49 protein-coding genes and 1 tRNA gene (1 of these 50 running past the window's edge) are annotated in these 57377 nt (G+C 71.8%); 22 read left to right on the forward strand and 28 right to left on the reverse strand.

Annotated elements, in window-relative coordinates; all coding sequences use genetic code 11:
* Positions 1-53: 53 nt before the first annotated feature.
* Positions 54-689, reverse strand: a complete 636-nt coding sequence (locus ACLBXX_RS07245; RefSeq protein ID WP_310291740.1) for an O-methyltransferase — start codon at positions 687-689, stop codon at positions 54-56.
* A gap of 72 nt (positions 690-761) precedes the next feature.
* Between ACLBXX_RS07245 and ACLBXX_RS07250 the strand changes: the two genes are divergently transcribed.
* The gene (locus ACLBXX_RS07250; protein ID WP_447657485.1) at positions 762-1142 is read left to right on the forward strand and encodes a Sec-independent protein translocase TatB; all 381 of its coding nucleotides are present in this window, start codon (positions 762-764) and stop codon (positions 1140-1142) included.
* A 12-nt stretch (positions 1143-1154) separates the two neighbouring features.
* Here ACLBXX_RS07250 and ACLBXX_RS07255 read toward each other — a convergent pair whose 3' ends face one another.
* Genes ACLBXX_RS07255 through ACLBXX_RS07265 form a run of 3 tightly spaced genes read right to left on the reverse strand, consistent with a single transcriptional unit; the run spans position 1155 to position 4134 of the window.
* On the reverse strand, positions 1155-2306 hold the full coding sequence (locus tag ACLBXX_RS07255) for a P-loop NTPase (RefSeq protein WP_447657486.1): 1152 nt from the start codon (positions 2304-2306) through the stop codon (positions 1155-1157).
* A complete protein-coding gene (locus tag ACLBXX_RS07260; RefSeq protein WP_387136511.1) occupies positions 2303-2830 on the reverse strand; it encodes a DUF1003 domain-containing protein in 528 nt (175 codons plus the stop codon). Before ACLBXX_RS07260 ends, ACLBXX_RS07255 begins: the two co-directional genes overlap by 4 nt.
* 2 nt (positions 2831-2832) lie before the next feature.
* On the reverse strand, positions 2833-4134 hold the full coding sequence (locus tag ACLBXX_RS07265) for a magnesium transporter MgtE N-terminal domain-containing protein (protein WP_447657487.1): 1302 nt from the start codon (positions 4132-4134) through the stop codon (positions 2833-2835).
* 40 nt (positions 4135-4174) lie between these two features.
* Between ACLBXX_RS07265 and ACLBXX_RS07270 the strand changes: the two genes are divergently transcribed.
* The gene (locus tag ACLBXX_RS07270) at positions 4175-4912 is read left to right on the forward strand and encodes a general stress protein (RefSeq protein WP_447657488.1); all 738 of its coding nucleotides are present in this window, start codon (positions 4175-4177) and stop codon (positions 4910-4912) included.
* Entirely contained in the window at positions 4909-5607 is a 699-nt protein-coding gene (locus ACLBXX_RS07275; RefSeq protein ID WP_447657489.1) for an alpha/beta hydrolase family protein, read from the forward strand. The genes ACLBXX_RS07270 and ACLBXX_RS07275 overlap by 4 nt, the downstream gene beginning before the upstream one ends.
* Here the strand turns inward: ACLBXX_RS07275 and ACLBXX_RS07280 are convergent.
* Positions 5583-6782, reverse strand: coding sequence for a citrate/2-methylcitrate synthase (locus ACLBXX_RS07280; protein WP_447657490.1), 1200 nt, complete (start codon positions 6780-6782; stop codon positions 5583-5585). The genes ACLBXX_RS07275 and ACLBXX_RS07280 overlap by 25 nt on opposite strands.
* Before the next feature lie 115 nt (positions 6783-6897).
* Here ACLBXX_RS07280 and ACLBXX_RS07285 point away from each other — a divergent pair, with 115 nt between their 5' ends.
* A complete protein-coding gene (locus tag ACLBXX_RS07285) occupies positions 6898-8046 on the forward strand; it encodes a citrate/2-methylcitrate synthase (RefSeq protein WP_447657491.1) in 1149 nt (382 codons plus the stop codon).
* Positions 8047-8052: 6 nt separating this feature from the next.
* On the opposite strand, the gene ACLBXX_RS07290 is transcribed toward ACLBXX_RS07285, so the two are convergent.
* Genes ACLBXX_RS07290 through ACLBXX_RS07300 form a run of 3 tightly spaced genes read right to left on the reverse strand, consistent with a single transcriptional unit; the run spans position 8053 to position 12351 of the window.
* Positions 8053-9852 carry a gamma-glutamyltransferase family protein gene (locus ACLBXX_RS07290; RefSeq protein ID WP_447657492.1) on the reverse strand — a complete coding sequence of 600 codons (1800 nt, stop codon included), beginning with the start codon at positions 9850-9852 and terminating at the stop codon, positions 8053-8055.
* 4 nt (positions 9853-9856) lie between these two features.
* Positions 9857-11290, reverse strand: coding sequence for an aminopeptidase P family protein (locus ACLBXX_RS07295; protein WP_447657493.1), 1434 nt, complete (start codon positions 11288-11290; stop codon positions 9857-9859).
* A gap of 38 nt (positions 11291-11328) precedes the next feature.
* Positions 11329-12351 (reverse strand): endonuclease/exonuclease/phosphatase family protein, encoded by a 1023-nt coding sequence (locus ACLBXX_RS07300; RefSeq protein ID WP_387136525.1) that lies wholly within the window; start codon positions 12349-12351, stop codon positions 11329-11331.
* Positions 12352-12433: 82 nt separating this feature from the next.
* On the opposite strand from ACLBXX_RS07300, the gene ACLBXX_RS07305 reads away from it, so the two are divergent.
* Positions 12434-13297, forward strand: coding sequence for a PHP domain-containing protein (locus tag ACLBXX_RS07305; protein WP_310291709.1), 864 nt, complete (start codon positions 12434-12436; stop codon positions 13295-13297).
* A 53-nt stretch (positions 13298-13350) separates the two neighbouring features.
* Here ACLBXX_RS07305 and ACLBXX_RS07310 read toward each other — a convergent pair whose 3' ends face one another.
* Both ACLBXX_RS07310 and ACLBXX_RS07315 read right to left on the reverse strand, forming a co-directional pair.
* Positions 13351-13782: an SHOCT domain-containing protein gene (locus tag ACLBXX_RS07310; RefSeq protein ID WP_310291706.1), complete on the reverse strand. Its 432-nt coding sequence runs from the start codon at positions 13780-13782 to the stop codon at positions 13351-13353.
* A gap of 108 nt (positions 13783-13890) precedes the next feature.
* Positions 13891-15429: a DEAD/DEAH box helicase gene (locus ACLBXX_RS07315; RefSeq protein WP_447657494.1), complete on the reverse strand. Its 1539-nt coding sequence runs from the start codon at positions 15427-15429 to the stop codon at positions 13891-13893.
* Positions 15430-15641: 212 nt separating this feature from the next.
* Between ACLBXX_RS07315 and ACLBXX_RS07320 the strand changes: the two genes are divergently transcribed.
* Positions 15642-16355, forward strand: a complete 714-nt coding sequence (locus ACLBXX_RS07320; protein WP_387136531.1) for a ferritin-like fold-containing protein — start codon at positions 15642-15644, stop codon at positions 16353-16355.
* Between the two features lie 49 nt (positions 16356-16404).
* On the opposite strand, the gene ACLBXX_RS07325 is transcribed toward ACLBXX_RS07320, so the two are convergent.
* Positions 16405-16695 carry a hypothetical protein gene (locus tag ACLBXX_RS07325; protein ID WP_447657495.1) on the reverse strand — a complete coding sequence of 97 codons (291 nt, stop codon included), beginning with the start codon at positions 16693-16695 and terminating at the stop codon, positions 16405-16407.
* A 13-nt stretch (positions 16696-16708) separates the two neighbouring features.
* On the reverse strand, positions 16709-16933 hold the full coding sequence (locus tag ACLBXX_RS07330; RefSeq protein ID WP_045296833.1) for a DUF3107 domain-containing protein: 225 nt from the start codon (positions 16931-16933) through the stop codon (positions 16709-16711).
* A gap of 182 nt (positions 16934-17115) precedes the next feature.
* On the opposite strand from ACLBXX_RS07330, the gene ACLBXX_RS07335 reads away from it, so the two are divergent.
* Together ACLBXX_RS07335 and ACLBXX_RS07340 are read left to right on the forward strand one after the other, a co-directional pair.
* Positions 17116-20337 carry a PD-(D/E)XK nuclease family protein gene (locus tag ACLBXX_RS07335; protein WP_447657496.1) on the forward strand — a complete coding sequence of 1074 codons (3222 nt, stop codon included), beginning with the start codon at positions 17116-17118 and terminating at the stop codon, positions 20335-20337.
* Between the two features lie 5 nt (positions 20338-20342).
* Positions 20343-23696: an ATP-dependent DNA helicase gene (locus ACLBXX_RS07340; protein ID WP_447657578.1), complete on the forward strand. Its 3354-nt coding sequence runs from the start codon at positions 20343-20345 to the stop codon at positions 23694-23696.
* Positions 23697-23745: 49 nt separating this feature from the next.
* Here the strand turns inward: ACLBXX_RS07340 and ACLBXX_RS07345 are convergent, their stop codons facing one another.
* Positions 23746-25107 carry a phosphotransferase gene (locus tag ACLBXX_RS07345; protein WP_447657497.1) on the reverse strand — a complete coding sequence of 454 codons (1362 nt, stop codon included), beginning with the start codon at positions 25105-25107 and terminating at the stop codon, positions 23746-23748.
* 77 nt (positions 25108-25184) lie between these two features.
* Here ACLBXX_RS07345 and nudC point away from each other — a divergent pair, with 77 nt between their 5' ends.
* Positions 25185-26099: an NAD(+) diphosphatase gene (gene nudC, locus ACLBXX_RS07350; RefSeq protein ID WP_447657498.1), complete on the forward strand. Its 915-nt coding sequence runs from the start codon at positions 25185-25187 to the stop codon at positions 26097-26099.
* Positions 26096-27868 carry an ATP-dependent helicase gene (locus ACLBXX_RS07355; RefSeq protein WP_447657499.1) on the forward strand — a complete coding sequence of 591 codons (1773 nt, stop codon included), beginning with the start codon at positions 26096-26098 and terminating at the stop codon, positions 27866-27868. The genes nudC and ACLBXX_RS07355 overlap by 4 nt, the downstream gene beginning before the upstream one ends.
* Positions 27869-28647: 779 nt before the next feature.
* On the opposite strand, the gene ACLBXX_RS07360 is transcribed toward ACLBXX_RS07355, so the two are convergent.
* Positions 28648-30093, reverse strand: a complete 1446-nt coding sequence (locus ACLBXX_RS07360; RefSeq protein WP_447657500.1) for a zinc-dependent metalloprotease — start codon at positions 30091-30093, stop codon at positions 28648-28650.
* 146 nt (positions 30094-30239) lie between these two features.
* Between ACLBXX_RS07360 and ACLBXX_RS07365 the strand changes: the two genes are divergently transcribed.
* Positions 30240-31367, forward strand: a complete 1128-nt coding sequence (locus ACLBXX_RS07365) for a YlbL family protein (RefSeq protein WP_447657501.1) — start codon at positions 30240-30242, stop codon at positions 31365-31367.
* Between the two features lie 94 nt (positions 31368-31461).
* Complete coding sequence (locus ACLBXX_RS07370; RefSeq protein ID WP_447657502.1) at positions 31462-34380, forward strand: UPF0182 family membrane protein; 2919 nt, start codon at positions 31462-31464, stop codon at positions 34378-34380.
* 53 nt (positions 34381-34433) lie between these two features.
* Here ACLBXX_RS07370 and ACLBXX_RS07375 read toward each other — a convergent pair whose 3' ends face one another.
* The 7 genes from ACLBXX_RS07375 to idi are packed head-to-tail and all read right to left on the reverse strand — an operon-like array spanning position 34434 to position 40043.
* Positions 34434-35327, reverse strand: coding sequence for a prenyltransferase (locus tag ACLBXX_RS07375; RefSeq protein ID WP_447657503.1), 894 nt, complete (start codon positions 35325-35327; stop codon positions 34434-34436).
* Positions 35324-35647: a lycopene cyclase domain-containing protein gene (locus ACLBXX_RS07380; protein WP_447657504.1), complete on the reverse strand. Its 324-nt coding sequence runs from the start codon at positions 35645-35647 to the stop codon at positions 35324-35326. Before ACLBXX_RS07380 ends, ACLBXX_RS07375 begins: the two co-directional genes overlap by 4 nt.
* A complete protein-coding gene (locus tag ACLBXX_RS07385) occupies positions 35644-35997 on the reverse strand; it encodes a lycopene cyclase domain-containing protein (protein WP_447657505.1) in 354 nt (117 codons plus the stop codon). The genes ACLBXX_RS07380 and ACLBXX_RS07385 overlap by 4 nt, the downstream gene beginning before the upstream one ends.
* A 2-nt stretch (positions 35998-35999) precedes the next feature.
* Complete coding sequence (gene crtI, locus ACLBXX_RS07390; protein ID WP_447657506.1) at positions 36000-37565, reverse strand: phytoene desaturase family protein; 1566 nt, start codon at positions 37563-37565, stop codon at positions 36000-36002.
* The gene (locus ACLBXX_RS07395) at positions 37562-38443 is read right to left on the reverse strand and encodes a phytoene/squalene synthase family protein (protein WP_447657507.1); all 882 of its coding nucleotides are present in this window, start codon (positions 38441-38443) and stop codon (positions 37562-37564) included. The genes crtI and ACLBXX_RS07395 overlap by 4 nt, the downstream gene beginning before the upstream one ends.
* Positions 38440-39495 (reverse strand): polyprenyl synthetase family protein, encoded by a 1056-nt coding sequence (locus tag ACLBXX_RS07400; RefSeq protein ID WP_447657508.1) that lies wholly within the window; start codon positions 39493-39495, stop codon positions 38440-38442. Before ACLBXX_RS07400 ends, ACLBXX_RS07395 begins: the two co-directional genes overlap by 4 nt.
* Positions 39492-40043, reverse strand: a complete 552-nt coding sequence (gene idi / locus ACLBXX_RS07405) for an isopentenyl-diphosphate Delta-isomerase (RefSeq protein WP_447657509.1) — start codon at positions 40041-40043, stop codon at positions 39492-39494. The genes ACLBXX_RS07400 and idi overlap by 4 nt, the downstream gene beginning before the upstream one ends.
* On the opposite strand from idi, the gene ACLBXX_RS07410 reads away from it, so the two are divergent.
* The gene (locus tag ACLBXX_RS07410) at positions 40026-40598 is read left to right on the forward strand and encodes a MarR family winged helix-turn-helix transcriptional regulator (protein ID WP_447657510.1); all 573 of its coding nucleotides are present in this window, start codon (positions 40026-40028) and stop codon (positions 40596-40598) included. The two genes, idi and ACLBXX_RS07410, sit on opposite strands and share 18 nt — an antisense overlap.
* Positions 40599-40692: 94 nt before the next feature.
* Here ACLBXX_RS07410 and ACLBXX_RS07415 read toward each other — a convergent pair.
* Positions 40693-40766: transfer RNA gene (locus ACLBXX_RS07415), tRNA-Met, on the reverse strand.
* A 93-nt stretch (positions 40767-40859) separates the two neighbouring features.
* Here ACLBXX_RS07415 and ACLBXX_RS07420 point away from each other — a divergent pair.
* Both ACLBXX_RS07420 and ACLBXX_RS07425 read left to right on the forward strand, forming a co-directional pair.
* Positions 40860-41378, forward strand: a complete 519-nt coding sequence (locus ACLBXX_RS07420) for a DUF6328 family protein (RefSeq protein ID WP_447657511.1) — start codon at positions 40860-40862, stop codon at positions 41376-41378.
* Positions 41375-42178: a carbon-nitrogen hydrolase family protein gene (locus ACLBXX_RS07425; protein ID WP_447657512.1), complete on the forward strand. Its 804-nt coding sequence runs from the start codon at positions 41375-41377 to the stop codon at positions 42176-42178. The genes ACLBXX_RS07420 and ACLBXX_RS07425 overlap by 4 nt, the downstream gene beginning before the upstream one ends.
* 9 nt (positions 42179-42187) lie before the next feature.
* On the opposite strand, the gene ACLBXX_RS07430 is transcribed toward ACLBXX_RS07425, so the two are convergent.
* Positions 42188-43387 (reverse strand): aminotransferase class I/II-fold pyridoxal phosphate-dependent enzyme, encoded by a 1200-nt coding sequence (locus ACLBXX_RS07430; RefSeq protein ID WP_447657513.1) that lies wholly within the window; start codon positions 43385-43387, stop codon positions 42188-42190.
* 118 nt (positions 43388-43505) lie between these two features.
* On the opposite strand from ACLBXX_RS07430, the gene ACLBXX_RS07435 reads away from it, so the two are divergent.
* From ACLBXX_RS07435 to ACLBXX_RS07445, 3 genes are read left to right on the forward strand one after another with little or no spacing between them, the layout of a single operon-like run.
* Complete coding sequence (locus ACLBXX_RS07435) at positions 43506-45197, forward strand: trypsin-like peptidase domain-containing protein (RefSeq protein ID WP_447657514.1); 1692 nt, start codon at positions 43506-43508, stop codon at positions 45195-45197.
* Between the two features lie 47 nt (positions 45198-45244).
* Complete coding sequence (locus ACLBXX_RS07440) at positions 45245-46519, forward strand: CDP-glycerol glycerophosphotransferase family protein (protein WP_447657515.1); 1275 nt, start codon at positions 45245-45247, stop codon at positions 46517-46519.
* Positions 46516-47967 (forward strand): CDP-glycerol glycerophosphotransferase family protein, encoded by a 1452-nt coding sequence (locus ACLBXX_RS07445; protein WP_447657516.1) that lies wholly within the window; start codon positions 46516-46518, stop codon positions 47965-47967. The genes ACLBXX_RS07440 and ACLBXX_RS07445 overlap by 4 nt, the downstream gene beginning before the upstream one ends.
* Positions 47968-47988: 21 nt before the next feature.
* On the opposite strand, the gene ACLBXX_RS07450 is transcribed toward ACLBXX_RS07445, so the two are convergent.
* Complete coding sequence (locus ACLBXX_RS07450) at positions 47989-49026, reverse strand: glycosyltransferase family 2 protein (RefSeq protein WP_447657517.1); 1038 nt, start codon at positions 49024-49026, stop codon at positions 47989-47991.
* A 97-nt stretch (positions 49027-49123) separates the two neighbouring features.
* Between ACLBXX_RS07450 and ACLBXX_RS07455 the strand changes: the two genes are divergently transcribed.
* Complete coding sequence (locus ACLBXX_RS07455; RefSeq protein WP_447657518.1) at positions 49124-50404, forward strand: CDP-glycerol glycerophosphotransferase family protein; 1281 nt, start codon at positions 49124-49126, stop codon at positions 50402-50404.
* 24 nt (positions 50405-50428) lie between these two features.
* Here ACLBXX_RS07455 and ACLBXX_RS07460 read toward each other — a convergent pair whose 3' ends face one another.
* The 4 genes from ACLBXX_RS07460 to ACLBXX_RS07475 form a co-directional block, all read right to left on the reverse strand.
* On the reverse strand, positions 50429-51817 hold the full coding sequence (locus ACLBXX_RS07460; protein WP_447657519.1) for a phosphotransferase: 1389 nt from the start codon (positions 51815-51817) through the stop codon (positions 50429-50431).
* 80 nt (positions 51818-51897) lie between these two features.
* Positions 51898-52134: a hypothetical protein gene (locus ACLBXX_RS07465; RefSeq protein ID WP_387136588.1), complete on the reverse strand. Its 237-nt coding sequence runs from the start codon at positions 52132-52134 to the stop codon at positions 51898-51900.
* A 10-nt stretch (positions 52135-52144) separates the two neighbouring features.
* On the reverse strand, positions 52145-53095 hold the full coding sequence (locus ACLBXX_RS07470; protein ID WP_447657520.1) for a hypothetical protein: 951 nt from the start codon (positions 53093-53095) through the stop codon (positions 52145-52147).
* A gap of 64 nt (positions 53096-53159) precedes the next feature.
* Positions 53160-53852: a phosphocholine cytidylyltransferase family protein gene (locus ACLBXX_RS07475; RefSeq protein WP_056367826.1), complete on the reverse strand. Its 693-nt coding sequence runs from the start codon at positions 53850-53852 to the stop codon at positions 53160-53162.
* Positions 53853-54047: 195 nt separating this feature from the next.
* Between ACLBXX_RS07475 and ACLBXX_RS07480 the strand changes: the two genes are divergently transcribed.
* The 3 genes in view from ACLBXX_RS07480 to ACLBXX_RS07490 are tightly spaced (at most 50 nt apart) and all read left to right on the forward strand, a layout consistent with a single transcriptional unit that may run on beyond the window.
* Positions 54048-55631 carry an ATP-binding cassette domain-containing protein gene (locus ACLBXX_RS07480; RefSeq protein ID WP_447657521.1) on the forward strand — a complete coding sequence of 528 codons (1584 nt, stop codon included), beginning with the start codon at positions 54048-54050 and terminating at the stop codon, positions 55629-55631.
* On the forward strand, positions 55607-57172 hold the full coding sequence (locus ACLBXX_RS07485; protein WP_447657522.1) for a hypothetical protein: 1566 nt from the start codon (positions 55607-55609) through the stop codon (positions 57170-57172). The genes ACLBXX_RS07480 and ACLBXX_RS07485 overlap by 25 nt, the downstream gene beginning before the upstream one ends.
* A 50-nt stretch (positions 57173-57222) precedes the next feature.
* Positions 57223-57377, forward strand: partial view of a DUF3039 domain-containing protein gene (locus ACLBXX_RS07490; RefSeq protein WP_045296870.1) — the 5' portion only. Its footprint extends 112 nt past the window's final position; the window shows 155 of its 267 coding nt (coding positions 1-155); it begins with the start codon at positions 57223-57225; its stop codon lies off the right edge, out of view.

Below are 57377 nucleotides of genomic sequence, written 5' to 3' on the forward strand. Positions count from 1 at the left end.
ACGGCCGGTCCGATCGGACCGGCCGTTCGTGTTTGCGTTTGCCTGCGGAGACGTCAGGACGTCGAGACGGTGGTGAGCTGCAGCAGTCCCTCGCCCGTGATCGACAGTGCGCCGATCACTGCGGGGGAGGCCTGCGTCTCCTGGATGAGCGAGCGGTACGCCGTGGTGACCGGGTCGCGGCGCACCGGGTCGGCGACGGCGCCACCGGCCAGCACGCGGGGGACGAGCACCGTCCCGCCCGCCCGGACCAGTCGCAGGCCGTGCTCGACGTACTCGATGACGCCCTCGGGGTCGGCATCCACGAGCACGATGTCGTAGGACGCCTCGTTCATGCGCGGCAGCACCTCCGAGGCGCGGCCGGTGATGAAGCGGGCGCGAGCCGGCGGGATCCGGGCCTCGGCGAAGGCCTGGCGGGCGGCGCCGAGATGCTCGGGCTCTTTGTCGATGGTGGTGAGGGTCGCGCGGGGGGAGCCATGCAGCAGCCAGAGCCCGGAGACTCCGGCACCCGTCCCGATCTCGACGATGTTGAGCGCCTGCGACACTGCGGCGATGACCGCGCACTGGGCGCCGATCGCCGGGCTGATCGGTGCGGCCCCGAGCTCGAGCGCATGCGCGCGGGCACGTGCGATGTGCTCCGGCTCGCTCGTCGCCTCGTCGACGAACCGCTGGTTCGCGTTCTGCTCTCCCATCGGAATCCTCCGCCCGCCAGCCTACGCGGCCCTGCGGCGCTGGCCGCACAGGCACGGCGGTAATCTGAAGGCATGATCTTCGGCCTCACGATCGAGAAGCTCCTGCTGATCGGACTCGTCGCGGCACTCATCCTCGGACCCGAACGGCTGCCCCGCTATGCGGAGGCCCTCGCCGGCCTGACCAAGCGGGCGCGGACCTGGGTGACGACCGCGCGGACGCGCGTGCGCGACGAGATGGGCGAGGACTTCGACGACGTCGACTGGCGCACGCTCGACCCTCGCCAGTACGACCCGCGTCGCATCATCCGCGAGGCGCTCCTCGACGACGCTCCGGTCGCGAGCATCGCCGCCCCCCAGGCGCCGTCCGCCCCTCTGCCGCCGACGGAGCCGGTCCGGTCGCCCTACCGCAGCCCGATCGACGGCCCCACGCCGTTCGACAGCGAAGCGACCTGACCCCGGCTCCGGTCAGCGCGGGCGGAACGGGAGCGAGCGGCCCGAAAGTCCGCGCGGCGTCTGAGCCAGCGTCTCCGCGATGCCGGCGATGGCCCGCGCCGCAGGGTCGTCGGGGTGTGCGATGACCGCCGGGGTCCCGGCATCCGCATCCGTCCGCAGCATCGGGCTGAGCGGCACCGAGGCCAGCAGCGGCACCTCGGCCTCCGGCTGCGAGAGCGATTCGGCGACCGCGGCGCCGCCGCCCGCGCCGAACACATCGACCGTCGTGCCGTCGGGAAGCGTCATGGCGGCCATGTTCTCGACCACCCCGATGACACGCTGGCCGGTCTGACGCGCGACGACGCCGCTGCGCACCGCGACGTCGGCGGCCGCCGCCTGCGGCGTCGTGACGACGAGCACTTCGGCGTTGGGAAGCAGCTGCCCCACCGAGATCGCGACGTCGCCGGTGCCGGGCGGCATGTCGAGCAGGAGCACGTCGAGGTCGCCGAAGTAGACGTCGGTGAGGAACTGCTGCACGGTGCGATGCAGCATAGGCCCGCGCCACGCGACGGCGCCGACCGGCGCGTCACCTTCCGCGCGGCGCAGGAACATGCCGATCGAGATCACCTTCACGCCGTAGGCGACGGGCGGCAGCATGAGGTCGTCGACGCGCGTCGGCTGCGGCACGGTGCCGTCTGCCGCCACGAGCCCGAGCTGGCCGGGGATCGAGAAGCCGTGCACGTCCGCGTCAATGAGCCCGACGGCGAGTCCGCGTGCAGCCAGCGCGGCGGCGAGGTTGGCGGTGACCGTCGATTTGCCGACGCCGCCCTTGCCGCTCGTGACGGCGATGACGCGAGTGAGCGTGCCGGGGCCGAACGGCATCTCGCGCGCGCGTCCGCCGCGCAGCCGCTCGGTGAGCGCGTGCCGCTCGGCGGGCGTCATGACACCGACCTCGAGCGCCACGTCCGTGATCCCGGGAACGGATGCTGCGGCCGCGCGCACATCGGAGGCGATCCGGTCCGCCGCGGGGCACCCCACGATCGTGAGGGCGATCCCGACGTGCGCGACGCCGTCGTCCACCGAGATGTCACGGACCATGTCGAGCTCGCCGATGGGGCGACGCAGCTCGGGATCGGAGACAGCGCCGACGGCGGCGCGGACGGCGTCCGCGGAGACCGCGCTCATCGTGCGGCGCCGTCCTCGACCTCGGAGGAGTTCTCGAGTTTCTCGAGCATGGCGCGCAGCTCGCTGCGGAGGACGTCGCGTGTGAGGACCTGGTCGGCGAAGTCGTTGACGGCCATCCGCAGGGCGACGACCTCGCGCGCGAGGTACTCCGTGTCGGCGAGGTTGCGCTCGGCGCGCTGACGGTCCTGCTCGATCTGCACGCGGTCGCGATCGTCCTGCCGGTTCTGCGCGAGCAGGATGAGGGGCGCGGCGTACGACGCCTGCAGCGACAGGATGAGCGTCAGCAGCGTGAAGTTGGTCGCCGCCGGGTCGAACTGGAGTTGCGGCGGCATGAAGATGTTCCACGCCAGCCACACGGCGACGAAGATCGTCATGCCGATCAGGAAGCCCGAGGTGCCCATCGCGCGCGCGAAGGCCTCCGAGAAGCGACCGAAGCGGTCGCTGGAGGGCTGGGGGGAACGCTGCAGCATGCCCGAACGGCCACGGGGAGCGTCGAGCGACGGCTGGCGGGTGTTGCGTGCCATCATCATCGCCTCCTGGGAATGCTCGCGGTCGTGGTCGGGACGGACTCGGATGCCGGGCGTTCATCCTCCTCGGCGTCGTGCGATCTCCAGTCTTCGGGGAGGAGATAGTCGAGCACGTCGTCGACGCTCACCGCGCCGACCAGCCGGTGGGCGGGATCCACGACGGGCAGCGAGACGAGGTTGTACGACGCGAGCAGACGAGCGACTTCGGCGGCCGACGCGGTCGCGGGCACCGGGTCGAGCGTGTCGTCGATGATCGCGCCCAAGCGCTCGTGCGGCGGGTAGCGCAGCATCCGCTGGAAGTGCACGGTGCCGAGCAGGCGTCCCGTGGGGGTCTCGTACGGGGGAAGGGTCACGAAGACGGCGGCCGCGAGCGCGGGGTGAAGCTCGTGACGACGGATGAGTGCGAGGGCCTCGGCGATCGTCGCGTCGGCGGAGAGCACGATGGGCTCACTCGTCATGAGACCGCCAGCGGTGTCGGGGCCGTACTTGAGAAGGGCGCGGACGTCTTCCGCCTCTTCGGGCTCCATGAGCTCGAGGAGCTCCTCGCGCTGGTCCTCGGGCAGCTGTCCGAGGACGTCCGCCGCATCGTCGGGCTCCATGGCGTCGAGGATGTCGGCCGCTCGCTCGTCGTCGAGCGCCTCCAGGATGTGGACCTGCTCCTCTTCGGGCATCTCCTCCAGCGCGTCGGCGAGACGATCGTCGGGAAGCTCTTCGACGACCTCGAGGAGCCGATCCTCGGGCAGGTCGAGCAGCGTGTTCGCGAGGTCCGCAGGCCGCAGCTCCGAGTAGGTCGCCACCAGCTGTTCCGCGGACTGGGCCTCGCCGGGCACCTGGCTCTCGCGCACCGCGTCCCAGTTCGCGAACGTCGTGGGCCCCTTGGCGAACGGGGAGGCGCTCGTCTTCGGCTTGCGCAGGAAGAGCTGACCGACGTCCCATTCGCCGAGGCGGTTGCGCTCGATCGCCACGTCTTCGATCACGGCGGTTCCGGAGCCGTCGGCGAAGAACACCTTGCGACCCAGGAGCTCCGCCATGACGCGCACTTCGCCGCCGCGCTGCTGGAAGCGTCGGACGTTGATGAGTCCGGTGGTGATGACCTGGCCGGTCGCGATCGAGGTGACGCGGCCGATGGACACGAACACGTTCCGCCGGCCGGGAATCTCGACCACGAGACCGATCACACGGGGCGGATCGTCTTTGCGGTAGATGACGACGACGTCGCGGACCTTGCCGAGACGGTCGCCGGCGGGGTCGAAGACCGAGCACCCGGAAAGGCGCGCGACGAAAACCCTCTGCGTGCTCACACGTCCCAGCGTAGTCCGCGTGCCGTGGGAGGATGGGGAGATGACCATGATGGGAGGGCGCTCTCCGCAGAGTTCCGACGCGGTCGGACAGACCGTGGCGAGCTTCCCGACGTACGAGGCGGCGCAGAAAGCGGTGTCGTCCCTCATCGCGGCCGACATCCCGGCACGCGACATCGCGATCGTGGGGCTGGGGCTCCGTTCGATCGAGCGCATCACCGGCCGTCTCGGTTACGCGTCGGCCGCACGGTCGGGCGCAGTCAACGGCCTCCTCCTCGGTCTCCTCTTCTCGGCGATCCTCGTCATCGGCTCGCCCTCCGTGCCGATCCAGGCATTCGTCGGCGTTCTCTTCGTCGGCATCGCGATCGGCATGCTCCTGAGCATCGTGGCGTACTCGTTCGTGCGCCGGCGCCGCGACTACGCGTCCGTGATGCAGGTCGTCGCCGACCACTACGAGGTCACGGTCACCGACAACAGCGTCGGCCGCGCGCGTCAGGTGCTCGGCCCCCAGACCGCCGTCACGCCCGCGGCTCCCGCCGCTCCGGTCGCGCCGGCAGCGCCCGTCGCCACGGACTCCGCCGTTTCGTCCGTTGAGCCGCCCAAGTACGGCGAGCGGGTTGCGCCGAAGCCGGACGCCGAGGGCGAGCCCGCTCCCGAAGCACACGCCGTGCGCCCCGATTCCGCCGAGCGCCCCGGGGAGTCGGCGGAGCCCGAACCGTCGGCCGACGCCGAGCACGACCACCTCGACGCGCCGCACGCGGACGACAGCAATCGCGCATGAGCGCAGACGGGGATTCCTCGCGGATCGCCGTCGCGCTCCCGAACGGGAGCGCCGAGGTATCGGCCGACCTCGTCATGCCGTCGTCGGCATGGGCGTTCACGGCCATGGCGCACGGTGCGGGCGCGGGGTTTCGGCATCCGTTCCTCACCGGATTCGCCGACGCGCTCGCTCGAGAGGGCGTCGCCACCCTGCGGTTCAACTTCCCGTACGCGGAGGCGGGAAGACGGATGCCGGGACCCGCGGCGCACGCGATCGCGACGTGGGCGGCGGTCCACGCCGAACTGGCAGAGCGCGCCGCGGGTGCACCGGTGTTCGCGATGGGCAAGTCGTACGGCGGACGCATGGCCTCGATGGCGGCGGCGGAGGGCGTGATCGCTCCGGCGGGCCTGGTGTACCTCGGTTACCCCCTGCATCCGCCCGGAAGCCCCGACAAGGCCCGCACCGCGCACCTGCCCGACGTGCCGCAGCCCCAGCTCTTCGTCGAAGGCACGAACGACCCCTTCATCGACCCCCACGAACAGCTCGAAGAGGCCGTCGCGTCGTGCCAGGTGGCCGAGATCGCCTGGATCGACGGCGGCGGGCACTCGTTCGAAGTGAAGGGGCGCAAGCGTGCGCCGGCCGAGATCGCGGCCGACCTCGCACCGATGGTCGCGGAGTGGCTGCGCCGGACTCACTCCGGAGTAGGACCCACGTAGCGCCCGCGCGGTCGCAGACGCATCGGGCGCTCGTCGTACTCGTCCACCGCGTGCGAGATCCAGCCGACGATGCGTCCGATCGCGAAGATCACCGACCCGGCGTCATCGGACATGTCGGCCCACACGGTGAGAGCCGCCAGCGCGAGGTCGAGGTTCGGACGCACGTCCGCACGGCGCGCCACCTCGTCGGCGACGGCATCCACGGCAGCGAGGACATCCGCGCTGTCCGGTGCGTCGCGCAGCAGCTCGAGGAGCACGCTCGCGCGCATGTCGCCCGCGGCATAGAGCGGCTGCCCGAACCCGGGGATGCCGCGACCTCCGTCGCGCACGGCGCGCGCGATCGCCGTCGACGGTGCGGCGCCGTCGCGGACGGCGCGCAGCAGCTGCGCGGCCGCGCGGCTCGCGGTGCCGTGCAGGGGCGCGTCGAACGCACCGAGCGCGGCGGTGACAACGGCGTATCCGGAAGCGCGGGCCGACGCCGCGACCCGCGCGGCGAGGGTGGAGAGCGCGAGATCGTGGTCGATCACGAGCACCAGTGCCGCGTCGAGCAGGCGGGGTCCGCCGGGGAGATCGTGCGGAGCGAGTGCGTGCCACAGCGTCCGCGCGACGTCGGGATCCTGACCGGCGGGTGTGAGCGCGGCGGGCAGGCCCGTGACGAGTCGCGCTCCCACGCGCACCAGCTGCGACGCATCGGGGTCGTCGCGCAGGGGGTCGGTGGCCGCGAGCGCCGCCACCGCGACGATCAGCCGGTCGACCGGCGGCGCCGTCGGGCCCACCGCCTCGATCGTGCGCCGGGCGACGGCGAGGTCGAAGGGCGACGGGGAGCGCAGCACGGGCACGTCCCACAGCCAGGTCACGACCTCCTCGAACGACGACTCGCGGGCGAGCCGCGCCGCCGACTGCCCGCGATAGTGCAGTTCGTCGTCGTCGATGTGCGCGAGTCTCGTGTCGAGCACCATGAGCGGGGTGCCCGGAGCCGGCGAGCCGGGGACGGCACTCGGGGAGCGCCGGCGCCGGCGCGCGAATGCCTCCACCTCCAGCGGATCGAACGACGAGCCCGCGGCATCGCGCTCTCGCGACAGCAGTCCCCGCGACACGTACGCGTACAGGGATTCCGGCTTGACGCCGAGACGAGCTGCCGCCTCAGCCGCGGTCAGACGGGGAAGGTCGCTCACGATATTGATCCGATCAAGATTGACGAAAGCATGATCAAGTTCCGACACTGACTGTAGCGGGAACGATCGCCCAGGGTGCGGTCGACCTCCCGGAGACCTCGAGCAAGGAGCCGACATGACGACGACACGCCTCACCCCGATCGACGCGCCGCGGGGTCTCGCCGGCGTGATCGTCGCCGAGACCACCGTGAGCGACGTCCGCGGGGCGGAGGGCTTCTACCAGTACCGGGATCGGTCGGCGATCGAGCTTGCGGAGACCGCGAGCTTCGAAGACGCCTGGCAGCTTCTCGTCACCGGACAGGACGCGACGGATGCCTCCCGCCCGGGGTTCGCGGCCCGTGTCGCCGAGGCCGCGATCGGGCGGCGCGGCGACCTGGGCGCCGTCGTCGACGCGGTGTCGGCGACGACGCCGGATGTGCTCGCCGGGCTCGCGGCCGCCTGGCCGCTGCTCGGCGCGAGGCGCGGCATCCAACCGCTCTACGATCTCGACGAGGACGGACGTCTCGCCGATGCGATCGCCCTCGCCGCCGCGACGCCGGTGCTCGTGGGTGCCCTCTGGCGGCGCGGCCGCGGAGAGCGCGAGCTGCCCGTGCTCGAGGACCGGGGCGTCGTCGCGAACTACCTCCGGCAGGTCACCGGACTCGTTCCGGACGAGGCGACCGAGAGGGCTCTGACGGCCTACCTGATCGCCGTCATGGATCACGGCTTCAACGCGTCCACCTTCACCGCCCGCGTCATCGCCTCGACCGGGGCGGATGCCGCAGCCTGCCTCGTCGGCGCACTCGGGGCACTCACGGGACCCCTGCACGGCGGCGCGCCGTCCCGTGCGCTCGACGGACTCGACGCCGTCGGCACCGACGACCGCATCGACCCGTGGATCCGTGGCGAACTCGCGGCCGGCCGGCGCCTGATGGGGTTCGGCCATGCGGTCTACCGCACCGCGGACCCGCGCGCCGAGCTGATGAAGCGCGTCGCGCTGCGCACGGGCGGGCCGCGGGTCGAGCTGGCCCTGCACTTCCAGCAGAGCGCCGAGCGGCTGCTGGCAGAGGCGAAGCCCGGCCGTGAGCTCCACGCGAACGTCGAGTTCTGGGCCGCGCTCGTGATGGAGCAGTGCGGGATCCCGCGCTCGATGTTCACGCCGACCTTCGCGGTCGCGCGCACGATCGGGTGGACGGCGCACATCCTCGAGCAGGCGCGCGACCCGAAGATCATCCGCCCGTCGGCGCGCTACGTGGGGCCCGGGGTGCGGGTGGTGGCGGCCTGAGCAGGACTATCGTCCGGCGGCGTACCCCTGCATCCCGCGCGGGTTCGCCGCACCCCACAGGACACCGGTGCCGGCATCCCGCCCGACGGCCGACACGCGGCCGAGCGCCCAGTCGCCTGCGCGCGTGACGTGGTGGCCGCGGCGCTCGAGCCCCTCGATCAGCGCCTCGCCCAGCCGGTTCTCGACCACGGCGCCCGCGGGCGTCCAGGTGCGGGGCCAGAAGGACTCGGGCATCGACGTGGTGTGCAGCGCGGGCGCGTCGATCGCCTGCTGCGGCGTGTAGCCGCCGACGATGACGCGCAGCAGGGCGAGCAACTGCCACTGGTCCTGCTGATCGCCGCCGGGGGAGCCGATCGCGAACTCCGGTGTGCCGTCCCGAAGCACCAGCGTGGGGGTGAGGGTCGTCCGAGGGCGCTTCCCGGGAACGAGCGACGACGGATGCCCCGGCTCGAGCCACGTCATCTGCTGACGCGTGCCGAGGCAGAACCCGAGCGCCGGGACGGTCGGCGAGGACTGCAGCCACCCGCCCGAGGGGGTCGCCGAGACGATGTTGCCCCATCGGTCGATGACGTCGAGGTGGCAGGTGTCTCCGCGCGTCTCGCCGGTCTTCGCGACCGTCGGCTCACCCGTGCCGGCGGCGGGCGCGTCGTAGGTCGTGCGCAGCGGAGGACGGAACGGCGTGCGGCCGGGCAGCGGACCGGGGCGGAACTCGGCCGAGGCCTCCGACGTGATCAGCGAACGACGCTCGTCGAGGTAGCCGGCCGACAGCAGCGTGTCGAGGTCGACGTCGTCGTCTCCGAACCAGGCGTCGCGGTCGGCGTACGCCAGCTTCTGCGCCTCGAGGATCGTGTGCGCGCCCGCCTCCTGTGACGGGTCGAGCAGGTCGTCGGCGAGGGGCTCGAGCAGGCCGAGGGTCTGCAGCAGCGCCGGGCCCTGCGTCCACGCACCCGCCTTGGCGATCGTACGGCCGCGGAACTCGCTGGTGACGGCAGGCTCGTAGCCGGCGTCGAAGCCCGCGAAGTCCTCGGCGGTGATGACCGCGGCGTGCATTCCGCCGCCGGAGTGCCGGTGCGGCTGCGACAGGAAGGCGGAGGCTTCGTGCGCGACGATCCCGGTCTTCCATTCGCGCCGCGCGGCGTCGATGCGGGCGGCGCGTCCGACCGGCCCGTCGTCGCGCACGGTGCACGACGCGTGGACCAGTGAGTCGAGCACCTCGGCGTAGGCCGGGTTCCGCACGACCTGACCGGCGATCGGAAGCTCGCCCTCGGGCATCCACAAGTCGGCCGACGACGTCCAGTCGTCGCGGAAGAGCTCGGCGACGCGCGCGATCGTGGCGGCGGCGCCCGCGACGAGAGGGTGCCCGTCGCGCGCGTAGCCGATGGCGTACGCGAGGACGTCGGCGAGCTCCCATGTCCCGTGGTCGCGCAGCAGGAGGAGCCACGCGTCCACGGCGCCGGGCACCGCGGCCGCCAGGCCTCCGGCGCCGGGCGTGAGGTCCAGACCCTCGCCCCGGTAGTGCTCGATCGTGGCGCCGGCGGGTGCCGGCCCCTGGCCCATGAGCACGGTCGGGGCCTCAGCATCCACCGGCTGGAAGATCGCCACGAGATCGCCGCCCGGTCCGTTGAGATGGGGCTCGACGACGTGGAGCACGAAGGCCGCGGCGACCGACGCGTCGAAGGCGTTGCCGCCCCGCTCGAGCACGGCCTGTGCGGTGGCTGTCGCGAGCCAGTGCGTGGACGCGGACATGCCGAACGTGCCCGTCAGCGTCGGGCGCGTCGTGAAGGACGACGGGGCGGTGTAGGCCACGGGTTCAGCGGCCGCCGCGGGCGATCCAGGCCTCGACCTCGTCGGCGGTGCGCGGGATCGCGGCGGACAGGTTGACCGGTCCGTCGGCGGTCATGAGGATGTCGTCCTCGATGCGCACGCCGATGCCGCGGTACTCCTCGGGGACGGTGATGTCGTCGATCTGGAAGTACAGTCCGGGCTCGATCGTGAAGACCATGCCCGCCTCCAGGACGCCGTCGTAGTACATGTCACGGCGTGCCTGCGCGCAGTCGTGCACGTCGATGCCGAGGTGGTGGCTCGTGCCGTGCACCATGTAGCGACGGTGGTGACCGCCCCTCTCGGCGTCGAGCGCCTCCTCGGCGGTGACGGGGAGGAGACCCCATTCGGCCACGCGCGCCGCGATGACCTGCATCGCCGCCTCGTGGATCGAGCGGAACTTCACGCCCCGCTTCGCCACGGCGAACGCGGCGTCGGCGGCCTCGCGCACGGTCTCATAGACCTTGCGCTGCACGTCCGTGAAGCGGCCGCTGACCGGCAGGGTACGCGTGATGTCGGCGGTGTAGAGGCTGTCGACCTCGACGCCGGCATCGATAAGGATGAGGTCGCCCGGCACCACGGCGCCGTCGTTGCGCGTCCAGTGCAGGTAGCACGCGTGGGGCCCGGACGCCGCGATCGTGTCGTAGCCGACCGCGTTGCCGTCACTGCGCGCGCGCTGGTGGAAGACACCCTCGACGACGCGCTCGCCGCGGGGGTGCTCGACGATCGCGGGGAGGTTCGCGACGATGTCGTCGAAACCTGATGCGGTGACCTGGACGGCGAGCTCCATCTGGCCGATCTCGTACGCGTCCTTCACGAGGCGCAGCTCCGAGACGAACCGGGTGAGGTCGTCGTCCTCGTCGAGCACGACATCTCCGTCGCCCGCCTCGAAGTCGTCGATGTGCGCCGTCGCGAGACCGAGGTCGGAGGCGACGCCGGCCAGGGCGGGCCGCGGGCCGATCCAGAACTCGCCGATCGAGGCATCCGAGTAGAACTCGCTCGTCGTGCGGTCGGCGCGCTCGCGGAAGTACAGCGTGACGTCGTGCCCGCCTGACGAGCGGGGCTCGAAGACGAGCACGGCGCCGGGCTCGGCGTCGGAGGCCCATCCCGTCAGGTGCGAGAAGGCGGAGTGCGCGCGGAACGGGTAGTCGGTGTCGTTGCTGCGCTGCTTGAGCTCGCCCGCGGGGATCACGAGGCGCTTGCCCGGGAAGGCCGCCGAGACGGCGTCGCGACGCGCGGCCGTGAATGCTGCCTGGGGGCGCGCCGGCGGAGCGGACTCGGGGCGTTCGGCCCATCCGGTCGAGATCGTGCCGAGGAAGCCCTGCCCGTACGGCTGACGGCGGTTCGTGCTGGTCGAGGTCGGGGTCGAGGCCTCGGTGGTGCTCGTGGCGCCGGGGGACTGCTCGCTGGCTGCGCTGCTCATGCCTCCCAGTCTCGCACGCGCGTGGGAGCGCGGACAGCTCAGCCGGCGGGGTCGTACTGGACGATGAGCGGGCGGTGGTCGGAGCCGGAATCGTCGAGCGAGCGCAGCACGAGCGAGCCCGTCGCCCGCCACTGCGGCGTCGCCATCACGTGGTCGATCGGGGCGCCGAGGATGGCCGGCATGTCGGCCGACCAGGTGCCCAGCGCGCCGTTGCCGGTCTCGGTCGCGGCATCGGTGCAGTGGCCGAGCGTGGCGCCGTCGAGCCCGAGACCCGACATGTGGTCGACCGTCGCGTTGAAGTCGCCGGCCATGATCACGTTGCCGTCGCCGCACTGATCGGCCAGCCACTGGAGGTCGTCGCGCCAGCTCTGCATGTAGCTCGGGCGCGGGGCGACGGCGTGCACCGCGACGACGGTGGGTCCCTCGCCCGAAACCGGCATGGCCACCGCGCTGGGCACGGTCGAGGTGTTGCTGCTGCCGTCGAGCGAGGACTCGATCACGGCGTAGTCGCCGAGCTCGGGTGAGATCAGGAGCGTCGTCGAGCCGGCGTCCCATTCCGTCGAGGGGTCGGAGGCGTGATGCGCCCACATGCGGTGGCCGAGGTCGCGCATCGCGATGGCGACGCTCTCCCCGGTCTCGATGGTCGTCTCCGGCAATGCGACGATGTCGGCGTCCATCGCGACCGCGATCTTCGCGATCGTCTCGGGCGGTGTCGCCGCGCCGGCGGTGTTCCACGTCATGACGCGGACGGACGCCTCGGTCTTCGCCGGGAGCGGGTCGCTGCCCAGGCCGCCGCGGGAGGACAGCACGGCGACGTTCGCGACGGTCGCGAGCCCCGCGACCACGGCGATCGAGAACGCGAACGCGCGGATCGGGCGGGCGATCGCGAGGAGCAGCGCCAGCAGCGCCGCGGCGGCGAAGGCCAGCGCGAGGATGCCCCGGAACGACACGATCTGGGCGATGGGATAGAAGCGCTCGACGCGGAAGAAACCCGGGAAGGTCAGCACCGCTGCGGCGATGGCGCACAGCACGGTGAAGAGGATCCCGAGCAGGCGAAGCACGACGGCGACTCTATGCGAGCAGGCTGTGAGATCCGTCAGCGCGCGCGGGCGTCGCGCGTTTCACGCGCGCTACGCTCGGAGGATGCCCAGGCCCCAACGGTTCGAAGGGCCGAGCGACCTGCATCTGCACTCGGCGAACTCCGACGGCACGCAGCCGCCCGCCGAGGTTATGGCGTCCGCCCACCGGCATGGCGTGCGGACGGCGGCGCTCACGGACCACGACACCACGTCGGGCTGGGCCGAGGCCGCCGAGGCCGCGACCTCCCTCGGCATGACGTTCATCCCGGGGATGGAGCTGTCTGCGCGGCACGAGTGGCGCAGCGTCCACGTGCTGGCGTACCTGCCCGACCCCGACGAGCCGGCACTGCGCGCCGAGACCGCGCGCATCCGGTCCTCGCGGCTGGATCGCGCCCGCCTGATGGCCGACCGCATCGCGCGCGACTACGACCTCGTATGGGACGACATCCTCGAGCAGACCACCGACGGCGCGACCGTCGGCCGGCCGCACATCGCCGACGCATTGGTGGCGCGGGGGCTCGTCCGCGATCGCGCCGAGGCCTTCGCGGGCATCCTGAGTCCGCGCGGCGACTACTACGTCGCCCTCTACGCGCCGGACCCGGTGACCGCGGTGGGACTCGTCGCCGGCGCCGGGGGAGTGGCCGTCATCGCGCATCCGGCCGGGCGTGCAGGCCTGCTTCCGATGCGCCTGATGGAACGGATGCTGGACGCCGGCCTCGCGGGCTTCGAACTGGGTCATCGCGAGAACCGCGACCCCGCGCTCACGACCCTGCGCGACCTGTGCCGCGAGCGCGATCTCGTGGTGACGGGGTCCAGCGACTACCACGGCCTGGGCAAGCCCAATCAGCCGGGCGAGAACACCACCACCGACGAGATGGTGGCGCGCATCATCGCCCGCGCAACGGGAAGCGCCCCCGTCTACCCGTGAGGGGAGGACGAGGGCGCTTCGAACCGCGGATGCCGCGGGTCAGATCATGACGATCAGCCCAGGGCCTTGGCCTTGAGCGCGTCGTACTCGGCCTGCGTGATCGTGCCGGCGTCGAGGAGACCCTTCGCCTTGGCGATCTCGTCGGCCGGGCTGGCGCCTGCACCCGCGACGGACTTGATGTAGGCGTCCTGGGCGCTCTGCAGCTGCGAAGCCTCCTTGGCGCTGCGCTTGGCCATGCCGTTTCCGCGCGCGATCAGGTACACCAGCAGCGTCAGGAAGGGCACGAAGATCAGGAAGATGATCCAGACGGCCTTCCACCAGCCGTTCAGCTTGTGATCGCGGAACAGGTCGGCGATCACGGCGAACAGCGCGAACAGGTACGCCATGAAGAAGAAGATCCAGAGGAACCACCAGATGATGTCCCAGAAGGACCCCCAGAAGCCCTGGTACTCATAACCGGTGGTGACGGCCTCGATGATGCGCATCGTGTGCCTTTCGTGAATGCGAGGTACCGGCGCCCAGTGCGCCGTCTGCGCTCACCCTAGCGCTGTCGCGGCGCCGGATGACGGCGCCGCGACAGGAGAAAGACGGATTCAGGCGCCGACGGCGGCGCCCGCCCCGGCGGGGGCGCCCCCCCCCCCCCTGCCGCCGCGGCGGCGACGGCGGCGCCGCGGAGCGGGCTTGCCGTCGTGGTGCTCCTTGCCTCCGCCGTCGTGGGTTCCGCCCCCGTCGGTGGAGCGGTCGCCGTCGGCGTTCGCCGGCGCGCCGTGCTCCGACGAACCGGCGGCACCGGCATCGGCGGTCTGGAACGTGGAGCCGACCCGCTCGGACGAGCCCGACCGGCGACGGCGACGCCGGCTTCGCGGAGCCTGGCCGTTCGTCTCGACCTCGGCGGCAGCATCCGCCGCACTCTCGGGCTGGACCCGGACCGCCTGGGTCTTCGGGGCCGTCACGATACGGCCCTTCGTGCCCGCGGGGATGTCGAGGTCGGAGAACAGGTGCGGACTCGACGAGTAGGTCTCGACGGGGTCGGGCTGGCCGAACTCGAGGGCTCGGTTGATGAGGGCCCACTTGTGCAGGTCCTCCCAGTCGACGAAGGTGACGGCGATGCCGGTCTTGCCTGCGCGGCCGGTACGGCCGGCGCGGTGCAGGTACGTCTTCTCGTCGTCGGGGATCGTGTGGTTGATGACGTGCGTGACGTCGTCGACGTCGATGCCGCGGGCCGCGACGTCCGTGGCGATGAGGACGTCCTTCTTGCCGGCCTTGAATCCCGCCATCGAGCGCTCGCGCGACTCCTGGCTCATGTCGCCGTGCACGGCGCCGGCGTTGAACCCGCGGTCGTTGAGCTCGTCGACGAGCTTCTGCGCGGCGCGCTTGGTGCGCGTGAAGATCACGGTCTTTCCCCGGGCCTCGGCCTGCAGGATGCGCGCGATGACCTCGTCCTTGTCGAGCGAGTGCGCGCGGTACACCAGGTGGCGGATGTTCGCCTGAGTGAGGCCCTCGTCGGGATCGGTCGCACGGATGTGGATCGGGTTCGACATGAAGCGGCGCGCGAGCGCGACGATCGGGCCGGGCATGGTCGCCGAGAACAGCTGCGTGTGCCGCACCGCCGGGACCTTCGAGAAGATCTTCTCGATGTCGGGGAGGAAGCCGAGGTCCAGCATCTTGTCGGCCTCGTCGAGCACGACCTCGGTCGCGTTCGACAGGTCGAGCAGGCGCTGGTTGTTGAGGTCGATGAGGCGACCGGGGGTGCCGACGACAATCTGCGCGCCCGCCTTGAGCTGGTCGATCTGACCCTCGTACGCCTTGCCGCCGTAGATCGCGACGACGCTCGTCGAGCGGTTCGAGGTCAGCATGTCCATGTCTTCGTACACCTGCACCGCGAGCTCGCGGGTGGGGACGACGATGAGCGCCTTGACCCCGTGAGCCGGGTCGGCGCCGAGGCGCTGGACGACGGGGATGCCGAAGCCGAACGTCTTGCCGGTGCCGGTCTTGGCCTGGCCGATGATGTCCTGACCGGGCAGGCCGAGGGGGATGGTCTGCTCCTGGATGGGGAACGCGTCGACGATGCCCTTTGCGGAGAGCGCGTCGACGATGTCCTGATCAACGCCGAGTTCGGCGAAGGTCGTCACGATGTGTGCCTGTCCGGCAGTGGGATGCTGCCTGGGTTCATGCCCTGGCGCGTCCGAGGCCTCAGCGAGGTCGCCGCGCGGGCGGAAGTGCGATCCACGCCCTTCTTTCCCACAGGCGCGGGCGCCCCGATCCGACGCCGGGGCCGACACCCACGATACCGGAGGACCCCCGCGCGAGCGTGGAGGCGGTGTCCCCTCGTAGGCTTTCGTCCATGGTGAAGTGGTTCTGGCAGCGTCGCGACACGGGGCGCAAGCTGCAGCTGCGCTCGCGTGACGAGCTGAGCGGCGGCAATCGCGTCGACTTCGAGGAGCTCGCCCCGGACATCGACACGTTCCTCGGTCAGGCTGCCTATCTGCAGCTCGGCTTCTTCGAGACGCTCACCGAGCTGATCCAGTCGATCCCCGAGCTGGGCGAGAAAGAGGCCGTGTCCCGGGCCGCCGGCGCGGCCCTCACCAAGCACGAGGCGCTCGTCGCGCTGATCCGCGAGCGCGGTGACGACCCCACCGAGATCATGCGTCCGTTCCGCGAGCCCCTGGACGCCTTCCGGGCGGCCACGCACGGCGTGCGCACGCAGGAGACGATGCTCTCGGTGCACATCACGGCGGGCATGCTCGACGACTTCTACCTGGCCCTGTCTGCGAGCTACGGCGAGACGGGCGACCGCGTGGCGCACATCCTGCAAGCCGATGACGACCGTCAGGCCATCGTCGAGCTGATCTCCCAGGCCATCGCGAGCGACCCCGAGTGGAAATCGCTGCTGGCGCTCTGGGGACGCCGCCTGGTCGGCGACACGCTGCTCATCGCGCGCGCCGCGCTGCGGCCGACCGACCTCGGCCCCGCGGCCGAAGAGAAGGTGGAGCCCGTCTTCACCGAGCTCATGGCCGCGCACTCCCGCCGCATGGACGCCATGGGCCTGGCGGCCTGACACGCGGAACGGATGCTGCGGGGCGTTGGGGTGGCTCAGCCGGGCGTGATCAGCCGAGGCCGAGGCGTGCCTTCTCGCGCGCGTCGTGGGCGACGCGAGCACGCGACATGAGGGTGATCGCCGGGTAGGTGACGACCATCGGCACGACGAGCGCCGCGAGCCACGGCCACGGCGTGTCGATCCCGACCCCGAGCCACGTCAGGATCGACCACGCGGCACCGGCCGACACTGCGCCGATCATGGGCGCCAGGACGACCCCGCGCGTCAGGCGCTGGTGCAGCTGGAAGTGGATGCCGATGCCGACGACCGCGCCGACGATGAACGCGATGAGGATCTGCATGTCCCGGATCCGCTCAGGCGACGAAGCCGACGCGGCGCGACTCCTCGGAGCCGAGCTCGATGTACGCGAGTCCCGCGGTGGGGACGATGTACGAGTTGCCCTTCGCGTCGGCGAAGGTGACGTGCGTGGCGCCGGCGTCGAGCGCCGCGGCGACGGACTTCTTCACGTCTGCCGCCGGCTCGTTCGTCTCGAAGTTGAGCTCGCGGCCGGTGTTCGCGATGCCGATGCGGATCTCCACGTGACTGACCTCCTGCGCGGGGCGATAGTTGTGTGCCGGATGGCTGAGGGCTCCACCTGGCGGAAAGGCTGAGGGCTCCCCGGACGCATGGCAACTCTACGACACCGCGCAGGGGCATCCGCCCGCCGCCGGAACGCTCTGGGCGAACGGCCGATGTCGCGCCCTCGCGCTAGCGTCGGAGGGTGACTTCGGGCAGGACGGATCGTGCGGCGTGGGCCCCGGACGCGGCGCAGCAGACGGTGCTGGCGCTGCCGCCGGAGGCGTCGGCGGTCGTGGTGGGCGCACCCGGCACCGGCAAGACCGAGACGCTCATCGCGCGCGTCGCCGCCGTGATCCAGGCCGGTGTGGATCCCGACGCCGTGCTCGTGCTCACCCCGTCGCGTCAGACCGCGACGGCGCTTCGCGACCGCCTGGGCCTCGCGGTCGGGGTCGCGACGACGGGGCCGCTCGCGCGGTCGGTCGCCTCATACGCGTTCCAGGTCGTGCGGGCGCACGCCGTCGCGGCGGATGCTGATCCGCCGCAGCTCCTCACCGGCGGCGACGAGGACCAGATCATCCGCGATCTGCTCGAGGGCGACGACGAGGACGAGGCGGCCGGCGCCGTCCGCTGGCCGGACTGGCTCGGCCCGGCGATCCGCGGCACGGCAGGCTTTCGCACCGAGGTGCGCACGTTCCTCGCCGAGTGCACCACCCTCGGCATCGAGCCGCGCCGCCTCCGCGAGCTCGGCGAGCGCCATGAGCTGCCGGCCTGGGTGTCGCTGGCGTCGTTCTTCGGTGAGTACCTCCACGTTCGGGGCGCCATGCGCGGGGCGCACCGGGACGCAGCGGGTCTGGTCCGCGAAGCGGTCGGGCTGCTGCGCACGGCACCGGCCGGAAGCCCCGCCGTCGACCGGGTGCGTGTCGTCATGGTCGACGATGCGCAGGAGCTCACCCTCGGCGCCGTCGAGCTGCTCGAGGCGGTGCGCGCCCGGGGCGCCGCCGTGCTCGCCTTCGGCGACCCCGATGTCGGGTCGGGATCGTTCCGCGGCGCGACGCCCGAGAACTTCGCCCGCCTCGCGGCGTCACTGGGTGCCGTGCACGTGCTCACCGCAGGGCATCGCGGGAGCGCGTGGCAGCGCGAGCTGGTCGGTCGCGTCACGCAGCGCATCGGCGCTGTCGGCGTCGTGGCCCACCGCGGTGCGGCGTCGGGCGCCGAGGCCGACGACTCCGTGCAGGTGCTGACCCTGCGCTCCGCGGCCGAGGAGTACGACGCCATCGCGCGGGTGCTCCGCGAGCGCCACGTGCACGACGGCGTGCCGTGGAGCGGCTGTGCGGTCGTCGCGCACGACACCCGGCAGGTCGCGGCGCTCGAGGCGGAGCTGTCGGCGCGAGAGGTGCCTGCGCGTTCGAGCGGCCCGGGGCGCGCCCTCGGCGCGGTGCGGCCGGTCGCCGACCTGCTGCGGCTCATCGAGCTCGCGTCGCGCGACGAGTGGACGTTCGAAGAGGTTTCGGCGGCACTCGTCGGCACGTACGGACGACTCGACGTCATCGAGCTCCGCCGGCTGCGATCGGCACTGCGGCACGCCGAGCTGCGCCGGATCCTCGAGAGCGCGGCAGACGCCTCGGACACGCCGGCCGCCGAGGAGGGCGACGAGGGCGAGGGCGTCGCCGAGCGCTCGGGTCGCGACCTCGTGCTCTCGGCGATGCGCCGGCCGCTCGAGTTCGACCTGCTCGACACGCGTGAGGCCCGGCGCGCGGCTTCGCTGGCGCGTACGCTCGAGGTGCTCCGCGAAGACCTCGACCGCGGTGCCACGGCGCACGAGCTGCTCTGGACCGCGTGGGATCGCAGCGGACTCGAGCGCACATGGGGCGAGCTCGCGCGCGGCAACGGTCCGCTGGCGGAGCAGGCGCACCGCGACCTCGATGCCCTCGTCGCGCTGTTCCAGGCCGCGAAGCGATTCATCGAGCGCTCGCTCGACGCCGATCCGCGCGTGTTCGCGCGGTCGATCCTCGACAGCGGCGTCGCCGAGGACCGTCTCGAGGCGCCGACGCGCGACGACAGCGTGCGTGTCATGACGCCCGCCGGAGCACTCGGGCTCGAGTTCGACACCGTGGTCGTGGCCGGCGTGCAGGACGGCGTCTGGCCGAACACGAGACTGCGCGGCAGCCTTCTCGACACCTGGCGTCTCGCAGACGCGGCCACCCGTGCCGACGGTGAGACGCTCGGCGCGTTCGACCGCCGCCGCGGGGCGATGCACGACGAGCTCCGCCTGCTCGCTCGCGCGTTGTCGCGGGCGACGGCCCGCGTGATCGTGACGGCCGTCGATGACGACGACACGGGCCCGAGCGTGTTCTTCGAGCTGCTGCCCGACCCCGAGCCCTTCGAGCTCGACCACCCGGTGTCCCTTCGCGGACTCGTGGCGCGGCACCGGCGCACCCTCACCGCCGCTGGTCCACGGGCGGCCGCCGCCCCCGGGTCGCTCGCCGCGCCCGCGGCGCGCGCCGCAGAACAGCTCGCTCTGCTGGCGGATGCCGGGGTGCCGGGCGCGTCGCCGCGCGAATGGTACGGCGTCGCCGGGCCGACATCGACCGGCCCGCTGCGCGACCTCACGAAGGAGGACGTCCGCGTCTCGCCCTCCCGGCTGCACGCCCTGGAGGAGTGCGAGCTCAATTGGGTCATCGCCGATCTCGGCGGCGACCCCGGCGGCACCACCGCCGGCCTCGGCACGATCATCCACGCGGCGCTCGAGCACGCGGCCGGCCACGACGAAGCGGCGCTGTGGGCCGAGGTCGAGTCGCGCTGGGGCGAGCTGACGTTCGAGGCCGCGTGGCGCGACCGCGCCGAGCAGACCCGTGCACGCGACCTGGTGCGGCGCCTGCACCTCTACCTGCGGCGCTTCGACGACGCGGGCGGCACGCTCATCGGTGCCGAGCCGCACTTCGAGGTCGTGATCCCGCTGGCGGACGAGACTCCGACGGCCGCGACCGAGGCTTCCGAGCACCGCGTCATCCTGTCGGGCTACATCGATCGCGTCGAGCTCACGCCGGAGGGAACCGTCGTCATCATGGATCTCAAGACCGGCAAGCGGGAGCCGCAGACCGACGCCAAGGTGCTCGACAACCCCCAGCTGGGTGCGTACCAGCTGGCCTTCGAATCGGGCGCGATCGCCGAAGCGAACGGCCATGCGCCCGGCGGCGCGAAGCTCCTCGTGCTGCGGCCGACCGCGACCAGGTCCGACTACGTCACCCCGTGGCAGCCGCCGTTCGACGACGAGCGCCGTGACGCGTTCGTCGGCCGGATCCGCACGGCCGTCGCCGTCATGCGCGGCGAGAGCTTCACCGCACCGTACGAGGAGCACTGCCGCGACGAGCACTCCTACGGGCTGTGCCGGATCCACACCGTGGGCGCGGTGAGCGCCTCGTGACCATCGTGCAGGGAGTGAGTCCGCAGCCTGTGGCCCCGGCATCCGTGTCCCCGGTTCCGCTGCTGTCGGCGCGCGTGATCGCGTCCGCACTCGGGCAGTTCCCGCCGACCGACGAGCAGATCGCGGTGATCGAGGCGCCCCTGGCGCCCGCCCTCGTCGTCGCCGGGGCCGGCAGCGGCAAGACCGAGACGATGGCGGCACGGGTCGTGTGGCTCGTGGCGAACGGCATCGTCCGCCGCGACGAGGTGCTCGGCCTCACCTTCACACGCAAGGCCGCGGGCGAGCTCGCGGAGCGCATCCAGAAGCGCCTCGCACGCCTGGCGGAGTTCGAGCGCCGGGGTCTCCTGCCCGCACTGCCCGCGTTCGCGGGCGAGGGGCGGCTCGATGTGTTCGGCGAGCTCGAGCGGTCCGGCGCCGACGGCGCGCGGGCGACCGCGGAGCGCCACCGCCTGGTCGACGCGCTCGCGCAGACGGTGGGGGCTGTCCCGCAGGATTCCGTCGACGACGCGCTGCTGCACCGGCCGAGCGTTGCGACCTACAACAGCTTCGCCGACCAGATCGTGCGCGAGCACGCGCTCCGGATCGGACGCGATGCCGAGGCCGCCGTCCTCTCGGAGTCCGCGGCCTGGCTCCTCATGCGTCGCGTCGTGTTCGCCTCGGACGACCCGCGCCTCGAGGTCCGCGGCGAGGCGGTGCGCACGATCGTCGACGCGGCCCTGCGGATCGCGCGGGACGGCGTCGACAACCTCGTCGACTTCGACGCGCTGGCCGCGTTCCCCGAGCGCTTCCGCACTGTGCGGGAGCTGCCGTCGACGAATCGGCGCACCACGGTGTACGCCGAGGTCGCCGATGCCGCCGACCGCGTCGATGCACTCGCGCTGCTCGCCGACCTCGCGCGCGAGTACGCCGCGGAGAAGCTCCGTCTCGGCGTCATCGACTTCTCCGATCAGGTCGCCGGCGCGCTAGAGGTGGTCGCGAGCCACCGCGCGGTCGCCGAAGAGCTGCGCGACCGCTACCGCGTCGTCCTGCTCGACGAGTACCAGGACACCTCCGTCGTGCAGACCGACCTGCTGGCCACCCTCTTCGCCGGCACCGGGGTGATGGCGGTCGGCGATCCGCACCAAGCGATCTACGGCTGGCGCGGTGCCAGCGCCGGAAACCTCGGCGGCTTCTCAGCGGCCTTCGCGCCGGGCGCGGCATGCGCGCAGTATTCGCTCCTGACGAGCTGGCGCAACAGCGCCGCGGTGCTGACGGCGGCGAACGCCGTGCTCGCGCCGCTCGCCGCATCCGCCTCGGTCGCGGTCGGTGAGCTGCAGCCACGGCCGGGAGCACCCGCGGGCATGGTCGAGCTCGGCTTCGACGGAGACCTCGACACCGAGGCCGACCGCGTCGCCGACTGGTTCGCACGGGTTCGCGCCGAGCGCGCCGACGACGGTCGGTCGACCACGGGGGCGATCCTCTTCCGCAGCAAGAAGCACATGGTGCGCTTCGGCGACGCGCTCGGGCGCCGCGGCATCCCGCACCGCATCCTCGGACTCGGCGGCCTCCTGTCGACGCCCGAAGTGGTCGACGTCGTCTGCACGCTGCGCGTGATCAGCGACCCATCCGCCGGCTCCGCACTCATCCGGCTGCTGTCAGGGCCGCGGTGGGCGATCGGGCTCCCCGACCTGCGCGAGCTCGCGGCGCTGTCCCGCCGCCTGGCACGCCACGACACCGCGCTGCAGCCCCTCGCACCGGAAGTGGTCGAGCGCATCCGGGGCAGCGCGGGCGACGACGACGGGTCTCTCGTCGATGCCCTCGACTTCGTGCTGCGCCAGAAGCCGGATCACGGCTGGCTCGAGGGCTTCACACCCGCGGCGCGTGAGCGGCTGCGGGACGCGGCATCCGTCTTCGCGGGACTCCGTCAGGCGAGCGGCATGCCGATCCCCGAGCTGGTGCGGCTGATCGAGCTCGAGCTGCGGCTCGACATCGAGCTCGCGGCGAACGAGTCACGCGGCCCCGCGCGCGTCGCCTCGGCGCAGCTGCGGGCGTTCGTCGACGAGGTGCACGCGTTCCTCGCCGCCGACGAGACCGGGTCGCTGTCGAGCCTGCTCGCGTGGCTCGACCACGCCGAGCAGCTGGACGAGTTCGCGCCGCGCACCGAGCCGCCCGAGGACGATGTCGTGCAGCTGCTGACGATCCACGGATCCAAGGGTCTCGAGTGGGATGCCGTCGCCGTCGTGCGGCTCGTCAAGGACGAACTGCCCAGCGCACCCCGTGACACGAAGGCCTGGCTGGGCTTCGGCGTCCTGCCGTACGCGTTCCGCGGCGATGCGGCCTGGCTGCCGGCTCTCGGCTGGCAGTCGGCCGAGACGCAGCAGGATCTCAAAGAGGCGATCGAGACCTTCGTCGAGGCGAACCGGGCCCGGCAGCTCGAAGAGGACCGCCGCCTCGCCTACGTCGCCGTCACGCGCGCCCGCGATCACCTGCTGCTCACCGGTGCGACGTGGTCGGGCACCAAACGCCCGCGCACCCGCAGCACGTTCTTCGCCGAGATCGCCGAGGCGCTCGAGGTGCCGCTCGCCGACGACGAGCCCGGCGACGATCCGTACCAGGGGGAGCGGCGCGTGCTCCAGTGGCCGATCGATCCGCTGGGTGCCCGCAGGGCGGCGGTGGCCGGTGCTGCGGCCACGGTCGAAGCCGCGCTCGGCGTACCGCGTACCGAGATCGATCCACAGGCGGCGCTGCTGCTCGCCGAGCGCGAGGCGCGCCGTGCGCGCCCGGTGCACACAGCGCCGACGCGCATCGCGGCGTCGCGCTACAAGGAGTACGTGGCGGACCTCGAGGGCACACTCGCGGGCATCGCCCGGCCGATGCCCGAGCGCCCCTTCCGCCAGACCCGCCTCGGCACGCTGTTCCACGCCTGGGTCGAACAGCGCTCGGGGCGCGCGGGACTCGGCGGCTCGCTCGACGACGCGCTGTGGGAGACCGACGAGGACCTTCCCGGCACGGAGGCCTCGGTCGAGGACGCCGCCGCACTGGCGGCCCTGCGCGAACGCTTCCTCGCGTCGGAGTGGGCGGCGCTGCAGCCGATCGAGGTCGAGACCGAGATCGACTTCACCACCATCGGCCCCGACGGACTGCCGCACATCGTGATCTGCAAGCTCGACGCCGTGTACCGGCGCGACGACCGCGGCGGGCGCATCGAGATCGTCGACTGGAAGACCGGCGTCGCGCCGCGCACCCCGGCCGAGAAGGACGAGCGGATGCTGCAGCTCGAGCTGTACCGGCAGGCCTATCACTCGAAGCACGGCGTGCCGCTGGACGAGATCGATGTCGCGCTCTACTACGTCGCCGAGGACGTCATCCTGCGAAGCTGAGTCCCCGATGCGGGGCCGGGTCGGGGCCGCGCAATGTCGCGGCTTCGCCTCAGTCGGCCAGCCAGCGGCGCAGCGCCGCCTCGGATGCGCGCTCCGCCTCGGCCGCGGCATCCAGACCGCCGTCGCGGTCGTCGTCGCGGGGGCCGGACCCGTTCGCGCCGGCGCGCGTCGGCAGCGTGATGGGCGCGGTGGAGAGATCGTCGTCCGGGTGGATCGCGGGCAACTCCACCGCGGCCGGATCGAGATCGACGGGCCGGAAGGCGGCGAGCTCCTCGGCGGTGATCTCCTGCGTGTCGAAGGACTCCGGCGCGGGTGGCACCGGCCCCGTCTCGCGTCGCGCGTCGTCCTCGTCGGCGACCCACTGCGCCAGCTCCTCGGGGTCGTACGCATCGGTCTGCATCGACGTGTCGATGGTCGGCGCGCCCGCGCCGGGCGTGCGCTCGAGCAGGGCTATCGCGTCGTCGACGTCGAGTGCAGCCGACGAGAGGATGTCGTCGCCGGCGACCCCGCCGGCGAGGGATTCGAGCAGCTCGACCGCGTCGGCGACGATGTCGTCGCGGTCGGCGTCGTGGCCGTGCACGAGCCACTTCGCGAACTCGAGTTCGGCGTAGAGGCGTGCGCGCTCGCGCGACCGGGCATCGGGAGCGCGGCCGCTGCCGGCGACGTAGGCGGCGTAGACGTCATCGGCAGCGTCGGGGGCCGACGCGAGCCACTGCAGGTCGGTCGCGGGGTCGCCGATCGACAGCCCGTGCCACTCGAGCAGCCCGGTCACGGTGGGAACGCCGTCGAGGTCCTCGAACAGGAACGAGGCGGCTCCCGCGCCGCCGAGCACGACGGCGGACTCGAAGCGCCACAGCTCGTCGGCGTCGACGGCCCGGTGCCAGCGCTCGGCGAGGCTCACCGGCAGCCGGCGGGTCGCCACCGCGCGCTCGATCATTCGCGTGACGTCGGCGCGCACCTGCTGCGGGGTGCGGGCCGGCAGACCCTCGCTCTTGACGATCGAATGCGGAAGCGCATGCAGCGCCGCCAGCGCGGCACCGAGCGAGGTCGCCGCGCCGCGTCCGGGCGGCAGGTGCGCCGCGTCGACGCGGTAGCCGGGAAGGAAGTCGACGACGACGACCCGCGTGTCGCCGAGGCCCGCCTCGCCGAGGAGTTCGGGCGCGCGGAAGGGGAGGAGGCCCCTCACGCCGGGGGTGAGCGCGCGCAGCGCGCGCACTTCCGCGGCGAGTTCAGGAGCGGACGAGGCGTCGGCAGGGACGCGTACGACCACCCGCCGGCCATCGTCGAGATCGGCGACCGCCGCGTCGAATCGGCCGGCCGCTCCCTCGGTGAGGGCGCCGACTCCGACGACGCCGACCCGCGGGAGAGCCGACGTGACCGACGCGGCTAGAGTGAGGGGTGAGCGTGCCATGTGCCCAGGGTAGGTCGGTCGCGCTCGTCCGTCCCCGCGCCACGCCCGGCCCTGAACGACGAAGCGGAGCATGTTCGATGACGGCGCCCGACAGCACCAGCCTCAATCCGCTGGCGCACCCCGGACTCGATCGCGCGGCCGATCAGAGGCTGATTCCGGACCTCCTCGAGACGGCGAAGACGGATGCCGCGTCCCGCGTGCTCGTCGTGGTCGGCGACTCCGCACCGCTCGCCGCACCCGATGCCCTCGAATGGCGCACCCCCGCGGACGTGCCCGACGGGGCCGAGTGGGCGTTCCTCGGACGTGACGACGACGGCGCAGCTCTGCTCGCCGCGGTGTTCGCGTCGCAGGACGATGATCTGTTCGCCGCCCCGGCGGGCTGGGCGGGCCTGCGTACGGTGGGGGCTCTGCTGTCGCCCCGCGACGCCGGTGCGTTCGTCGAGGCGCTGAGCCTCGGACGCTGGCTCGTCGACGCGCCGTTCTGCCCGGCGTGCGGCACCCGCACGATCCTCGGTGACGCGGGCTGGTCTCGCCGCTGCCCGAACTGCGGGCGGCAGCACTTCCCACGCACCGATCCCGCGGTCATCGTCGCGATCACGAGCACGGCAGACCCCGATCTGCTGCTCCTCGGCTCGAACGCCCTGTGGGGTGCCGACCGGTTCTCGTGCTTCGCCGGCTTCGTCGAGGCCGGCGAGTCGCTCGAGGCGGCCGTCCGCCGCGAGGTGGCAGAGGAGTCCGGCATCGAGGTCGAAACGGTGACCTACCGCGGGTCGCAGGCATGGCCGTACCCGCGCTCACTCATGGTCGGCTTCCTCGCCGAGTCCCGCGACGATGCGGCGGCGCGTGCCGACGGCGAGGAGATCGCCGCGGTCCGCTGGTTCACGCGCGACGAGATCGGCCGGGCGCTCGCCGGCGAGGGCGACGTCGTGCTTCCCGGGCGGGCGTCCATCGCTCACCGGCTCATCGCCGACTGGCACGCGGAGCGGGCGTGAGCGCCCTCGCAGGGCTGGACGAGCATCAGCTCGAGGCGGCGACCGCCCTGCGCGGACCCGTCGCGGTGCTGGCCGGCGCCGGCACGGGCAAGACCCGCGTCATCACGCACCGCATCGCCCACGGCGTCGACACCGGCGCGTACTCGCCCGGACGCGTCATGGCGGTGACCTTCACGACCAAGGCCGCCGGTGAGATGCGAGGGCGTCTGCGCGCGATGGGCGTCGGCGGGGTGTCGGCCCGCACGTTCCACGCAGCCGCGCTCGCGCAGCTCAACTTCTTCTGGCCGACGCTCGCCGGGGACACCGCGCCGGGCATCGTCGACAACAAGGTGAGGATGCTCGCCCACGCGGCCGACGGGATCGGGCTCGCGCCCGACGTGGCGACGCTGCGCGACGTCGCCTCCGAGATCGAATGGCGCAAGGTCTCGATGCTCAGTGTCGACGCGTACGCGGCGGCCCGTCCGAACGGCGTCGGTCGCCTCGGGGTCGAGAGGGTGGTGGCGCTGCAGCACGCCTACGAGAAGCTGAAGGACGAACGCCGCCAGCTCGATTTCGAGGACGTGCTTCTCGCCTGCGCCGGCATGCTCGAGGCCGAGCCCCAGGTCGCCAAGGCCGTTCGCGAGCAGTACCGCCACTTCACGGTCGACGAGTTCCAGGACGTCTCGCCCCTGCAGAACCGCCTGCTCGAGCTGTGGCTGGGGGACCGCCGCGACCTCTGCGTCGTCGGCGACGCGAGCCAGACCATCTATTCGTTCGCCGGCGCCGATGCGGCCTACCTCCTCGATTTCCCCTCGCGCTTCGAAGGCGCCCGCGTCGTGCGCCTCGAGACGAACTATCGATCGGATGCCCCGATCCTGGCAGTCGCGAACGAGCTGATGCGAGGTCGTCCCGGGGCGCTGCACCTCTCAGCGGCCGCCGATCGCGACGCCGACGTCGAGTCGGCCCCCGTTCCGACGGTGACCGCGTTCGAAGACGACCGCGACGAGGCGCGCGCGGTGGCGGCGCGGATCACCGCACAGATCGCCGACGGCGCGGACCCGCGCCACATCGCCGTGCTCTACCGCGCTCATGCGCAGTCCGCAGAGCTCGTCGCCGCCCTCTCCGACGCGGGGATCGCGACGACGGTCCTCGGCGGCCGCCGCTTCTTCGACATGCCCGAGGTGCGGCAGGCGGTCATGGAGCTGCGCGCGGCCTCGGTCGCACCCATCGAGAGCGGCTTGGTCGACACCGTGCGCGACATCCTGCGCTCGCGGGGCCTCACGGACGAGCCGCCGGAGGCCGGCGGCGCTCTCCGCGACGCGTGGGAGGCACGAGCGGCTCTGCTGCGCCTCGCCCAGGAGGCGCCCGAGGGGACCACCCTCCGGGCGTTCGCAGACGAACTCACCGCCCGGGCCAAGGCGCACGACGAGCCCGCGATGCGCACGGTGACGCTGGCGACATTGCACGCGGCCAAAGGCCTGGAGTGGGAGCACGTGCACCTCATCGGCGTCGCGGAGGGCCTTCTTCCGATCTCGTACGCCACGACGTTCGAGCAGGTCGACGAGGAGCGCCGCCTCGCGTACGTCGGCGTCACGCGGGCTGGGCGAACGCTGTCGCTGTCGTGGGCTCGAGGCGTACGGGAGCGGCAGCCGTCGCGGTTCCTGCGAGAGATCGGCAACGGCACTCTGCGTGCGGGAGGTGCGACCGCACGTGCCGGTGCAGCGAGCCGGCGCGCAGGGTCACCGACCGGGTCCGGCCGGCCGAGGGGTTCCGCGCCCGCTCCGCGATGAGGCGTCCGGCCACCATCCCCGCCTCCCACAGCACCGAGGGTTCGCTCTCGACGGGGCGCCCGAGCAGCTGTGCAGCGACAGCGGGCCACGAGGGATCGCGGTCGCGACGGTGAGCCGCGACGCAGGCGAGGCATGCGCTGCGGCCGGGCTCCACGACGGGTCCGACGTCCGCGCCCGAGCCGGTGAGTGCGATCGGCACATGATCGACGTCGGCGGCCATGAGTGCGGCGGCCGCACCGGGCGCCACGACGCGATGCACGAGGAAGACGACGGCCGCAGCATCCGTGCCGGAGCGGATGCCGTCGAAGCGATGAGCGGCGTGGACGTCGTACCCCTCCGCGGCGAGCCCCGCGGCGACCGCGTCACGATGCCGGTCGGGCACTTCCTCGGCGCACTGGATCGTGACGCGGGGGCGTGCCGCGGCATCCGTCATGAGTGCTCGGCGTATACGCGACAGGAACCGTGACGCGGCGGACGCGTCCGGCGCACCGAGTGCCTGCGCGAAGGGGAGTGCAGCGCCGTCGGGGATGCCGCGCTCCAGCTCGCGCAGCAGGCGCTGCTGCCAGGGGAGCGGGTCGTCGAGGACCGCGACCGGGTCAGCGCCGAACTGGATCGTCGAGTCGGTCCGCCACACCGGGGGATACGAGGGGTCGAGTCGCAGCATGCGCCCGATCCTGTCGGAAGTCCGGGGTCCGCAACGCGTATCCACAGGCCGCGAGGCGTCTTCGCTGCGCCGGGACGGCCTGGGGAGGAGCCGGGACTCGACCCCCGCCCGCCGCTTACACGGGCCGGTGGTCGTCGGGAGCGCCGCTCTCGCCCTCGTCGCCCGATCCGTCGGACTCGGAGGGGGCATCGGATGCCTCGTCCGCGGCCGATCCGCCGGGATCTTCGCCCGCGAGCAGGCGCGCCAGGGCGTCGTCCATCTCGTCGCGCACCGGCTCCTCGCCGCGCGCGCGGGCCTCGAGGCGGGCGACGAGTGCCGCGGGATCGTCGATGTCGGACGCGCTCGGCATGAGGTCGGGGTAGTCCCACAGCGCGTCGCGCGCGGCCGGGCCGACGGCGTCCGTCACGGCGCGCCACATCGCGGCGGCCTCGCGCATGCGGCGCGGCCGGATCTCGAGGCCGACGAGGGAGCCCAGCGCACGCTCGGCGGGACCGCCGACGGCGCGGCGACGGCGAACGGCCTCCGAGATGCGCTGTGCCGAGGGGAGGCGCGAGGTCGCGTCCTCGGTGACGACCTCGACCCAGCCTTCGACCGTCGCGAGGAGGTTCTCCAGGCGGGCGAGTGCGGCCTCCTGGGCCTCGGAGCGGGCGGGCAGCAGCGCGCCGCTCTCGATCGCGCGGCGGAGCTCCTCGGGCTCGGACGGGTCGAAGCGCGTGGCGAGATCCTCCAGCGCGTCGGTGTCGACGTGCACGCCCCGCGCGAAATCGGTGACCTGCGAGATCACATGCAGGCGCAGCCAGCGCGCGTGACGGAAGAGGCGAGCGTGCGCGAGCTCGCGCGTCGCCACGTACAGCGCGAGCTGGTCTTCGGGCACCTCGAGGTCGCGCCCGAAATCGGCGAAGTTCTGGGGAAGGATCGCGGCCTGGCCGTCGGGCATCAGCGGGATGCCGACGTCGCCGCCGCTCACGACCTCCTTGGACAGGTTGCCGACCACCTGACCGAGCTGCGACGCGAAGAGCGAACCGCCGACCGTGCGCATGAGGCGCCCGGCGCCCTGCACGAGCCCCTGCATGTCTTCGGGCGCCTGCTCGCTCAGCGCCGAGGTGAGCGCGTCGGCGATGCTCGTGGCGACGGGAGCGGCGAGCTCCTGCCAGACGGGCAGCGTGGCCTCGACCCAGGCGCCGCGCGTGAGCGTCGCCGGGGGAGCCGGCAGCTCCGCGATCGTGGTCGCCTCGCTCAGCCACAGCGTCGCCAGCGCGAACGCCTGGTCGAGGTCCGTGCGCTGACCCGCCGTCACACCCAGGCCCTCCTGGTTGGCGATGTGCAGCGCCTGGCGCTTCGCCATGTCCCACGAGATGCCGGTCTCATCGGCGCCCTCGAAGGCCCCATGCAGCTGGCGTAAGACGGCCTGCATCATCGCAGGGTCGATGTTCATGCCCGACAGCCGCGACAGCTGCTCGGGGTCGAAGTCGCCCGCCGCACCGCCGAACAGCTGGCGGATGAGTTCCTGGAAGTCGTCCTCGGGGCTGGGGTCGCCCCCGCCAGTGACGTCGTCTGCCACTTCAGCCGCCTTTCAGCCGGTCGATGAGGTTGCGTTCTACGCTAGTCCCAGCATCCGTCGCACTCCCCGGCAAGGACCCCGAACGCCTTACGCCGGTCGCGAACGACCAGGCGCATCACCGACAAGGCACGGAAGAGAGGTCCCGCGTGGCCCTGTTCGACGAGAACACGACGATCGAGCCCGCCCCACGGCCGCGGATGTCCCGCCGCACGCTGGCCGGGGTATGGGCGCTCGCCGTCGCGATGGTGGTTCTTCTCGTCATCACGTTCCTGCCGACCTCCTACGTCATCCAGCGCCCGGGGCCGGTGTACAACACGCTCGGCACGGCGCAGAACGCCGACGGCGAGGAGGTGCCCCTGATCTCGGTCGAGGGCGCCGAGACGTACCCGACGGACGGGTCGCTCGACCTCCTCACCGTGCAGGTGCAGGGCAATCGCGAGCACACGCCGTCGTGGTTCGAGCTGGCCATGGCGTGGTTCGACCCGAGCCGGGCCGTCATGCCGATCGACGCGATCTTCCCCGAGGACCAGACCACCGAGCAGCGCAACGAGGAGAGCGCTCAGATGATGGTCGACTCCCAGCACGAGGCGACCGCCGCTGCTCTGACCGAGCTCGGCTACGACGTGGGCGGGACCCTGTCGGTCTACTCCGTCATCGACGGCGCCGCCGCTGAAGGGATCCTCGAGCAGGGCGACCTCATCCTCGAGGCGAACGGCGAGGAGCTCACGGATGTCTCGACGCTGCGCTCGGTGATCAACGAGGGGGAGGGCGCCCCTGTCGAGCTCCTCATCGAGCGTGACGGCGAGCAGCAGACGGTGGAGGTCACCCCGAAGGAGACAACCGACGACGCGGGGAAGACGACCTGGATCCTCGGGGTCAACCTCACGACGGACTACGACTTCCCGATCGACGTCACCATCCAGCTGAACAACGTCGGCGGACCCAGCGCCGGCATGATGTTCGCGCTCGGGATCATCGACACGCTCACCCCGGGGGAGCTCAACGGCGGGCAGCAGGTCGCCGGCACGGGCACGATCACCGCCGACGGCGAGGTCGGGCCGATCGGAGGCATCCGTCAGAAGATGTGGGGCGCGCTGGATGCCGGCGCCCAGTGGTTCCTCGCCCCCGAGGCGAACTGCGACGAGGTCGTGGGTCACATCCCGGGAGATCTGCGCGTGTTCTCGGTCGAGGATCTGGACGATGCGCTGGCGGTGCTCGACGCGGTGAGCTCGGACGGCGATCTCGACGCGCTCCCGACCTGCACGCTCAAGTGACCGCGCGGATCGTGCCCGAAACGTTGCGAGTTTCTTAGAGTTCGCCCAGGGAGGACAAGGCGGGCGCCGAGAATCGCGCGCCTAGGATGGGAACGTGACCACGACCTCCGCGCCGACTCCGGCCACACCCTCCCGCACCCGACGCGTCATAGCCATCACCCTGGCGATCATCGCCGCGCTCGTGGTGGCCTTCTTCATCTTCGCCAGCCTCTACGCGGACTGGCTCTGGTACGACCAGCTCGGGTTCTCGGAGGTGCTGCTCACCCAGTGGGTCGCGCGCGTCGTGATGTTCGCCGTCGGCTTCCTCGGGATGGCGGTGCCCGTGTGGCTCTCCATCCAGCTCGCGTACCGGCTGCGCCCCGTCTACGCACGGCTGAGCTCGCAGCTCGACCGCTACCAGGAGGTCGTCGAGCCGCTGCGCAGGCTCGCGATGTGGGGCATCCCGATCTTCTTCGGCTTCTTCGCCGGCTTCGCCGCCTCGGCCCAGTGGGAGACCACGTGGCTGTGGTTCAACGGCGTCGCCACCAAGACGACCGACCCCGAGTTCGGGCTCGACACCGGCTTCTACATGTTCGCCATGCCGTTCTGGAGCTCGCTCATCGGCTTCGCCTCGGCGGTCCTGCTGATCTGCCTGCTCGTCACGGCGCTGGTCTCGTACCTCTACGGCTCGGTGCGCATCGGCCAGCGTGAGCTCCGCATCTCCAAGTCGGCGCGCATCCAGCTCGCGGTGACCGCGGGTCTGTACCTGCTGGTGCAGGGCGCGAGCCTGTGGCTCGACCGCTACAAGACCCTCGTCGAGCCCGGCGACCGCATCACCGGTCCCGGCTACACGGGCGTCAACGCGATCATCCCCGGCCAGACGATCCTCGCGTTCGCGGCGGTCATCGTCGCCATCCTGTTCTTCGTCACCGCGATCATCGGCCGCTGGCGCTACCCGCTCATCGCGACCGCCCTGCTCGTCGTGTCGGCGATCGTCGTCGGCGTCGGCTACCCGTGGGTGGTCAACACCTTCCAGGTCCAGCCGAACCGCTTCGCCCTCGAAGAGGACTACTACCAGCGCAACGTCGACATGACGCACGAGGCGTACGGCGTCGACAACCTCGACCAGCAGGACTTCACGGCCGTCACCGACGTCGAGGCCGGCCAGCTGCGCGACGACGCGGCCACCACCGCCCAGGTGCGCATCATGGACCCCGCGATCATCTCGCCGAACGTGCGCCAGCTCGAGCAGTACCGGTCCTACTACCAGTTCGCCGACCCGCTGGACGTCGACCGGTACGACATCGACGGCGTCTCGCAGGACACCGTGGTCTCGGTACGCGAGCTGAACCTCGCGCAGCTCGGCAACGCCGCAGACTGGCAGAACTCCGCGGTCGTCTACACGCACGGCTACGGCCTCGTCGCCGCCAAGGGCAACGACCGCACGAACGAGGGCGACCCCGTGTTCCTCGAGCGCGGCATCCCCGCCTCCGGGTTCCTCTCCGACCAGGAGGACTTCCAGCCGCGGGTGTACTTCGGCGAGTACTCGCCGACGTACTCCATCGTCGGGGCTCCTTCCGGTTCCGAGCCGGTCGAACTCGACTACCCCTCGGGCGCGGACGGCTCCGGCGAGACAAAGACGACGTTCGAGGGCGAGGGCGGCCCGAGCCTCGGCAACGTCTTCAACAGGCTCATCTACGCGCTCAAGTTCCAGGCCGAGCAGATCCTGTTCTCCGACTACGTCAACGAGGACTCGCAGATCCTCTACGACCGCAACCCGCGCGAGCGCGTCCAGAAGGTCGCGCCGTACCTGACGCTCGACAACGACGCCTACCCGAGCGTCGTCGACGGACGCATCGTGTGGATCATCGACGGTTACACGCTGAGCGCGAACTACCCGTACTCCTCGACCGTCAGCCTCACCTCCGCGATCTCGGACTCGTCGAACCCGGCGCCGCGCTTCGCGCTCGACGACATCAACTACATCCGCAACTCGGTGAAGGCGACCGTCGACGCGTACGACGGCTCGGTCACGCTGTACGCGTGGGATGAGAGCGACCCGGTGCTGGAGTCGTGGCAGAAGGTCTACCCGTCGACGATCAAGCCGATCAGCGACATGTCGGCCGACCTGATCAGCCACGTGCGGTACCCGACCGATCTGTTCAAGGTGCAGCGCACGATCCTCGGCGTCTATCACGTCGACGATGCCCGCTCGTTCTACCAGAGCGACAACCGCTGGCAGACGCCGAACGACCCGCAGGAAGAGACGCAGCTCCAGCCGCCGTACTACCTGACGATGCAGATGCCCGACCAGGATCAGCCGACGTACTCGATGTTCACGTCGTTCATCCCGGCGGCGACGGCGGGCAACACCCGCAACGTCCTGATGGGCTACCTCGCGGTGGACTCGAACGCGGGCAGCGAAGCGGGAGTCAAGAGCAAGGACTACGGAAAGCTCCGCATGCTGGTGATCGACGCCGAGACGACGGTGCCCGGTCCCGGCCAGGTGCAGAACACGTTCAACTCGGATCCGCAGATCTCGGCGCAGATCAACCTGCTGAAACAGGGACAGTCCGAGGTGCTCAACGGCAACCTGCTCACCCTGCCGGTCGGCGGCGGCCTGCTGTACGTCCAGCCGGTGTTCGTGCAGTCGTCGACGGGCACGAAGCTGCCGAAGCTCCAGAAGGTGCTGGTCTCGTTCGGCGACAAGATCGCCTTCGAGGACACCCTGAACGAGGCTCTCGACACCCTGTTCGGTGGTGATTCCGGAGCCGACGCGGGTGACACCGACGTGCAGCCGACGCCGGGCGCCACGCCGGCGCCGACTCCCGAGCCGACGCCGGGCGCCACGCCGGCGCCGACGCCCGAACCGACGCCGACCGACGAGTACCAGGCGGCGCTGCAGGACGCGCAGCAGGCGATGCTCGATCGCCAGGCGGCGCTCGAGAAGGGCGACTGGGCCGCGTACGGCGCGGCCGACGAGCGCCTGACCGCCGCGGTCGAGAAGCTCATCCAGCTCGGCGAGCAGCCGTAAGCCGATAGCACGAAGGCCGGTCCCCGCGGGGGCCGGCCTTCGGCGTTCCTGGGCTATGCCGTGAGCATCGCGTACCAGATGAGCAGCAGCGTGACTGCGAAGCCCGAGAACTGGTTGAGCCACAGGAACCGGCGCCATCCGGTGGTCGCGGCCGCCGCGTCGGCGTCGGCGATCGAGCGGTACGGCCACACCGTCACGAGGTAGGGCACCACGAGCACAGCCGCGAGCGGTCCCGGCCAGGTCGTCGCGAGCATCGCGAGCCCTGCCGCGGCGTAGCAGGCGAGGGAGAAGCGCACCGTCCAGCGTGCGCCGCGCGCCGTCGCGATCGATGCGATCTCCGCTTCGCGGTCGGCGACGACGTCCTGCACCGCTCCGAACGCGTGGGAGGCGATGCCCCACAGCGCGAACGCGCCGATGAGCGCTACGAGGGCAGGCGTCCACGTGGCTTCCGCCAGGACGAGCCCGTACACGGCGGGGGAGAAGAAGTGGATGCTGCTGGTCACGGAGTCCAGGAACGGCCGCTCCTTCAGCCGCAGCGGCGGCGCGCTGTAGAACACGACGAAGAACAGGCTCGCGGCGAGGACGATCCACGACACCGCGGACCCGATCGCCACGAGATAGGCCACGAACGGCAGGCACAGCAGCGCGGAGGCCCACAGGGTCACGCGGTGCATCCGCCGATCGAGCACGGCACCGTGGGCGCCGCCCTTCCGCGGGTTGCGGAGATCCGACTCGTAGTCGAACACGTCGTTGATGCCGTACATCGCGAGGTTGTACGGCACGAGGAAGAACAGCGTGCCGAGCACGAGGGTCAGATCCACCTCGCGCGTGGTCATGACGTAGGCGGCGGCGAACGGGTACGCGGTGTTGATCCAACTCACCGGCCGCGAGGCGATGAGCAGTTGCCGGGCGACGGTGCTCGCGCGAAGGGGCGCCGCAGTGGTCACGAGGCCACCTCCTCGCGACGCGAGCGCGACGGCCCGAGCAGCGTGAAGACCGCAGGTACGAGGAACGCCGCGCACACCGGGTAGGCGAAGTCCTCGATCGGGGCGAGACCGATGCGCACCCCCGAGATCAGCGTCTCGGGGTACGTGAAGAGCCCCGCGGCGATCATGATGTTGTCGAACACGGCGGTGAGCACGACCAGAATGCCGGCGGCGATGACGGATGCCGTCATCCTGCGTCCGAACGCCGGGCGGCGGGCTGTCAGCAGCGCCACGAGTGCCGTGATGAGTACGAACGGCGCGACGATGAGGGAGTAGGTCATCGGGTCGCCTCCGAGCGCGGGGACGCAGCATCCGTCCTCCGCCGGTCTGTCAGGCGCAGGGCGCCGGACCACGCGACGAGGGCCAGGTAGCTCAGGAACGCGAGGAACACGGGCTCTTCGAGCGGGAGGTGGGGGGCGAGGTCGACGCCCAGCAGCAGGGCGCTGTCGCCCTTGACGAAGACGCCGGTGGCGATGCCGACGGCGTCCCACGCGAGGAAGAACGCGGTGCCGATGCCCACCGCGAGAGCCGTGCGTCCGGGCGCCCGCCACGCCGCGAGGCGCCAGCGCCGGTCGATCAGCAGCACGCCCACCGCGGAGACGAGGATGGCGGCGAGGTAGAGTCCCGGCACCGTCACACCCTCGCCGGCTCTGCGAGGGGACCGGGGGAGCGATCCCCCCGCAGACGCTTGACGACGAGCTCGGCCGAGATGAGGCACATCGGCAGGCCGATGCCCGGCAGGGTGGAGGCGCCGACGTACGACAGGCCCTCGACCTCGCGCGACGCGTTCCGGGGCCGGAAGACCGCGCTCTGACCCAGCGTGTGCGCGAGGCCCAGCGCGTTGCCGCGCCAGGCGCCGAAGTCGTCGGCGAAGTCGCCGGGGGCGACCGTACGGCGCACCACGATGCGCTCCGCCAGGTCGGGGATGCCGCACCATTCGGCGATCTGCGCGATCACCACGTCGGCCGCCGCCTCGATCGCCGCGTCGCCTCCGCCGTCGATGCCCCCGTGCCCCAGCTGGGGGTCTGCGGGCACGGGGACGAGCACGAAGAGATTCTCGTGCTCCGGCGGCGCCACGCTGGGGTCCGTGGCGCTGGGACGGCAGATGTAGAGCGAGGCGGGGGCGGGGATGCGCGGGCGGGCGCCGAAGATGTCGGTGAAGTTCGCGCGCCACTCCCGGGCGAACAGCAGCGTGTGGTGGGCGAGCTCCGGGAGCCGGCCCTCGACGCCGAGCATCACCAGCAGCGCGCCGGGGCTCGGCGTGCGCGAGCGCCACCACTCCTCGGGATACGTCTGCTCGGCGCGGGGGAGCAGCCGGGTCTCGGTGTGGTGCAGGTCGGCGCCCGACACCACAAGGTCGGCCGGCACGCGGTGTCCGCCGGCGAGTTCGACGCCGGTCGCGACGCCGGCCTCCGTGGTGATCGCGGTGACTCGCGCGCCGGTCTCGATCGCGACTCCGGATGCCTCGGCCAGGCGCGCGATCGCGCCCACGAGCTCGGTGAACCCGCCGCGCGGGTAGAGCACGCGATCGCCCAGGTCGAGGTGGCTCATGAGGTGGTACAGACTCGGCACGCCGTAGGGCGATCCTCCGAGGAAGACGGCGGGGTACTCGAGGATCTGACGCAGTCGCGGATCGGTGAACCGACGCTCGACATGGCGGGCGAGGCTGCGCGTCAGGAGGGGCGCGAGCCGCGGCATCCGTTTCAGCAGTGCCGGGTCTCGAAGGCCCGCGGTCGTCTCATAGGTGTCGTAGAGGAACCGCGAGACCGCGAGCTCGTAGGCGTCGGCGGCGGAGTCGAGGTACGCGTCGAGGCGGGCGCCCGCGCCGGGCTCGACGCTCTCGAAGAGTGCGGTGGCCTCGGCGCGGCCGGAGCGCACGTCGAGGGGGGATAGTCCGGTCGACGGATCCGAGTACACCCGGTACGCCGGATCCAGCGGCACGAGGTCGAGTTCGCGCTCCGCCGTCGTGCCGAGCAGCCGGAAGAAGTGGTCGAACACCTCGGGCATGAGATACCAGCTCGGGCCTGTGTCGAACCGGAACCCGTCGCGCTCCCACGACCCAGCGCGCCCGCCGAGTTCGTCGCGCGCCTCGAACACGGTCGTGTCCCATCCTTCGGACGCCAGTAGAGCCGCCGCGGCGAGTCCGCCGACGCCGCCGCCGATGACGACCGCGCGGGGCTGTCCGTCGACGAGCGTCATGCGCGCACCTCCCGCGGGGCGAAGCCCAAGAGCGCGCGGGCCGCGAGGCGCGCCTTCACGGCGTCGGGCACGCGCACCCGCTCCTCGGATCCGTCGAACGCGCGCAGGCGCACGGCGAGCTCGGCGAAGAGGTCGTGCGCGGCGGTCACCGCACGGCGGCAGTCGGCGGGAAGCGCCGGGATGGCGCTCGCTGCGACGGCCAGGTCGCGGTCGATGCGATCGAGCACGGCGGCGCGCTCCCCGTCGGCCGAGGACAGACCGAGGTAGTCGCGTCCGAGCACGGCCTCGTCGTGGTGGAGGTCGCGCAGGAAGTTGACGTCCTGGAAGGCGGCGCCGAGGCGCCGGGCGCCGTCGACGAGCTCGGGAGAGGGTGCGACCGGATGCTGCGCCCCGGCGTTGACGAACACCTGCAGGCACATCAACCCGACGACCTCCGCCGAGCCGTACACGTAGGCGTCGTGGGATGCCGCGTCGTGACTGCGCGTGCCGAGATCGGTGCGCATGGAGGCGAAGAAGGGGCGCACGAGATCCTCGCCGATGCCGCACTCGCGCGCCGTCCCGGCGAACGCGTGGACCACGAGGTTTGAGCTGAAGCCGCGCGCGATCGCCGCGAGCGTCTCGCGTTCGAGCTGGTCGAGGATCTCGCCGGCGACCTCCGGAGGCAGCCCGGCCTCTTCGGCGGGACCGTCCACGATCTCGTCCGCGATGCGCACCAGCGCGTAGACGTTGCGCACATGCGGTCGCGGTCGCGGCCCGAGCAGCCGGCACGCGAGCCCGAACGACGTCGAGTACCGCGCGATCACCGTCGCCGCAGCATCCGCCGCCGCCCGGTCATAGAGGGCGAGTCCCGTGGGGCTTGCGGTGCGCACGGTGCTCATGGGATCCGTCCTTCGATGCCGTCGGCGAGCGTGCGCAGGAGTGCGCCGGCTCGGTCAGGGAGCGCGGGGTCGTGCGACGCCGACCGCACGGCGGACAACGTCTCCTCGATGAGTCGCACCAGTCGCTGCCGCGCCCCGGTCTCCTCCAGCACGACCTGCGCCTCGCGCACGGCGACAGGGCCGGTGCGCGCGAGGGCGAGCGCCTCGTCGACGCGCGGCGCGGCGCCCGACTCACGGGCCAGCGCGACGAGCGGGGTGCGCTTGTTCTCGCGGAGATCGGGCCCGGTGTCGCGCCCCGTCTGCGCCGTGGTCCCGAACGCGCCGATGAGGTCGTCGACGAGCTGGAAGGCGAGCCCGAGGCGCCCGCCTGCCTCGCCGAGCACGCGCAGAGCGTCGCCGTCGGCGCCCCCGAGGAGCGCGCCCGCCTGGAGCGGCGCGCGGAACGTGTACACCGCGGTCTTGTTGAACGCCGTATCGAGCGTCGAGAGGCGGGATGGATGCCGCGCCGCGACGCTGTTCTCGACGTCGGCGAGCTCGCCCGCGGCCGAGATCAGGACGGCGTCGTCGAGCAGGGTCAGGAGCCGGTCCCGCGTCGCGTCGTCGGTGGGGGCCATCGCGACCAGGCGGAAGGCCTCGTGGAGCAGGATGTCGCCGGCCAGGATGGCGGCGGCGTCGCCCACCAGCGCCGCCCCGTCCGGGTCGGCGCCGTCGTCCTGTGCCCGCCGGCGGAACTCGCCGCCGATGTTGGGCACGCCGCGCCGCATCGTGTCGTGGTCGATCACGTCGTCGTGGACGACGAACGCCGTGTGCAGAAGTTCGAAGGCGGCCGCGACAGAGAGGACGGCGGACGTGTCGGCGTCGCCGGTGCGGAATGCGGCGAAGGCTGCGGTGACCAGGGCGGGACGCAGACGCTTCCCGCCCTGCGCCGCGCGCGTGATCGCGTCGCCCAGGGCGCCGAACGCGGGGCCCAGCTCCGACGCGCGCTCGCGGATGCGCGCGAGCGCCCCGTCGATCGCGATCCGCAGGTCGGGGTCGGCTGCCGCGGGGATCATGACGCGCGTCTCTCGCGCGTAGGCGTCTCGAACAGGTGGAGCTGCTGGGCCTGGAGCACCAGCCACGGACTGAACGCCCACGGGGTCGCCTCGATCGAGATGGCGAGCGCTTCGGGTTCGACCCACTGCGCGTCGACGACTTCGAGCGGGTTGAGCACAGGCTCGTCGTCGGTGTAGGCGGTATAGACCGGACACACCTCGTGCTCGACGATGCCGTTGGCGTCGGTGGCGCGGTACCGGAACAGCGGGAGCGCGACGGTGAGGTCGGTCAGCGTGAGCCCGAGTTCGAAGTCGGCGTGGCGACGGACCGCCGCGAGCACCGGCTCGGCAGGTCGCGGATGCCCGCAGAACGAGTTGGTCCAGACACCGGGCCACGTCCGCTTCGTGAGCGCCCGGCGGGTGATGAGCACCTGGCCCTCGCCGTTGAGCACGTGGCAGGAGAACGCGAGATGCAGGGCAGTATCGGGACCGTGCACACTGGATTTCGGGGCCGTGCCGATGGCGCGGCCGTCATCGTCGAGCAGGACGACGTGGTCGGTGTCGGGCATCCCATCATTCCTCTCAGATTGCTAGCTAAACTAGCAATACCTCGTGTGCGATGCTACAACGGGTCGGAAGGAACGTCCACGATGTCCGAGCGATGGCTGCCACAGACGGAACATGAGCACGCGGTGATGCGTGTGCTCACGTCCATCCGCGCCGTCAGCGACGCCATGGAGCGCATGCACAGCGGCATGAAGGGCGACATGGACATGAACGCCTCGGATGTCGCCGCCCTACGGCTGCTCATCATCCGCGAGCGACAAGGGCGCTCTGTCAGCCCGCGCGACATCGCCCGCCACCTGCGCATCTCGACCGCATCGACCACGAAGCTGCTCGATCGGCTCGTGGATTCCGGGCATGTCCAGCGCCGCCCGCATCCCAGTGACGGGCGGGGGCGCGTGGTGGTGCTCACGGAGGACGCGCGCAATGCGTTCTTCCGCGTCTTCGGCGACCGGCTGCGGGCGATGCGAACCGTCGCGCTGGACTACGACGAGGCGGAACTCGGGGTGATCGCGCGGTTCCTCGACGATCTCTGCGGCGCGATGGACCCGGAGGACTGAGCACGCCGCGATGAGTTCGGCCTGTACGACCGCGCCGCACCGCACAAACGAAGGAAGGGCGCCCCATGACGGGACGCCCTTCCTTCGTTTTCTGTTGCGGGGACAGGATTTGAACCTGCGACCTCTGGGTTATGAGCCCAGCGAGCTACCGAGCTGCTCCACCCCGCGGCACAAGGAATAGCCTAGCACGGGGTTTGGGGTGCTCGTGACACAGGGGCGGTCCGCTTGCCCCGATCGCCGACGGCGGGCAAGGATGAACTCATGTCCACAGAGCGCGACACCGACCCTCGAGACGACCGCGTCGACGGCCGCGACGAGACGCCGGAGGAGCGCGCCGACCGCAACTGGAGCGAGGTCCTGCAGGAGGTGCGCGTCCTGCAGACGGGCACCCAGATCCTCACGGGCTTCCTGCTCGCGCTGGCGTTCCAGCCGGCCTTCGGCGACCTCACCGATTCCCAGAAGTCCTTCTATCTCGGACTCGTGGTCCTCTCCGCGCTCAGCTCGATCATCGCGCTCGCGCCGGTGGCCCTGCACCGGGCGCTCTTCCAGCAGCGGGCCAAGGCCGAGGTGGTGCACTACGGCCACTATGCGCTGGTCACCGCGCTCGGAACCGTCGCCGTGCTCCTCGTGGGTGTCGTGGCGTTCGTCTTCGACGTCGTGCTGGGCGGGTCGGCGTTCTGGTGGGCCCTCATCCCGCTCGGGCTGCTGGTCTGCGCGATGTGGCTGGTCGTGCCCGCGATCCTCCGTGCGCGACGCCGGACGAACGGAGCACGACGATGACCGAGACGCTCCCCGTCGCGGTGGCGCAGTTCGCGCCGACGGCCGAGACCGCGGTGAACCTCGAGTCCATCGCGCAGCTCGTGGCCACGGCATCCGATCGCGGAGCCCGCGTCGTCGTGTTCCCCGAATACTCGAGCTACTTCGTCGACCCGTTCGACGAGTCGCTGGCCGCCAACGCCCAGGAACTGGACGGCCCGTTCGTGCAGGCGCTCACACGATTCGCGGCGCAACACGACCTGACGATCGTCGCCGGGCTCCTCGAGCGCGCCAGTGACGGCACGCGCGTGCGCAACACCGCGGTCGCGGTCGATGCGACGGGGCTGATCGCGCACTACCGGAAGCTGCACCTGTACGACGCATTCGGCCAGCGGGAATCGGACTGGGTCGAACCCGGTGAGCCCGGTGAAGCGCAGACGTTCGAACTCGGCGGACTCCGGTTCGGTCTCATGACCTGTTACGACCTCCGGTTCCCCGAAATCGGGCGGCTGCTCGTCGACGCCGGGGCCGACGTGTTCCTGGTGCCGGCGGAATGGGTGCGCGGTCCGCTCAAGGAGCACCACTGGCGCACCCTGCTGCACGCCCGCGCGATCGAGAACACGGTGTTCGTCGCCGCTGCGGACCATCCGCCGCCCCTCGGCGTGGGCAATTCGCTCGTCGTGGACCCGCAGGGCGTGGAGCTCGCGGCCGTCGGCACGTCGACCGACGTCGCGGTCGTCCATCTCGACGTCGGCGCGATCGAGCGCGTGCGACGTGTCAACCCCGCGCTGACGCTCCGTCGCTTCGGCGTCGGCCCGCGCTGACGCCGAGGCTCACCCGAGGCGGGTGAGGCGGGATGCCGCGTCCTCGAGCACCTCGACGCGTTTGCAGGCGGCGAAGCGCACGAGCGTGGCGTACTCCTCACGCCGGTCCGGCGTCGCGAAGGCGGTGAGGGGGATCGCCACGACCCCGGCGCGCTCGGGGAGGGCGCGGCAGAAGGTCGCAGCATCCGTCGCTCCGAGCGGAGCGGCGTCCACGACGGTGAAGTACGAGCCGGCGGGCATCGACACGTCGAACCCGGCTGCGCGCAAGCCTGCGCCGAGCAGGTCGCGCTTCGCGCGCAGCGTGCCGGCGATGCCCCGGAAGAACTCATCGCCCAACCGGAGGCCGGTGGCCATCGCGGGCTGGAACGGGCTGCCGTTGACATACGTGAGGAACTGCTTGACCGCGAGCACGGCGTCGATGAGCGGCGCAGGACCCGAGATCCAGCCGATCTTCCAGCCGGTCGTCGAGAACGTCTTGCCGCCCGACGAGATCGTCAGCGTGCGCTCCGCGGCGCCCGGGAGGGTCGCGATCGGCACGTGCGGCTCGTCGAAGACGAGGTGCTCGTACACCTCGTCGGTCACGATGACGGCGTCGTGGCGCTCGGCGAGGCGCACGACCTCGTCACGCACGTCGGCGCCGAAGACGGCCCCGGTGGGATTGTGAGGATCGTTCACGAGGATGACGCGCGTCCGGTCGCTCACCGCCGCACGCAACTCGTCGAGGTCGGGCTGGAAGTCGGGCCACCGCAGCGGCACCGTCACCAGCCGCGCGCCGGCGAGAGCGACCACCGCCGCGTACGAGTCGTAGTACGGCTCGAACACCACGACCTCGTCATCAGGACCGTCGATGAAGGCGAGAAGCGCCGCGGCGAGCGCCTCGGTCGCGCCCGCCGTCACGAGCACCTCGCGCGCGGGATCCAGCTGCAGTCCGTAGAACCGCTCCTGATGCTCGGCGACGGCCGAGAGGAGATCCGGGATGCCGCGACCCGGCGGGTACTGGTTGACGCCGTTCGCGATCGCCGAGCGGGCCGCCTCGAGCACCTCGGCCGGGCCGTCCTCGTCGGGGAAGCCCTGCCCGAGATTGATCGCGCCGGTACGCGCCGCAAGGGCGGACATCTCGGCGAAGATGGTGGGGTGGATCGACCCGTCGGAACCGACGAGTCCGGCGCCCGCGGCTGTGCGGCGCCATGCTCCGGGGATCTGTCGCATCGCTTCACCGTAATACCGGGCGGGCTCATCCCCGTTGCATAGGCGAGTCCCATTCGCGACATAAGAAACGCACAGCATCGGTGGGCACAGTGGTGAGTGCTTGGCAGAAGGAGCAACCATGAGCGACATCCAGGGCGACCGCCCGGAAGACCAGACCCCCGCCGTCCCCTCGCAGTCGGCCGCGGAGGCCGCCGCGCAGACGCCCGCCCAGCCCGAGACCCCGGCCCCCGCCGCGGCCGCGCCGGAAGCCGTCGAGCCCACGCAGCCCGGCGCGCCCGTGCAGCCCGCACCGCCCGTGACTCCGGCCGCGTCAGCCGCCGCACTGCCCCCGGTTCCGCCGAGCGCACCCGCCGCGCAGCCCGCGGCCCACGTGCAGCCGACCGCACCGACCCAGCCCGTGCCGCCCGCCGGCTACCCGGCAGGGGCGTACGCGTACGCCCGTCCGCAGGGTTACGCCGGCCAGCCCGCGCCCTACCCCCACTCCTACGCGGGCCAGCCGGCGCCCGGCGCCCCCGGTGCCGCGTTCGGTGTGACCGCTGCGGACGCCCAGCCGACGCTGCCGATCGCCGGCTCGACCGGCGCCGTGCCGACCGCGACCAAGGCACCCAAGAAGTCGTCCGGCGCGGGCAAGGTCGTCGGCCTCATCGTCGCCGCCGCCATCGTCGGCGGAGCTGCGGGCCTCGGCGGTGCGTACGCCGGCGTCACCTGGTTCGCCCCGGTGAGCGCATCGCCCGCCGCGGGACCGTCGACGGTCACGGTCAACGACACCGACTCCGTCAACCAGACCACCGCGATCGCCGCGAAGGTCGTGCCGAGCGTCGTCACGATCGAGGCGACAGGCTCGTCGGCGGCCGGCACCGGCTCGGGCGTCGTGCTCACGAAGGACGGGTACGTCGTCACGAACACGCACGTCGTGACACTCGACGGCGCGACCGGTGACGCGACCATCCGCGTGACCACCTCCGACGGCCGCGTCTACGACGCCGAGGTCGTCGGCACCGACCCGACCTACGACCTCGCCGTCATCAAGCTGAAGGACGCCGAGGACCTCACTCCGATCGAGATCGCAGACTCGAGCAAGCTCAACGTCGGTGACACGACCGTCGCGGTGGGCGCACCGCTGGGTCTCGCGAACTCGGTGACCGAAGGCATCGTGAGCGCGCTCAACCGCTCGATCTCGATCGCGTCGTCGGCGGCGCCCGACTCGGGCGGCGACAGCCAGGACCAGCAGGACCAGAACAGCCAGGAGGGCCCGTTCCGCTTCGACTTCGGTCAGGGCGACCAGCAGTCGACGGCCACCGAGAGCATCTCGATCTCGGTCATCCAGACCGACGCCGCCATCAACCCCGGCAACTCCGGCGGCGCGCTGGTCGACTCCGACGGCAAGCTGATCGGCATCAACGTGGCGATCGCGACCGCGGGCGGCTCGTCCTCCGACGGCTCCGGCTCGATCGGCGTCGGCTTCTCGATCCCGTCCGACATCGTCAAGCGCATCACCGGCGAGATCATCGACAACGGCGAGGCGACCCACGGTCTGCTCGGCGCGAACGTGAAGGCCGCGGCATCCGTCGAGGGCTCGACCATCACCGGCGCCTACATCGACGCCGTCACCGACGGCGGTGCGGCCGCCGCCGCCGGCCTGCAGAAGGGCGACATCGTCACCGCATTCAACGGCGTGCCCGTCACCGATGCCACCGACCTCACGGCGCAGGTGCGCGCCGCCGCGGCCGGCAGCGACGCCGAGGTGACCTACGTCCGCAACGGCAAGACGCAGACCGTCCAGGTCACGCTGGGGTCGCTCCAGCAGTAGTCCACACCTCCCAGGGACGCCATTCCGCGAGCAGGTAGGCTCGCGGGATGGCGTCCTTCTCGTTCGGCGCGGGGAACGCCCGAAAGCTCGCGACGATCCCGCTCTACGCCGCCGGACGCCTCCTCACCCTCCTCGTGCCCCGCTCGCGCGACGAGTGGGTCATCGGCTGTGCGGTCGGAATCGGCGACGGTGCACTGGCGCTCTGGGAGGTGGCGGCCGCCGACGGACGCCGTCCGGTGTGGCTGGTCGGGTCGGCGAAGGAGGCGACGGATGCTGCGGCCCGCGGCATCCGCACGGTTCCCAAGCGCTCCCTGCGCGGGCTGTGGCGCACCGCGCGCGCCCGGGTGGTCGTCGTCACGCACGGATTCGGGGACGTCAACCGCTACGCCGTGTCGGGCGCTTTCGTCGTGCAGCTGTGGCACGGCATCCCGCTCAAGCGGATCGGGGTCGATTCGCCCGAGACGCTGCGGGTGCCGGGCGTCGTCGCCGCCACACCCGCCGCTGGAACGGTGCGCGGGCTCCTGAGATCGATGTACCGCGGCGCCGCGCGCCGCATCCGCGTGATTCCGGCGGCCTCGCACCTCGTCCGCGGCCGTCTCGAATCCGCCTTCGCACTGCCCGACGAGAGCGTGCCGGTGACCGGCGAACCTCGCGTCGACGTGCTCTCCCGCGGCACCGCCGAGGACCGTCGCGTGCGGGCCCGCGCCGCGATCGGGCGCGCGGCCGCCCGCGTGGAGCCCTCGAGCCGCTTCGTGCTCTATGCGCCCACCTGGCGCGACGGCGCGCTCGACCCCGCGGTGCCGACCAGAGAGGAGTGGTCGCAGATCGTGGACGTGCTGAGGCGCCATGACGCGACGCTCCTCGTCCGGTCGCACCCGCTCGGCGCGGGCGACTACGCCCCGCCGTTCCCGACGGACCGCGTGCAGTCGCTCGGCAGCGACCTGGTCGCGGACGTGACCCCCTTGCTCCCCGGCCTCGACGCCCTCGTCACCGACTACTCGTCCCTCGCATTCGACGCCTCGCTCGTGCCGCTTCCCACGCTGTTCCTCGCGCCCGACGTCGACGAGTATGCGCGCAGACGCGGCTTCTACGGCACCTACGCCGACGTGGCGGGCGACGACTGGGCGATCGACTGGACGCAGGCCGCGACCCAGCTGGACGCGGTGCTCGGCGACGATGCCGAGCGCGCGCGCCGCGTCGAACGGGCGGTCGCGCTGGACGCGCGGGTGCACGCCTTCCGCGACGGGCTCAACGCCGAGAGGGTGTACCGTGCGATTCTGGCCGGAACGGTCCACGACGGCCCGAGGGAAGGAACCGGATGACCGACGCGCGCTTCACGACGGAGGGGAGCCCGGCTCTCGTTCTCTCGGGCGAAGGGGAGCGGCCCGATTCCGTCGAGATCGTCGGTGCCCGCGCCCGCGTCACCGCGCGCCTCACCGGCCGTGGCAAGACGTGGACGGCGACGCTCCCGCTGCGCGCCGCGCGCTGGGGCGGCCCGGAACTGCCACTGCCTGCCGGCTCGTACGAGGTGCGCATCGCGGATGCCGCGGGCCGAGGCATCCGTCCCCCCGACGTGCTCCCGCTCACGCAGCTCGGAACGCTCAGAGCGAGCCTCGAGGGGTGGACCCTGCGGGTCGGGCCCCCGATCGACCCCGCGTACGACTCGGGTGAGGGGCAGGACGCCCTCGAACGCCGCTACGCGACCCGGCCCGCCACCGGGTTCGAGAACGCGGTGTTCTTCGAGAGCTTCTACGGTCGCAACGCGAGCTGCAACCCTCTCGCGATCGACCGGGAGGTCGCGCGCCGCGCGCCGGACGTGACCCGCTACTGGAGCGTCGTCGACCTGTCGGTCGCCGTGCCGGACGGCGCGATCCCCGTGGTCGAGGGCAGCCCCGAATGGTGGCGCGCCCGCGGGGCCGCGCGACTGCTCGTGGTCAACGACTGGCTGCGACGCCGGTTCGCCCGACGCAAGGGCCAGGTGGTGCTGCAGACCTGGCACGGCACGCCGCTCAAGCGCCTCGCGCTGCACCGGCCCGGGTTCGACCCGCGCCGGACGGCGGCGGTCGTCCGTGAGTCCCGCCGCTGGAACATCCTGCTGGCGCAGAATCCCTATGCCGCGCGCATCCTCGGCAAGGCGTACGCGTTCCTCACGCGCCCGGTCTGGGTCGAGGGGTATCCGCGCAACGATGTGCTGACCACGGGTGACGGCACGGCGACGCGCGAGGCCCTCGGCATCCGTCCCGGCGAGCGGGTCCTGCTGTACGCGCCGACGTGGCGTGACGACCGCGACCAGATCGTGGACTTCATCGATCCGGTCTCGCTCGCCGCCGCCACCGATGCTGTCGTACTCGTGCGCGGGCACTCGCGCACGCTGCTGCCCGGGCGTGACGCGGAAGGCCCCCGGGTGATCGACGTCACCGGCTTCCCCGACACCTCACTGCTGCTGCTCGTCGCCGATGCGCTCATCACCGACTACTCGTCCGTGATGTTCGACTACTCGGTGACCGGGAAGCCGATGTACTTCCTCGTGCCCGACATGGAGCACTACCGAGGCGAGCTGCGCGGGTTCTACTTCGACCTCGCCGCGCACGCACCGGGTCCGATGGTGCGCACGCAGGAGGAATTGGTGGCCGCGCTCGCCGCGGACGACACCGAGAAGTACGCATCGCGCTACGCGCAGTGGCGCGACAAGTTCAACGCCCGCGACGACGGCCACGCCGCCGAGCGGGTCGTGGCACGCATCCTGGACCAGGGCTTCATCGACGCCTGACGACCGGCCGCCCGCCGGATGTCACGGCAGCGGCGTGTTGCGGCTTCCGAGGCGGGACGTGTCGACGGTGTCGTGCGCGCCGCCGATCACGCCGAGGAGGAAGCCCCAGCCCCACGCGAGGTGCATGGAGGGAAGCACGGCCGCGGTCCACAGCTTGTCGCGCCAGCCGTGCCCGCCGCCCCGGCCGAGAGCGACCACGGCGATGAGGGCGGCGTACGCGAGCACCGGGAGGTAGACGACGGATGCCGTCACCGACCACCAGCCCTGCAGCAGACCGGTGAGCTGGAGCACGCCGACGATGATCCCGAGCAGGATCGTCAGCACGAGCGCCGGCGGTGCGAAGAACCGCAGCGAGTTGCCGCGCCCGAAGCGGCGGACGAGCTCCCCTCGCCACCTGCCCGTCGCCGAGAACTGACGGACCAGGCGCGTCCAGCTCTCGCGCGGCCAGTAGGTCACGGCCAGTGCGGGATCGAACCAGACGCGGTAGCCGGCGCGACGGATGCGCAGATTCAGCTCCCAGTCCTCGCCGCGCCGGATGCTCTCGTCGAACAGCCCGACCTCTTCGAGCACGTCGCGGCGCATGACGCCGAGGTAGGCGGACTCCGCCTCGCCCTCCTGCGTGCCGCCGTGGTAGGCGCCGCCGCCGAGGCCGATGGGGGAGTTGTAGGCGCGCGCGACGGCACGCTGGAAGGGTGTGCGGCCGTCGGCGCGCATCACGCCGCCGACGTTCGCGGCGCGCACGCGGTCGAGGGTCGCGAGTGCCCGTCGCGCATACGTCGGATCCAGCTCGGAGTGCGCGTCCACGCGCACCACGGTGGGGTGCCGCGCGGCGCGGATCGCCAGGTTGAGGCCGATCGGGATATCGGCGCCCGGGTTCTCGACGAGCACGATGCGGTCGTCGCCGCCGGCGAGTTCCGCCGCCAGCGCGTTCGTGCCGTCCGTCGAGGGGCCGAGAGCCAGGACCAGCTCGGTCGGGCCGGGGACGTCCTGTGCGAGCACCGTCTCGACCGCACGGCGGAGGTAGTCGCGCTCGTTGAGCACGGGCATCACGAAGCTCACGCCGGAACCGGGGGGAGGGACTGGAGCGTCCCTGCGCCCGTGTTGCTCGACATGCACGCGTCGATCATGTCATGAGAGCCCTGGGTAGGCTGGAAGCGTGGGTCTGGTCTCGGATGGAAAGAAGGCGGTCGCTCTCGTCCGCAAGGCGGTGCGCAATCGTTCGGCCGTGATCGACGTGCGGCGCACCCTCTCGGGCCGGCCGCCGCACCCGCCGTTCCAGTACCGCGTGGCCGTCTACTTCGCCGACGGCGCGGTCAACATGTACCAGATGCGGCAGTGGTACAAGCCGCTCGCAGACCTCGCGAAGACCTGGCCCGTCGTGGTGCTGAGCCGCGCCGCCACCGGCGCCGAGGCGCTGCTGGCCGACGGGGCGCTTCCGGTGGCGTTCGTTCCGACGGTGCGCGATCTCGAGCGCTTCATCGCCAAGCAGGACATCCGCCTCGTGCTGTACGTCAACCAGAACACGCGCAACTTCCAGATGTTCCGCTACGGCCGTCGCTGGCACGTGTTCATCAACCACGGCGAGTCCGACAAGATGTACATGACCACGAACCAGTACAAGGCGTACGACTACGCGATGATCGCGGGCGACGCCGCGCGCGAGCGGCTCTCGCGGGTGCTGTGGGACTACGACATCGAGCGCCGCACGATCGAGATCGGGCGCCCGCAGGCCGACCATTACTCCGGCACCCTGCCCTACACGCCCGACGCGCGCACGGTGGTCCTCTATGCGCCCACGTGGGAGGGGGACCGCCCCTCGGCCCACTACGGCTCGATCGCCACGCACGGCGAGGCGCTCGTGGCCGCACTCCTGGCCACCGGTCGCCATCGCGTGATCTACCGCCCCCACCCGCGCTCGGGAGTCGTGAACCATGAGTACGGCGCCGCGAACAAGCGCATCATCGCGGCCCTGAACGCCGCGAATGCCACGGATCCCTCCGCCCAGCACGTCTTCGACGACGGGCCCGAGCTCGGCTGGCAGCTGGCCGCCGCGGACGTCGCGATCGTCGACATCTCGGCGATGGTCTACGACCGGCTCGCGGCCGACAAGCCGCTCATGATCACGCGGCCGGCCGACCCCGCCGCCGCGATCGACACGCACGGGTATCTGTCGGCCTGCGAGTGGCTCGACGCGGTTGCGGCTCCCGACATCGTCGCCCAGACCGAGCGCGTGCTCTCCGACCCCGACGCCGTCGCGCGCCTGGAGGAATGGGTGACGCACTACTTCGGCGACACCGCACCGGGCTCGGCGACGGCGAGATTCCACGGGGCCGTGCAGCGCCTCATGGAGGACTGGGACTCCTGGTACGCGCGGTCGGTCGCCGACGCCGAGGATGACGAGCCCGAGGACGAAGCGGACCTCGACGACGAGGGCTGAGTCCGCGACGCTCGGCCGACGGCGTCAGGCGACCGGGGCAGGACGCTCGACCAGCCGCGCGATCGCGCGCAGCGGGATCGCGACCCACGTCGGCCGGTTGCGGGCCTCGTAGATCGCCTCGTACACCGCTTTGTCGAGCTCGAGCGCGGCGAGGAGCGGATGCCGGGGGTCGAGCCCGCCCGCCGACGCGGCGTATCCGTCCACGAACGCCCTGCGGGCGTCACGCGCCCACGCGCGCACCGCGTCGGCGGAGCGATCCGGGTCGTCCAGGCGCAGCGAACCCGCGACGTAGTCGAACGAGCGGAGCATGCCTGCCACGTCGCGCAGCGCGAGATCGGGTTGCGTGCGTTCGGCCATCGGCCGCAGCGGCTCGCCCTCGAAGTCGACCATGATCCAGCCGCGGTCGGGGGAGTGCAGCACCTGCCCGAGGTGGAAGTCGCCGTGGATGCGCTGCAGCGGCGGCCACGGCACCTCGAGCGCGCGACGGTACACCGCCGCGGCGGCATCCCGCTGACCGGCGATCTCGGGGACCTCCGCGATGGCGATCGCGAACCTCCGCTCCCACGTGGCCGCCGTCGCCTCGCGGTCGGCGTCCGTCGCCGTGCGGGTCGGGAAGCACTCCGCGAGGGCGACATGCACCTCGGCGGTCGCGGTGCCGAGCGCGCGCGCCGCGTCGCGGAAGTCGTCACCCTTCGCTGCTGCCTGCAGCGCGACGCGCCATGCGTCCTCGACGCCCGGCAGGAACTCCTGCGCGGAGGCGAGGGACCCGCGCACGGTGCCGTGCGCGGTGGTGAGGTCCGGCCACGTCCCTTCGATCGAGCCGACCGGGCGCGGCACATGGGGCGATCCCGCCCCGGCCAGCGCTTCCTGCAGCTCGATGTCGGGGTTGAGGCCCTCGTGCAGCTGTCGGTAGACCTTGCAGATCACCGGGGCGCCATCGCCTTCGAAGATGAGGGACGTGTTCGACTGCTCTCCGCTGATCACCCGCGACGTCGCCCCAGACGGAGCTCCGCCCGAGCCTGCGACCCGCCCGATCGCCGTGGTCTGCGGTCCGTGTGCGGTGCCCCCGACCGTGATCAGGCGCAGCAGAGCCTGGGCGTACGCGGGGTCGAACGGGCCGTCGATGAAGGTCGTTCCCGGCACCGGACTGCCGATGACGTGGTCGGGGTCGGCGTCGACGTTCTCCGTCGCGCGCTCGACGACCGGGATCTGGTACAGCACGGCCGGCAGAGCGCCCTCATCCGCCACGAGGAATGTGCGGATGCGTGCGCCGGCGTCCGCGTCGTCGGCGCCGCCGGAGTCCGCGCTCAGATCCCACCATGAGAGCAGGCGCAGGCTGGGCGGTCGCCCCTTCGCGGCGTACCAGCGCTGCCGCGGCATCCATGCCGCGAGGCACGCCAACGTGCTGTCCATACCTGTGAGCGTATGCCCGTCGTCGGGCGCGTGTCGAGGACACGCTGCAAGCGCTTGCAGAACGTGGCGGAATTCGCCCGCTACTCGTCCTCGCCCGATTCCTGGTACTCCGCGATCTCGATGACCGGCGCCACCGGGATGACGATGGATTCGACGGCCCCTCCGCCGCCGACGGCGAGGTCGCCGAGGCCGAGGCCGCCGAGATCGACGGATGCGGCATCGGTCAGCCGTTCGGCCTGCGTCTCGGTGCGGGCGGGCTCTGACGGCAGACCCGCCCACTCGACGGGCTCTTCGGGAAGCTTGCTGAACAGACCCATACCGCCATTGTCACCCCGCCGGCGGGGTGGAGGCTCCGTCCTCGGTCGGAACGGACGCTTCGATCGCTTCCGGCGAGCGCCGGATCACGCGGGCGGTGATGCGGCGGGCCCCGGAGGCTCCGCGCGTGACGCCGCCGACGACCGCCTCGCCGGCGCGACGGATGCCGCGCCCGGCGAGCCGCTCGATCCGGTCGGCGCCGGGGCGCGGTTCGAGTTCGGGAGGCAGCAGGTGCGGAGGCACCCCGAACGCCCGGCGGGAGCCGGTGAGCACACGCCGCCCGAGGATGTTGTTGCCGGCGCCGCCGATGGCCGCGCCGATGCCGAACGGCAGCGCTTTGCCGATCCACGAGGCACCGCCGCGCGCGGCGAACTGACGGATGAACGTCGTCTTGAGCCGGTCGACGAGCGGCCCGACGGCGGCGCGGGGGAGCGACTTGGTGATCATCTCGCCCCAGTAGCCCGAACGGGACGGACCGCGCCCGGCGGCCTGCCCGGCGAGCTGCGCGACGAGGTCGACACCCTCTTTGCCGAGCATGAGCGTCAGCACCAGCGCCCGCGCCCGATCGGGATCCGACACCGGGATGCCGTGCACCTCGGCCACCGACTGCGCGAACAGCGTGGTGGCCTCGAGGAACGCGACAGTCTCGACGCCGCTGAGCGCCAGCGTCACGCCCGTGCCGATCCCGGGGACGACCGCGGTCGCGCCGACCGCCGCGCCGCCGGTGGTCACCGCAGCCAGATAGCGCCGCTCGAGGATGCGGACGATGTCGGCGGGAGAGGAGTCCGGATGCCGCAGACGGATGCTGCGCAGGTGTGCGAGCACGACCGGCCGCTGGATCGCGAGCACCCGGTCGAGCGCACGGATCGTGAAGGGATGCTCGTCGGACCCCGCGGGCGGCAGCCCTCCCTGCCACGGCGCGTCGCCTGACAGGGAGTGGATCTGGTGAACCTTGTCGGTCATCGCGCCGAGTCTATGCGCCCGGGTCTGAGCGCAGGCTCGGGGTTGACAGCCTCGCAGCGATCGGTCAGACGAAGAGGTTGGCGCGCTCGAGATCCTCGGCGAAGTCCACCTCGACGGCGTACAGGTCCGAGATGTCGAGCGGCTCGAGCAGCACGCCGTCCTCGGCGATCGCGAGCTCGAGGCCACGCTCGAAGTAGTCCTGGTCGTCGACGCGCGTGAGGTGGCGCATGAACGCCTTCTTGTCGCGGCTCGAGATGTAGTTGATGCCGACGGCCTCGCCGATGCCGCCCTTGACGGTCTTCGACAGCTCGTTGATGAAGCCCTCCGGCGTCACGGTGTACTTGACCTCTTCGTCGCTCACCTTGGACGTGTTGACCGTGACGAACGACTGGTCGCGCTCGATCAGCTCGATGGCGCGGCCGAGCACGCGCGGGTCGAAGACCACGTCGCCGTTCATCCAGAGCACGCCGCCCTTGCCCGTCTTGGCGAGGGCGCGCAGCAGGCTCTTGGAGGTGTTGGTCTGGTCGTAGCGGTCGTTGTAGACGTAGTCGACGTCGGGGAACGCCTCGACGATGGTCTCGGCGCGGTAGCCCACGACGGTGGTGATCTTGGCTTCGCGGCCGAAAGCGGCACGGATGTTGTCGTGCTGCTGCTGCATGATGCTGCGGCCGTCGCCGAGCTCCGTGAGGGGCTTGGGCAGGCTGCGGCCGAGTCGCGAGCCCATTCCGGCTGCGAGGATGACGGTCTGAAGGGTCAAAATCTGCTCCTGAAGTGCGTGATTCACTGCCGGTTCACCGGCGGGACACCCCTTCGTGCCTCGACCATGGTAGCGATGAGGCCTGGGAAGGCGCATAATGGGCGGCTCCCGTTGCCGATTTGTGACATAACGCGAATGCCGCGACGCGGCGACACGAACTCCGCCGCGATCAGGCCCGCTTGATACGTTGGTTCAGTGACAGCCTCCCTCCCGGTGCCGAATGACATCGATCCGGAAGAGCCGGACCGTCACTCCAGCGCGCGCGTCGTACGCCTCGCAGATACGGTCTCACCGGCTCCCGACAAGCCCCGCCGCCCGCCGCGCAAGCCGCGCACCGACGGGGGTTCCCAACCCGCCGCTCCGCGCAAGAAGCGCACGCCGGCCGCATCCAAGGCGAAGCCGGCCCCCGCTCCGGATCCGGGGCCGCCGCCGCCCCTTCCGAGCGATCTCGAGCTCGCGGCCAGCGCTGCCGCGAGCATCGTCGTGCCGCCGCGCCCGCCGCTTCCCGACGCGGGCGATGGTTCGCCGGTGGATGCTGTGCAGACGGCGCCCCTCGAAGAGGCGACGCCCGTCGACGACGGCGCGGCACCGGACCACGCCGCGATCGAGGCGGAGCCGCAGGCCGAGCCGGAGGCCGCGATCGAGGCGGAGCCCCAGGCCGAGCCGGAGGCCGCGATCGAGCCCGAGACCCCGGTCGTGCTCGAACCGACCGCCCAGCCCGAGGCCGACCACGACCACTCGACTCTTGCCGAAACGGCGGCGGTGGTCGATGCTGAGCCCGTGGTCGAGTCCGCGCCCGTGGCCGAGCCCGCGGGGGTCGTGGAGCCCACGCCGGCGGTCGAGCCCTCAGTTGCGCCCGCCGAGCCGGACGCCGCCGTGCTGGAGCGCGCCCCCGCGCCCGCTGAACTCCAGCCGGTGCCGCTGCCCGCTGCGGACCCGGAGCCGACGACGACCCTCGATCCCGAGGCCCTGGCCGCGGCCGTCTCGCTGGACGCGGCCGCAACGGCGGCCGCGGCATCCGCCAACGCCCTCGTGCTGCGCGGCGTCACCAAGCGATTCGGCAGCACCCACGCCGTCGACGGCATCGACCTCACGATCCCGGCGGGCACGTTCTACGGGCTCGTCGGCCCCAACGGCGCCGGCAAGACGACCACGCTCTCGATGATCGCAGGCCTGCTCGAGCCCGATCGCGGCACGATCCATGTCGGCGGAGTGGATGCGGCGGCCAAGCCGCTCGCAGCCAAGCGGATGATGGGGGTCCTCCCTGATCGGCTGCGCACCTTCGACCGCCTGACCGGCCGTCAGCTCCTGTACTACTACGGGGTGCTGCGCAAGCTCCCGCCCGCCGTCGTCGAGAGCCGGACCGCTGACCTCGCACGCGCCTTCGACCTCGAGGACGCGCTGGGCCGGAGCGTCTCGGACTACTCGGCGGGCATGCTCAAGAAGGTCATGCTCGCGGGAGCGCTGATCCACTCGCCGCGTCTGCTCGTGCTGGACGAGCCGTTCGAAGCGGTCGACCCGGTCTCGAGCGCGATCATCCTCGACATCCTCTCCACCTATGTCGCGCACGGCGGCACGGTGATCCTCTCGAGCCACGGCATGGACCTCGTCGAGCGCGTCTGCACGCGCGTCGCGGTCATCGTGGCGGGCCAGGTGCTCGCGGAGGGCACCGTCGACGAGGTGCGCGGCGAGCTGACGCTCGAGCAGCGCTTCGTGGAACTGGCCGGAGGGCTCAGCGATGTGGAGGGCCTCGAGTGGCTGCACACATTCTCCGACTGAGGCTCGCGCTGCTGTTCGGCACGTTCCGCGGTCACGGGGGGCATGTCGCGCGCGTGGTCACGGGACTCGTGATCCTCGTCGCCGCGACGGCGGCGGCCTGCTGGGCGCTGCTGACGCTGAAGGATGCCTCCACCGAGGAGGTGCTCGCGGTCACCGTGCTCGGGGGCTCGGCAGTGACCCTCGGCTTCGCGCTCGCTCCGTTGTTCGGTGCCGTGGAGGACCCGCTGGATCCCCGGCGATTCGCCCTGTTCGGGCTCCCGCGGGGAAGCCTAGCCCTCGTGCTGGCGGTTGCGGGCTTCCTCAGCGTGCCCATCCTGGTCCTCCTCGCGGTCGCCGTGTGCTCCGCCATCGTGTGGGCCGATCACGGTGTGCCGGTGATCGTCGGAATAGTGAGCGTGCTGCTCGGGGTGCTCACGTGCGTCCTGCTGGCGCGTGTGTGCATGGCGCTGGCCTCGCTCTTCCTCCGCGACCGGCGCTCGCGCGAGCTCTCGGGTGTCTTCGTCCTCGTGGTGCTCGTCGTCGTGGTTCCGGTGGGCGTCTTCCTCGCTTCGCTCGAGTGGCAGGGGAGCGTCCCGCCGCAGCTGCTCGAGGCCGTGGACTGGCTGGCCCTCACCCCGCTCGGTGCGGCGTGGGCCATGCCCGGAATGGTGATCACGGGCGGCGACGCGTGGCTGTCCGCGCTCATCGCGGTGGGCACCATCGTCCTTCTGGCGATGATCTGGGTATGGGCGGTCAACCGACTGCTGACCACGACCGAGCGCCCCGGGACCGGGCGTGAGCGAGGCGGGCTCGGATGGTTCGGCGTCGCCCCGGGCACTCCCGGCGGTGCGATCGCGGCGCGGAGCCTCGTCTACTGGTTCGGCGACCGACGCTACGTCGTGAATGGCCTCGTGATCCCGTTCGCAGCCGCGATCACGGTGGTGCCGCTGCTCATCGCCGGCGTCCCGCCCGAGCTGGTCGCCCTCGTGCCCGTGCCGTTCGCGGCGCTCTTCCTCGGCTGGCTGCCGCACGACGACATCGCCTACGACTCCACCGCGGTGTGGATGCACATCGCGAGCGGTGTGCGCGGCGTCTCCGACCGCCTCGGCCGGCTCGTGCCGGTGCTGCTCGTCGGGGTCCCTCTGCTCGCCGTCGCCATCCCGGTGGCGACGCTGCTGCACGGGCGCTGGGCGGTGCTCCCGGCTCTCACCGGCGTGTGCGCCGCGCTGTTCCTGTCGGGCCTGGGGCTCTCGAGCATCTCGTCGGTGGTCGCGCCCTACGCGGTGTCGCGGCCGGGCGAGAGTCCGTTCCAGCAGCCGCAGCGCACCGGCGCGAACGGCGCGATCGCGCAGGGGAGTGTCATGGCCGGCGCGCTCGTGGTGTCGGCACCGGTCCTGTGGTGCGGCTGGCTGGCCCTGCAGGGCGACACGGAGGCCGCGAACACGGCGCTGTGGGGAGGCCTGGCGATCGGCCTCGGCGTGCTCGTCGTCGGCATCGGCGTCGGCGCCATCGTCTTCGAGCGTCGCGGTGGGCGCCTCATGGAGTTCGCGGAGTCCACCTGACTCGTGCGGACGGACCCCAGCCGCGTCCGCCCCGACTACACTGGCAGACCATGAGCACCCCGCTGGACAGCCCCGACCAGGGCGGCATCGCGACCCTCGATCGCGAGCTCGAAGAGCTCCTCAAAGAAGAGAACATCGAGCCGGGTGACCATGAGCGCTTCTCCCACTATGTGAAGAAGGACAAGATCCTCGAGTCCGCCATCAC

The organism is Microbacterium sp. C23T (assembly GCF_053345975.1).

Coding starts and splice junctions, on each gene's coding strand:
- ACLBXX_RS07430 (WP_447657513.1), bottom strand. CDS start 43,387: ATGCGACAGATCCCCGGAGCATGGCGCCGCACAGCCGCGGGCGCCGGA.
- ACLBXX_RS07345 (WP_447657497.1), bottom strand. CDS start 25,107: ATGGCACGCTCACCCCTCACTCTAGCCGCGTCGGTCACGTCGGCTCTC.
- ACLBXX_RS07445 (WP_447657516.1), top strand. CDS start 46,516: ATGACCGACGCGCGCTTCACGACGGAGGGGAGCCCGGCTCTCGTTCTC.
- ACLBXX_RS07285 (WP_447657491.1), top strand. CDS start 6,898: ATGACGACGACACGCCTCACCCCGATCGACGCGCCGCGGGGTCTCGCC.
- ACLBXX_RS07255 (WP_447657486.1), bottom strand. CDS start 2,306: ATGAGCGCGGTCTCCGCGGACGCCGTCCGCGCCGCCGTCGGCGCTGTC.
- idi (WP_447657509.1), bottom strand. CDS start 40,043: ATGCCCGACACCGACCACGTCGTCCTGCTCGACGATGACGGCCGCGCC.
- ACLBXX_RS07425 (WP_447657512.1), top strand. CDS start 41,375: ATGACCGAGACGCTCCCCGTCGCGGTGGCGCAGTTCGCGCCGACGGCC.
- ACLBXX_RS07320 (WP_387136531.1), top strand. CDS start 15,642: ATGGTGAAGTGGTTCTGGCAGCGTCGCGACACGGGGCGCAAGCTGCAG.
- ACLBXX_RS07250 (WP_447657485.1), top strand. CDS start 762: ATGATCTTCGGCCTCACGATCGAGAAGCTCCTGCTGATCGGACTCGTC.
- ACLBXX_RS07440 (WP_447657515.1), top strand. CDS start 45,245: ATGGCGTCCTTCTCGTTCGGCGCGGGGAACGCCCGAAAGCTCGCGACG.
- ACLBXX_RS07400 (WP_447657508.1), bottom strand. CDS start 39,495: ATGATCCCCGCGGCAGCCGACCCCGACCTGCGGATCGCGATCGACGGG.
- crtI (WP_447657506.1), bottom strand. CDS start 37,565: ATGACGCTCGTCGACGGACAGCCCCGCGCGGTCGTCATCGGCGGCGGC.
- ACLBXX_RS07275 (WP_447657489.1), top strand. CDS start 4,909: ATGAGCGCAGACGGGGATTCCTCGCGGATCGCCGTCGCGCTCCCGAAC.
- ACLBXX_RS07395 (WP_447657507.1), bottom strand. CDS start 38,443: ATGAGCACCGTGCGCACCGCAAGCCCCACGGGACTCGCCCTCTATGAC.
- nudC (WP_447657498.1), top strand. CDS start 25,185: ATGACGGCGCCCGACAGCACCAGCCTCAATCCGCTGGCGCACCCCGGA.
- ACLBXX_RS07270 (WP_447657488.1), top strand. CDS start 4,175: ATGACCATGATGGGAGGGCGCTCTCCGCAGAGTTCCGACGCGGTCGGA.
- ACLBXX_RS07310 (WP_310291706.1), bottom strand. CDS start 13,782: ATGCGCATCATCGAGGCCGTCACCACCGGTTATGAGTACCAGGGCTTC.
- ACLBXX_RS07465 (WP_387136588.1), bottom strand. CDS start 52,134: ATGGGTCTGTTCAGCAAGCTTCCCGAAGAGCCCGTCGAGTGGGCGGGT.
- ACLBXX_RS07435 (WP_447657514.1), top strand. CDS start 43,506: ATGAGCGACATCCAGGGCGACCGCCCGGAAGACCAGACCCCCGCCGTC.
- ACLBXX_RS07245 (WP_310291740.1), bottom strand. CDS start 689: ATGGGAGAGCAGAACGCGAACCAGCGGTTCGTCGACGAGGCGACGAGC.
- ACLBXX_RS07260 (WP_387136511.1), bottom strand. CDS start 2,830: ATGGCACGCAACACCCGCCAGCCGTCGCTCGACGCTCCCCGTGGCCGT.
- ACLBXX_RS07295 (WP_447657493.1), bottom strand. CDS start 11,290: ATGAGCAGCGCAGCCAGCGAGCAGTCCCCCGGCGCCACGAGCACCACC.
- ACLBXX_RS07325 (WP_447657495.1), bottom strand. CDS start 16,695: ATGCAGATCCTCATCGCGTTCATCGTCGGCGCGGTCGTCGGCATCGGC.
- ACLBXX_RS07470 (WP_447657520.1), bottom strand. CDS start 53,095: ATGACCGACAAGGTTCACCAGATCCACTCCCTGTCAGGCGACGCGCCG.
- ACLBXX_RS07305 (WP_310291709.1), top strand. CDS start 12,434: ATGCCCAGGCCCCAACGGTTCGAAGGGCCGAGCGACCTGCATCTGCAC.
- ACLBXX_RS07380 (WP_447657504.1), bottom strand. CDS start 35,647: ATGACCTACTCCCTCATCGTCGCGCCGTTCGTACTCATCACGGCACTC.
- ACLBXX_RS07460 (WP_447657519.1), bottom strand. CDS start 51,817: ATGGACAGCACGTTGGCGTGCCTCGCGGCATGGATGCCGCGGCAGCGC.
- ACLBXX_RS07420 (WP_447657511.1), top strand. CDS start 40,860: ATGTCCACAGAGCGCGACACCGACCCTCGAGACGACCGCGTCGACGGC.